Source organism: Paraherbaspirillum soli, assembly GCF_042654985.1.
Classification (GTDB): domain Bacteria; phylum Pseudomonadota; class Gammaproteobacteria; order Burkholderiales; family Burkholderiaceae_D; genus Paraherbaspirillum; species Paraherbaspirillum soli.
Map to the genome: position 1 here is coordinate 168134 of NZ_JBHSMT010000012.1, position 57671 is coordinate 225804.

Genomic DNA, 57671 nt, shown 5'->3' on the forward strand with positions numbered 1-57671 from the left:
CTGCCTCGTCGGCTTGCTGCAGGTAGTTGTTGCTGGCCGTATGCACGACGCTGACGACCAGGTATTCATGTTTGCCGCGTTCGGCAGATTGGCCGAACACGCTGTTGCTGAAGTGATCGGTCAGGCGGAACCAGCGTCCGGGCTGGACGTCGCGGTTGTTGCCGGCGGCTTCGATATGTTTGCCGCTGGTCTCGATTTCTTCCATCCGCAACCGCGCTTGCTTGTCGCCGTCTTCGTCGTTTTTATAGCCGTAAGCGCCGGTGTATTCGTACGATTCGATATCGAGCACGTCGCCTTGTTTATTCAAGGTCGGGATGTTGACATTGCTCGGCACCGGGTATTTGAAGTTGAAGCTGGACAGCGCGACTTGGCCGGGGACGATCTGACGCAACGGGCTCCATTCGTGAAGGGCGTCCTCTTCCTTGGCGCCGGCATGGCGCTGGAAGCGGATCTCGGGGTCGCTGCCATCGATCGGCGCCGCGTACGTGCTGTCATCCGAAAAAATTAATTTGTGGCCCTTGTCGGTATGTTCATACCAATAGTGCCAGCCGGCGGCTTCCCACCTGCGGTGCAGGTAGTTGCTATCGCTTTCATCGAACTGACAGGCTTCGGTGACAGGCACATCGGCCGCCTTGACGCGGCTGTCCCAGTCCGGATGCGATCCATAGTTCTTGAAAATACATTCCATCTGTTCCCGCAGCGTCTTGCCGTGGAACAGGTAATTGTCTTTTCTGAGATGCAGGTAGGCCAACCAGGGTTTCAGCACCATCTGGTAAAACGCGACATTGCCGTCGGACTTGACCAGCTTGAATTCAAAGACGTAACCATTGAAGTAGCGCAGGCTGCCATCGCCCCGCACCAGCGAAATCGTCACCAACTTGCCTTGCATTTCCTTCAGAGGAATACGGGCGTCAGTGGCAAGCACTTCCACCGTGAATTCGAAATCGCGTGACAGTTCTTCCCTGGCTTCCAGCCGATTCGCCACCAGCGAAGCAGCTGGGCCATCGTTATGTGGGAACGATAATTTCAATATGCGATGGTGTTGACGTCCGTGCAACAAGGCCAGTAGGGTTTGGGACAAACTAGTCATGTTGTATGGGCCCACTCGATATCGGTTCATTGCCAAATGGCAAAGTCCAGAATTTTATCACCACATGATTCCCACCAGAAAGAATTGACAGGGGTTCTTGCTACTATGTTGCGTGCGGGGCCGGTAGTTCGTCCCACTTCCATCAATTCTTTGTAATACTCCCTGAATCCGACAACTTGCTCGCACCAGGCGCGGCAGGCGGCTGCGTTGAAAGCGCTGGTTTCAGCGACCGGAGCAAGCGAAACTCGGGCGGATTCTCGGTCAGTGTCGGCGGCAGGTCCGGCAGCGTCACCTGACCAGGAGGCGTCGTGGCCGCGCACGAAGCTACCCGATTGATCCAGCCTTTGCCGTAAATCGGCCACGTGGACAACGACGTGTAGTACCGCAGGCGCTGTGCGCTGCAGCGCGCGCCATGCCGGCATTGACAGCAAAATCCCACATCCGAAACACGATCACGCCATCGATGTCATCGGCACCAAGCGCAAGCGTGCAGCGCTCTATTATCGACATCATGTTCCATCTTTATAGGGACTTTTCTGCTGATACTGAGGTTTAACGTACTGCCGAGCGAGTGGCTCTACAAAGCCTGTGTAACAGAATATATAGAGTAGCTGTGGAAGATCGATCCGGGCCTGAATAAGGCGGATTGCGAATTCGTTGACATAAAAATGCCTTATGGAATATTGTGTGTACCCGACAACATCACAAGAAAACCCGGCATCTTTCGTCATCGATAAAGGGTTGAAAAATCGTGAAATGTCATTTCCGGTCGCTTCTGAAAACCTGCTGATGAATTTAGCCAGCGCGTTGCCAAGCCCTCCAATCTCAGGGCTTCCTGCCCCGACCTTGGATCGCTCGCTACAGTTGTATGAGGCGACCTGAAACTGTAGCGCTGGTTTTTCCATTCACAGGAGAGGGAAATATGTCTTTCATCAGCAGAAGGACGGTGCTGGGCGCGCTTGCGACTACGCCGTTGTGGTCAATGTCATCGGTTTGGGCGCAATCCGGCGCCCTGAAAATCTCCCATCAATTCCCCGGCGGCACCATCAGTGAAGGCGATTTCCGCGATCGTCTGACCCGCATGTTCGCGGCCGAGGTCAGCAAGCGTACCAAAGGCAGTCTCAAATTTGAAATCTATCCCGGCTCTTCATTGATGAAGACCAACGCGCAATTTTCGGCACTGCGCAAAGGCGCGCTGGACTTTACGCTGGTGCCGCTCAACTATGCCGGCGGCGAAGTGCCGGAAGTGAACATTGGCTTGATGCCCGGCCTGGTGACGTCGTACCAGCAAGGCGCGGCCTGGAAAAATGCGGAGGTCGGCAAGGAACTGTCGCGCATCCTGCTGGAAAAGGGTGTGATCGTGGTCAGCTGGATCTGGCAGGCCGGCGGCGTCGCCTCTCGCACCAAGCCGATTGTCGATCCGGCGGACGTCAAGGGCCTGAAAGTCCGCGGCGGCTCGCGTGAAATGGACCTGATTCTGAAAGAAGCCGGGGCCGCGGTGGTGACGCTGCCTTCCAATGAAATTTACGCTGCGATGCAGACCGGCGCGATGGATGCGGCAATGACCTCGTCGACTTCGCTGATTTCGTTCCGGCTGGAGGAAGTGTCGAAGAGCCTGACCACCGGCCGCGACCGGGCCTACTGGTATATGTTCGAACCCTTGCTGATGTCCAAGGCGACTTTCGAGCGCCTGACCAAGGAGCAACAAGCGATAGTGCTGGCGGTCGGCGGCGAAATGGAACAGTTTGCCCAGAGCGCGGCCCGGCTCGACGATTCCGGCGTCGCTGCGGTCTATCAAAAAGCGGGCGCCAAGGTGGTTGACCTGAACGCCGCAACGGTCAAGAAGTGGCAAGACATTGCACGCACTACCGCGTGGAAAGACTACGCCGCCAAGAATGACAACTGCGCCAAATTACTGAAGCTGGCGGAGAAGCTCTTATGAGTCATGAGTTCGACCTGAAGCCGGCCGCCGGACCCGCCGCGCCGGAACATCCGGTGGCGGCAGCCTTGTCCGGCGTGCTCGACCGTTTCAACCGGCTGGCGCGGTATTTGTCGATGGCGGCGCTGACGCTGACCGCGCTGATCATGACCTATTCGGTGGTGGCGCGTTATTTCTTCCACGTTCCCACCGACTGGCAGGACGATGCAACGGTATTCATGCTGGTTGGCGTGATTTTCCTGTGCGCCGGATCTGTGCAGTCGGTGCGCGGCCATATCGGGATCGACGTACTGGCGACGCTACTGCCGGCCAGGGCGAACGCGCTGCGCTTGCTGATGGTCGATTTGATTTCGTTCGCCTTCTGCGGTTTTTTCTCGTGGAAGGCGTGGACGCTGTTCCATGAAGCATGGTCCGAGGGCCAGACCACCTCTTCCACTTTCGCGCCGCCGTTGTGGATTCCCTATTCGCTGATGGCGCTCGGCATGACCGTACTGAGCTTGCAACTGCTGATGCAAGTCGTGGCGCGTCTGACCGAGCGCAGCAATTCCGTCAGCGCCCCAACTATCACAGGAGTGTAATGAGCCCGCTTGCCCTGGGTGCCTTATATGGCATCGTCACGATTGTCGTGATGTGTTCCGGAATGCCGATTGCGTTTGCTCTCGGCGTGGTTGCGACCGGCTTCATGTATTTCTTCATGCCAGCGTCTTCGCTCGATACGATTACCCAGAACGTTTATGAAGAAATCGCTTCGGTTACTTTGCTGTCGATCCCGCTGTTTATCCTGAAAGGGGCGGCCATCGGCAAATCGCCGGCCGGCCGCGACCTGTATCTGGCGATCCACGCGTGGCTCAACAAGGTGCCGGGCGGACTAGGAATCGCCAATGTGTTTGCCTGCGCCTTGTTTGCTGCGATGGCGGGCTCCTCGCCGGCGACCTGTTCGGCGATCGGGTCGGCCGGGATTCCCGAGATGCGCCGGCGCGGCTATTCGCCCGGATTCGCGGCCGGCATCATCGCTGCCGGCGGTACGCTGGGGATTCTGCTGCCGCCTTCGATCACGATGATTTTGTACGCGGTGGCCGCGGAGCAATCGCTCGGCAGGCTGTTTCTGGCCGGGATCGGTCCGGGCGTGTTGCTGGTGCTCCTGTTCGCAGCTTATGCGGCGTACCGCGCCCGCAAGGAATACCGAATCGCGCACGAGATTTATCTGAGCGGCGGCGTCAAATCGGCTTATCTGGAAGACGAACATTTCACCTTGGCGCAAAAAGTCGAGATGCTGCCGCGGGTCCTGCCTTTCCTGATTTTGCTGATCGGCGTGATGGTGGCTCTGTATGGCGGTTTTGCGACGCCGTCCGAGACGGCGGGGCTGGGCGCATTGCTGGCGATCGTGCTGATTGCGGTCGTGTACCGGATCTGGAAACCGAGCGACATTGCGCCGTTCCTGAACTCGACCATCAAGGAATCCTGCATGCTGCTGCTGATTATCGGCATGTCCTTGCTGTACTCGTATGTGATGAGTTATCTGCACATCAGCCAATCGGCAGCGCAATGGGTGGTCGGCTTGCAGCTGTCGAAATGGCTGCTGCTGGCGGTGATCCTGCTGATGGTGATCGTGCTTGGCTTCTTTTTGCCGCCGGTATCGATCATTTTGATGACCGCACCGATTATTTTGCCGCCGCTGCGCGCCGCCGGGTTCGACTTGATCTGGTTTGGCGTGGTGATGACGGTGGTGATGGAAATGGGGTTGATTCATCCGCCGGTCGGCTTGAACCTGTTCGTCATAAAAAACATCGCACCGGATATTTCGCTGACGGAAGTGATCAAGGGCACTCTGCCGTTTTTACTGCTGATGTTTTTGGCGATACTGCTGCTTTGCCTGTTCCCCGGCATTGCGACCGGGCTGCCGGATATCCTGATGGGAGCCCGGTAAAGCCCGTCCGGCGACGGGCTTTTCATCCTTATAAGAGATAGCGTTACCAAAATTTCCATTATTTATTTCCGAAAAGCATTTATTCGCGATAAAGTGTCGCCCGGCGGCACTGCCGACTTATTGGCTGTTGCCTCTGAATCAGTTGAACGTGAATAAATTGAACATCGATGAATAACGGAGAACAAATGAAAGTGCATCAGAAGTCGTCTTGGGCCGCCAGGGTCAGTATCGGCAGCCTGTTTGTTTTACTCAGTATCAGCGCCGCCAAAGCAGAACCGGGCATCACAGCCAACACCATCGTGATCGGGCAGTCGGCGGGATTCACCGGAACCACCGCCGAAGAAGTCAAACAGGCTACCGCCGGCGCGCAGCTCTATTTCGATATCGTTAACAAGCAAGGCGGTGTGTTCGGCCGCAAGATCGTGCTGGAATCGCTGGACGACGGCTTCGAGCCGAAGCGTACGGTAGAGAACACGCGCAAGCTGCTGAATGAAAAGAACGCATTTGCACTGTTCCTGTATCGCGGCACGCCAACCACTGAGTCGGTTCTGTCGCTCATCAACGACGCCAAAGTGCCGCTGATCGCTCCGGTCAGCGGCGCCAGCTCGCTGCATGAGCCGATGCAGCGCTATCTGTTCAACGTCCGCTCTAAATACCGCGATGAAGTCGGGACTGCCATCGAGCAATTGTCCGGCATGGGCTTGCAGCGTTATGGCGTGCTGGTTTCCAACGACTCGTTCGGCAATGACGCGCTGGAAGGTCTGAAACAGGCCATCAAAAAACATAAGCTGCCGGAGCCGGTGATTGCTAGTTACGAGCGCAATACGGTGGCGGTGGATGGCGCAGTCAAGAAGATATTCGATGCCAAGCCGCAGGCCGTGCTGATGATTTGCACCGCCAAGCCGTGCGCTGCATTTATCAAGGAGTATCGCCAGGCCGGCGGACGGCAGCAATTGATCACGTTGTCGAATGTCAGCTCGCAAGTGTTCCTGCAAGGCTTGGGCAAGGACGCGCGCGGTCTAGGTATGACACAGGTGTTCCCGAACCCGAGAGGTTCGAGCGCGCAAATTTCCAAAGAATTCATGGCGGCGCTCAAGTCGCGTAGCGAATTGTCCGACTCTTATCCTACTCTGGAAGGTTTTATTTCTGCCAAGGTATTGGTGGAAGGACTGCGTCGGACAGGCGCCAAGCCGAGCCGCGAAGGGCTGGTCAATGCGTTGGAAAGCATGGGTGGATTCGATTTGGGCGGAATGACGCTGAAATACGGTCCGGCCAGTCGCGATGGCTTGAACTTTATTGAATTGACGGTGATCGGCAAGGATGGGTACGTGTTGCGCTAGCTGGATATGAGGAGCCGAATGGGGCACAACTCTGTGCCTCAACTGGCAGTTCTTCGCGTAATGCAGGGCCGATGCGCCGCATGATGGGCGTATCGGCATTGACAAGCAGCTTATTGCACTGTTTGAAGTCGCCTTGCACCGATGCCTACGAAGACTTTGCGTGCTGCCGGTTAGATACAGGCCGCTCTCCCCTGGCAAAGCGGCTCTGCGGCTCGCTGCCGTGACCCAACGTTTCCTGGAGAAAGGCGATGAAACTCACCAGCTTCGGCGGCATGTGCGTATCGGGTAGATGCACTACATGAACAGGCCAGGTCGGTGCCGGCCAGTCTGGAAAAAGACGAACGAGCCGACCCGCATCCAGATCTTCCTGCAGCATCACCTGCGGTTGAAAAATTACCCCCAACCCCGCGACTGCGGCCTCGCGAAGCGCCAGGCCGCCATTGACGTCGAGGCGACCACGCACCGAAATGTGCTCCGCGCCACTGCCGTCGGGGCGTGGAAAGTGCCACTCACGTTCAGGGCCGGCTGCGAACATAAACGCTAGACAGTTGTGCTGTGCCAGATCGGCGGGTACCTGCGGATGCCCATGGCGCGCCAGATAGGCCGGCGACGCGCAGACAATGCGCGGCGAACGTGGTAGCGGCCGCGCAATCAAGCCCGAATCCGGCAGCACACCGGCGCGGATGGCGGCGTCAAAGCCTTCTTCCGCCAGATCGACGAAGCGGTCGTTGAGGGACAGCTCAATCTGGACTTCGGGATAGCGGTCGAGGTAGCCAGCAAGCGCCGGCACCAGCACACGGGTGCCATAGATAACCGGGCAGCTCACCCGCAGTCGGCCACGCGGACTGTTCTGCATTTCGCGCGCATCCAACTCGGCGGAGTCCACCAGCGCGAGGATTTCGAGGCACCGCTCATGGTAGCGTTTGCCGAGTTCCGTCAGGCTCTGGCGCCGCGTGGTGCGATTCAGCAGCCGGCCTTTGAGGCGTCGCTCCAACTCCCGAATATGGTTGCCGACCATCGTGGGCGTCATGCCGCTACCTTCGGCCGCGGCGGTGAAGCTGCCACGTTCGACGACGCGCACAAATATCTCCATGCTGCTGAATCGATCCATTCGCAAATCCTATTAAGAAGTGTTCGAAGAAATGACGGGTTTATCAAATTAGGTTAAAGAATAATACTCGTATCCAAGCTTTACTCACACCCCACCTCAAGGAGCCCCTATGACTAATGCAAACACGAATCTCCAACATCAGCGCGTCGTCTTGCTGGGCGGTACATCGGGCATCGGTCTTGCCACGGCCCATGCCGCACTGACTGCCGGTGCCTCGGTGGTAGTGGTCTCATCGAGTGGTCAACGTGTCACTGAGGCCGTCGCCAAGCTCGGCGAGCGGGCCCAGGGATACACGGTCGATCTGACCAATGAACTCGCTGTGCGCGGTCTATTTGAACAATTAGGGCCTTTCGACCATCTGGTCTACAGCGCCGGTGATTCGCTGCAAACCGGAGCGCTCGTCGACATGGGCCTCGATACTGTCCGTCAGGTTTTTGATGTGCGCGTCTTCGGCGCCATTGCCGCCGTCAAACATGCAGTACCGTATTTGCGCCCCGGCGGCTCAGTGGTGCTAACCGGCGGTGTCGCCAGCCTAAGGCCTCAAAAGGGTTGGGTGGCGCTTGCCGGTGCCTGTAGCGCGATGGAAGGCTTGACCCGCGCACTGGCGGTGGAGCTGGCGCCCATTCGCGTCAACCTGGTGAGTCCTGGTTTAGTGCGTACGCCGTTGTGGGCCAACTTGCCCGAAGCCGACCGCGCGGCGCTATACGCTGCAAGTGGGGCTGCACTGCCAGTGGGACATATCGGCGAGGCTGAGGATCTCGCACAAACTTACCTCTATCTGATGAGCAATCGCTACGCCACCGGACAGACCGTCATTGTGGATGGCGGCCACGTGCTGGTGTGAAAACAAGGACTTAGAATTCCTGAACCCGTCATTGGAAACTGAAAGATCTTGAATAAGGAAATGCATTGGGCCTCAGCAAACCATCACAAGCGACGCCGCTGAGCTTAAACTCCGGCTACCACCATAAGGCATCCCTATGCTGCATAAAACATATCAAACAGAAACCTATTGAAAAAAATACCAAAGATTCTTTCCACTCCGCGCGCGAGTCACATCGGAAAACGCGCCGGATGAGGAATGGTTTGAATGGCGTGGTGCGTCAATTCACATAGACCGTTATCCATGCCACGAAGCGCCACTCACGATCATCGTCGTGCATGGCGGTGGCGGCTATGGACGACTCTTCGCGCCAGTCGGACTCCTGCTCCGAAAGGCGGGTTATGAAGTGGTTGCGCCTGATCTTCCTGGCTACGGCCTGAGCAAGAATGACTCTTCGATGATCAGATATGACGCATGGATTCGCATGCTGAGCGATCTTGTTGCCAGCGAATACAAGCGAAATGGGCGTCGCATTGTTCTGTGCGGCGGCAGCCTTGGCGGTTATCTTGCTTATTTAAGCGCGGCACAGCTGGGTTCTGGACCGATCGCAGGCGTCATTGCAACCACATTAGTGGATCCCCGGTTGCAGCTCGCTAAAGAACAGTTCGCCAAGAATGGCCTGGTATTACATGGACTGATGCCTTTGATGCCATTGTTTGCGAAGTTGATAGGCAATCTCAAGTTCCCTATTAAATGGTTCACAAAAATGGGCGCAATGTCTAACAACCCGGAGCTGTCCCAACTAGTCGCCGAAGATCCGTTTGGCGGTGGCGTACGGGTTCCCGTGAGCTTCATGCAATCAATTTTCTCAATCAGACCGGCCATTGAGCCGGAGAATTTCGATATTTGTCCGGTGCTGCTTGCGCACCCGGCGGCAGATCGTTGGACAAGCATTGACTCTAGCCGGCCCTTTTTTGAGCGCATCAAGGGTGACAAAACCTTGGTTTTACTTGAAAAGTGTGGCCACTTTCCGGTTGAAGAACCCGGTATTTCACAGCTCGAATATGCGGCAATAGCGTTCCTGGCCAAAATTGCGGACAACTCCGGTGCCCAACAAAAAACGGCGATTCGACAGTAACCGCTGGTTGCCAGGCCGCGGCAGTCGGCACAGGTGCTTCACTCAAGTCTTTATGTCCAAGTAACTCTCTCTAGCCCCCTGCGGACATCCCACCGGTCACTACATGCGCTATTTTCCGGTCACGCAAATCTTGGTCGACATCGGCCTTTGGCGCCACGACCGTAATAGAAGTATTTGGCGGCCTAGAATTCAGCTGACTAGTCGACGGCACTGACGACATCTCCGGAATATCCCGCATCTTGGTCAATGTGGAGATACTTGGCGCACGCGGAATCGCTGAGGCAGTCGGCACAGAGGGAAGCCGAGGACTTGCCGCCAAATCGCGGCCGGAATTTCGCGTCGCAAAGTCGCCAATATTGGAATAGCTAAAGTTGTTTAATCTGGTCGAACAAACTCTGATCTCGATCGCACGAGAAGACACCGCCAATCCTGGTCGAAAAGGTAAAGGCGGCAATCGTCAGATATACGCAGCAGCCTAGCCCCGCCCCACTTCCTGCGTGAACTGCAAGATAATGAATTCGGCAGGACGCACGGCAGCCATGCCGATTTTGACGTTCATTTTGCCTTGCTCGACATCGTCCGCCGTCATAGTGACGTCCTTACCGACCTGAACAAAATAGGCTTCCTGCGGGCTGCTACCCATTAAGCCACCTTGCCTCCAGATACTATGTAGATAGTTATCCACGGCAGATCGGACGCGCTCCCACGTCGGGTGGCTATTGGGTTCAAACACAGCGAAACGCATCGCCTTTTTGATATCTCTTTGCGCGGTATCAAACAGGCGGCGTATGGAGATGTAGCGCCAGTCATCCGAATCTTGCAGCGTTCTCGCCCCCCATACCACAGCCCCCTTGCCGTTGAACTCCCGGATCATGTTGATGGCTTTGCCAGTGTTGAACTTCCCTTGTAATGCCTCAGACACCTGGAATCGTGATCGCAAACCACCTTTCAATGACACGTTGGCAGGCGCTTTCCACACTCCACGCTCTCTGTCCACCGAACAGTAGAGGCCGGCTACAGCTGCACTAGGAGGTATCGGCGTGGTCGCCCAATCCGCTTGCAGCCAAGGGTAATAGGCGGCCGCATGCATGGAGTCAGGGTACGCATCAGCAGGAATGGTCGTCGACGTCGTCATCTCAGTGGCCGGACCATCAAGAATGGCAAACCGTCCCTTTTCGGATCCGCACAACGTGTTCATCGCGCCTGCAATGTCCTGTCCGGCTGCCACCAATAAAGTCACATCATCCATTTTTTGGACTTCCGCCGCAAATTTATCAGCGGCCAATAGATAGCAATAGCCACCGCCATTTTCAAAATAGGCCCTGACGCCGACATGCAAGGTTTTGCTGAAATCGGCCTCTCCCGCTGCCGTCACAAAATCCAGCCAAGAATTCAGTCGAACCGGTTTCGCCAAGGTCAGATCCCCCGCTTCGCCCGCAATCACCGGCACCGCCGTGGTACCGCCGGCTATCGACAGCGATAAATTGGGAAGCTCTTCAACATATACACCGGGATACGTGGTCGTTACTGGCATAACTCCTCCAAAACAATGGATAAAAAGCCCCAACGCAAATCCAAATAGATTTGCGCCCCAAATATTAAAAGCGGATTGATTCTATGAATTAATGAAACTGCACCGTCATGCGCAGGGCCAGCAAGCACAACTCTTCAATTGCGACCTCATTGCTGGAGGCATCAAAGCTAGGCGCCGTGAGTTTGGTCGGAAAGGCGTCGATAATATTCCACGTCACCAGAAGCTCGCTGCCCGACTCGTTGGTTAAACTGATCGAGATATCTTTCTTCTCGACCTGGTTGAGGGAGATTGAACTGATCCAATCGTACAGCTGACTTTGTCCAAGGAAGATGCCACGCTTTAGGCTGATATTGAGCGCGGCCGCCTGACCCGGCATTTGAAACCAGTTACCTAGACCATCTTTATACTCCATGGTTTCAAATCCCAATTCCAAGCCGGACACCGCGCTAAACGCCATCTCGTCGTTGCCAACAGTAACGCGATAACGATAGGTAGGAATGGGGTAACTAGCCGCAATTTGCTCTTTGGATATGGACATCCCGATCGCTCCTTATGGGTGGCCTCGACACCTACGCAGATCGGCCATTGTTGTAAAAAGATGCCAACTACACGCCAAAATTCCAGAAGACCGTCCCATGAACTCGGGCAAATACTGCTTGGATAGCAGCAATGAACAACTGCTTTATCTTTTTCTGCCTGCGCTCTGCTTACTGCTGCCCTATTGTTCTTTTTCTCTTTGGTATGGCCGGGTGTTTTTGCCCGGGAAACCACTGTAGAGAATGAATTGGAAATCTCATACTGGAAATATTGCCAGTAGCAATTCATATCTATACATGCCTATCAAGCTGTGACGCGCTAAATGCGTTCGATCTCGACACTTTCATCCATCAATACGTAAAATTCGCCGCTGCCGAATAAGTTGAATTACCGCACGCCCTGAAACTGGGTCGTGTCATATATCTCGGCAAATTCAACCACGGCGACGATCGGGTGTCGGCAGCAAGAGGATGTTTTCGCTTTGTTTAACGGCACCTCGGCATGTTAAATTGCTGCTTTGCAAGTCATAACAAGTTGAACATTCATGACCCGGATATTGCCGACTAAGAGCGCCACCATCGCCGAATACTGGCTGCGCGGAATAGAGACGCAACTCGTATCAGAGAAAGAAGTAAAAGATTGGGCATTCTCGATCATTGAAGCCCTCGATGAACCGCCGTTCGAAATCATCGACTTGGCGATGAGTAGAGGATTACCCGATCTATTTGGAAAACTAAAAGAGATGCCGGGTGATCGTGATGTTCAACAAGCTGGGCGTTGGCTTCTCTGTACTCTCAGGGAAAGGTTGCAGTCTGATCCGTCAAGCATGAAAGATGTCGTCAGATGTGCGGTACATATCGCTCGCTCTACTAACCTGGAGTACGAAGTGTATTGCAAGTTCGATGCGATAGACGATTGTATTTACCTCGCAGAAAACGAGACGTATGGATCTATTGACATGTGCCGCGCCGATCTTACTGATGCGCTCGCCGAATACCAAGAAAGACCCGAAGTAAACGGCGCCCCCGAGGCAAACGCCTCAGGAGCGCCGGCCTTTGTCGTCATTCCCTACGCGGACTACAGTCGCAAACAGGAAGGCAAAGGCGATTACATCCCGCATGAAGTTGTCAGTCTGATGGTCGACAATGACTGGACGCCTTTACGTGCCTGGCGCGAGCATCTGGGCCTTACTCAATCTGACGTGGCGCAGCGACTTGGCGTTTCCCAATCAGCCTATGCGCAACAAGAGTCAAGCAACAAACTACGCAAAACTAGCCGCCAGAAGATAGCCGCAGCGCTCGGTATCGATGCAGCACTATTAGACCTGTGAGAAAGCTCTCATTAAAGAAGTCGCGGTGGACAGGCAACAAATGGCCGTCTGTTGATATTGATCCATATGAATTTGACGACTTTCTCAAAGTTGTTACCCAACTTTGCAATACCTTTTCAGTCGCTATTCCTCACGTTATTGACATTCTCGACGGCTATGCAACTGATCTGGTTATCGAAAATTCTCCTACGAAGGTTCTCATGGATAACTGGACATTTTCAGTTGCTGCGGAAAAGGAAGACGTGCGGGACAAAATTTATATTGCACTCGAAAGCATTAGTATTTGATCTTGCTATAGGCCTCTAAATTGTCGGCAACCCGACATTTCGTTCAAGTCGTTCCCTTCGAGCACTGAGTCGTCACGCGAGCAGGCCGGTCCTCTTTAATTCAATTCGTTATAGCCAACATGTCATTCGAAACAACGCTTATCTACAACAAATCACTGATTCGACAAGCAGTATTCGCATTCTGGCGGCGTTCTATTAGCATGCGGTTCGTATCCGCTTGGCTCGCGATGACGGTCTGGTTTTTCGTCTTGCTTATCCAGCGAGATACGTCGTGGCAGATGGGTGTCACAGGAACAGTGAGTGGCTTCTGCGCCTTGATTTCAGTTGCTATCTACCTAGTCCATTACAGAAACTCAATGAGCAAGTTTCGCGAAATGGGCAGCTCGCAAGCAACCTTCCGGGCCGACGAGTTATCTTTTACGCTTACGTCAAGTATCGGAGCTTCCACGCTACGATGGAACCGTACGGGAAGTATGGCAATTTCAAAATGTCTGGCTTCTACTATTTTCGAAAGCACAGTTTTGCACGTTGCCACTCGAAGATTTGCCGCCCGACATGCGAACTTTTGTAGTTGAGCGCGTTCTCGCATCAGGAGGCAAGATCTGCTAGCCATCCAAGAGGAGCCCAGGGGAAACCGCACTTCTGGTTCCCTTCCGCTTTGTCTCGACGGTGCGCCACGAAACGTTTAAAGATCGGTTTTCCAAAAGCCTTCCGGGCCGGCGGATGTCACGGTACATCTCTGTCCACTAAGAGGAAACACTTAGGTCGAGCACATGCGCTGCCCAGTTGCTCGACTTGGAGTGCCCAAAATTTACATGCACTGACATTGCGGGGCCGCGTTAGAGGAGATTGGATACTAGCGCTGTATGTACGCACTCAACCCCGCAACAAGTGCCGCGAAAGTTGCTGCGCAACGTGCGCTTTGGCGCAGGTCTTCATGCATCGCGACCCAGGTGTCCATCATGATCGAGAACTGGGTAGGCAGCAGGCGTACCAGCGCCTTGTCTTTCGCGGCCAGCGCCGATTGGCATATGCCGATGCCGAAACCCGCGCGGATGGCTGCCAGTTGCGCCAGGTCGCTGTCGGCCCGGAATGCCAGGGCGGCGCGCGAGAACCAAGGGAATTGATCCTGCAGCCGGCGGATATAAGCGCTCTCGTAATCGAAACCGATGAGCGCATGATCCGATAGCCCGGCGATTGATTTCGGGATGCCGTATGCCGCGAGGTAGCGCTTGTGTGCGTGCAGCCCGAGTTCGATGCTGCCCACGCGCTTGGCCACCAGCGCGTCTTGCGCGGGCCTGAACATCCGCACGGCGATGTCTGCTTCGCGGTGCAGCAGATCGTCCGCCTTGTTCGACAACACCAGCTCGATGGTCAGCGCGGGGTGCTCATTCTTCAGCGCCGCGAGGATTGGGGGCAGCACTTCGATGCCGATGACCTCGCTGGCGGTCAGGCGCACGGTGCCGCGAACGCCGGTTCCGTGGCTGCTGGCCACCCGGCGCAGCGCGGCCGTGGTCGCGGCCACGCCGGCGGCATAGGGCCTCAGTTCCAGCGCGGCATCGGTGGGCGCGAAACCGTCGAACGAACGGATAAAGAGCTTCAACCCCAGCGCTGTCTCCAGGTTGTCGATGTGGCGGCCCACCGTCGGCTGTGTCAAGCCCATCGCGCGTCCAGCCGCCGACAGCGAGCCTGTCTCCAGCACTTTCAGGAAGGTCCTGTACCACTCCCAGCTTGGTTCGTTTTCCGTCATGGTATTCATTTATTTATAGCCTCAATAAGAGTTTAAGCAATTTTCATTTACCCATCAATTTTGCATAATGCCATCTCCGACAGCAAAGACCAACCGACATCCACGGAGCCTTTCATGAACACATTGACTATCGCCCAGACATTACCCTGCCGTGCCGAATGCGACCTGGTTATCTGGGCGAAACGGATTGGCGCCGCGATCTTCGCGGTGACCGTCACAGCGCTTGAAGCCTGGCTGCGGTTTCCGATTCGCTCCCTGTTCGACGGCTACCTGCAATCAGCCACGTCGCGCATCTCGTCGGTCGCTGCTTCCGTTTTTCACCACCGTTCGCTATGAACCCAACCCAAGGAGAATCGCCATGTCAAAAATAGCTCTTTTCGGCGCAGCAGGCGTCATCGGGCAAAGCATTGCCGCCGCCATCGGCGCCAAGGGCCAACCCTATCGTGTTGTCGGCCGCAGCGAGGCAAGCCTGCGCAATGCATTCGGTGCAGACCCTCTCGCCGAAATCGTCACCTGGAACCCCGACTCGCCCGCGTCGGTCCAGGCCGCCACTGCGGGCGTCGAGACGCTGATCTACATGGTCGGCGTCAACTATTGGCAGTTCGAGCTCCATCCCGAACTCATGCGCAAGACGCTTGATGGCGCGATCGCCGCCGGGGTCAAGAACATCCTTCTGATCGGAACCGTTTACCCGTACGGCCGGGCGAAATCCCGGCCGGTGCGCGAAGACCATCCGCGCGAACCCCACACCTTCAAGGGCCGCATGCGCAAAACCCAGGAAGACCTGCTGATGCAGGCGCACGCCGATGGCCACATCCGAGCGACGGTGCTGCGCCTGCCGGACTTCTACGGCCCCGGCGTGGAAGCCAGCTTGCTGCACCGCGCGGCGAAGGCAGCCGTGCAAGGCGGCGTTGCGGACATGGTCGGTCCGATCGATCAAGCGCATGAGTTCGTCTTCGTGCCCGACGTCGGCCCCGTTGTTGCCAAGCTGGTCAATACCCCTGCCGCATTCGGAAAGATCTGGAACTTCGCCGGCGCGAGCGTCACGACGCAGCATGAGCTGGTGTCGGAAATGGAGCGCCAGACTGGAAGGAAACTGAAGCTCCGCGTGGCGGGCAAGACGATGCTGCGCTTGATCGGCCTGTTCAATCCGTTCATGCGCGAAATGGTCGAGATGCACTATCTGATGACCGAACCCTTGATCATGGACGACTCGGCTCTGCAACGACTGATCGGCCCGATTCGCAAGACGCCTTACGCGGAAGGCATACGACAAACTTTGGCCGCTGTAGCCGGGGTTCGCGCTATTAAAGCCTTAGTCTGAGGAACCATCCTTGAAACACTTCACTTCCACTCGCCTTGCCGCGAGCGCTTATTTCGTCGCGGTTCTCGTGACGGCCGTCGCCAGCGCGCTGTTCGGGGCAGATCCGGCCCGCGTAGCCACGCCCGTGGGTATCGAAATACTTGCTACTTATCACCGAACTCTGCTGATCGGGGGACGAGGGATTCAATAGATGGTTATTTTTTCCCATCATCCCAAAATGGCAAAAAGAGCCAGCTAAAGTATTTAGCTTCGCTCGACCGCCACTTTCCAGGGACTTCCTGCACCGTCGGAGCGTAATCGCTGACCTTGTCAAACTTGGTGTTTGAGTGGTCGACCTTGGCGACAGCGTTAGCACCCGACGCGAACAAATACAGCTGCGCATATTGCAGCAGCATGATGGTCTTGCCGTCCGCAATTTCACCATTGGCCACCATGTGTAACGCCTGCCGTAATGGCAACTCCAGCACCTCGATGTCCTCGCCTTCCGCTTCAATCCCGCCGCCCTCGCCGATCCGCGCCGTTGCCTCATATTCAGCGACAAAGAAATGCAGCCTTTCGGTCACCGAACCTGGACTCATGAAGGCTTCGAATACCTTGCTTACCGCGCCCACCCGGTAGCCGGTTTCTTCCTCGACTTCGGCCCGGATCCGCTGTTCCGGATTGGCGTTGTCGAGCAGCCCGGCCGGGGTCTCTATCAAAAACCCGTCGTGCCCGTTACCGTACGTCGGGAAGCGAAACTGGCGGATCAGGATCACGCTCTTTTTTTCCCGGTTATAAAGCAAGATCGTCGCGCCGTTGCCGCGGTCATAAATTTCGCGGGTCAACGTCTGCCACGTGCCATTGTTACGACGATAGTCAAAAGTGGCTTTTCGCAGCAAATACCAGTCATCGGACAGCGTTTCGATTTTCTGGATTTGAACTCTGTTGTTTCGCATGGACAGGATCTCCTGAAGGTAGTCCGGGGCGACAAGGCCCGTCATCGACGCTTGCTTTTTGCGACACTAACATGCAGTATCGTGCAATATCAAGAATATTCGTGCAAACAGGAATTGAACATGCTGACCAGCCAACGCAAAAAACATCTATTGGACCTGCTGGCTCTAGATGGCCGGATTGTCGCCAAAACCCTCAGCGAGCAATTGGGATTATCGGAAGACACGATCCGCCGCGATTTGCGCGAACTGGCAAAAGAGGGCTTGCTGCAGCGCGTACACGGTGGCGCGTTACCGGCCTCGCCGGCAATGGCCGTCTTCGCCGAACGAGAAAACATCTCTGCCGACGCCAAGTCCGCGATCGGCCGCACCGCCGCAGGGCTGGTGCAGCCGGGGCAGGTGGTGTTCGTCGATGGTGGTACGACGGCCGTGCAATTGGTCCGGCATCTGCCTGCCGACTTGAGGGCCACCGTTGTCACGCACAGCCCCTCGATCGCGGTCGAGCTGCTCAACCATCCTCATATCGAGGTCATCATGATCGGCGGCCGCCTGTTCAAACATTCCATTGTCGCGCTGGGCGCGGCCGCGATTGAGGCAATCGGACGCATCCGCGCCGACTTGTATTTCATGGGTGTTTGCAGCCTGCACCCCGAAGCCGGCATCGGCACTGGGGATTTTGAAGAGTCGTGCGTCAAGCGCGCGCTGTGCGACGCGGCGGCAGAAACCATCGTCCTGGCCTCGCCGGAAAAGCTTGATACGGCGTCGCCGTTCCAGATCGTGCCGCTCAGCCGGATAAGCCGGATCGTGGTCGATAGCACGGTTCCAGAACACCTGATCGCGCCCTACTCCGCGCTGGGCATTTCGATCAGCCTGGCATTTGAGACGCATAAATAGCGTGCTCCAAGTGAGCATCACATTTTGATGACAGTCGACAAGTAGTAAACTTGCCGCATCTCAATTTCTCGCACTCAGAATGATGACCGATCTGAAAGCTGTCTCAATTTCTCGTGATCCTGACACCGCCGACACTTCCGTCCGTCGCCGTTCCCTGATGGCAGCCTGCAGTGCCCACGCAGTACATGATGGCCTGACTGACCTTATCTATGTGTTGCTGCCTATCTGGCAGGCGCAATTTTCCATCAGTTACGCGCTAGTGGGACTGTTACGCGGATCCTATTCGGGCATGATGGCCGGCTTTCAACTGCTGGCCAGTCGGCTGGCAAAACGCTGGGGGCGAGAACGCATGCTGGCGGGAGGGACGGCACTGGCTGGCATCGCATACCTGATTGCTGGTCAGGCCGGTGGTCTGACGGTACTGGTGATTGCGTTGTTGTTGGGTGGATTGGGGGCCAGTACTCAGCACCCGCTGGCGTCCTCATTGATCACTGATACGCATGAGGACGGCGGTGGAGTCAAAGAGGCACTGGCACAGTACAACTTTGCCGGCGACATCGGCAAGACGCTGATACCGGGTCTAATGGGCATTTTGCTGGTGGTCATGAGCTGGCAGGCCAGCGTTACGCTGGTGGGCCTGCTCGGCTTGGCTGCGGCCGGTGTGTTGTGGTGGCTTATTCCGGTGCGCGGCGAACAGGCATCCAACAAGGGGGCAGCCGCCCAAGCAATAACCGGAACTGGTTCGGCTAGCGGGCTGCGTGCGTTGCTGCTGACCGGCACTTTGGACAGCGCCGTCCGGATGGGGTTTCTAACCTTCTTGCCATTCCTATTGAAGAGCAAAGGCGCCGGCACGGCAGGCATCGGTTTTGCGCTGTCATTATTGTTTGTTGGCGGCGCGTTCGGCAAGTTGTTTTGCGGTTATCTGGGGGCGCGCATCGGCATGATGAAAACAGTGTGGGTAACGGAGTCCGCCACATCGCTGTTGATCTTGCTAGCGGTATGGTTACCGCTCGTCGGCATGATGGCCATGTTGCCGCTGCTGGGACTTGCCTTGAACGGAACCTCTTCGGTGCTGTATGGTGCAGTGCCAGAATTGGCCGGCGCAGGAAAACGCGAGCAAGCTTTCGCGCTGTTCTATACCGGCACCATAGGTGGTGGGGCGCTATCACCCGTGTTGTTTGGTCGACTGGGTGACGCCGCTGGAGTCCACGCTGCGCTGATAACGTTGGCGGCGATCCTGCTGTTCACATTGCCATTGTCTTGGCAAGTACAGAGAGAGGTCGGCAGTTGATTGCTGCTTATTCACTTCAAAGCTCCCAGTCCCTGGATATCGGTTCGATAAATTGCGACTTCTATCGGCTGTAATCGGCCAGAAACAGCCATTGCGACACGGAGTCTCAATCCAGCACAATCGCTGCAAAAACTTGTAAAAGGTTACCTATGGAAGACACTCGCGCGAATATTATTGAGAGATTGGTTCACGAAATCATCACATTAGATTCCTCTCGCCCTCTGCGCATTGCGATTGACGGCCGGACAGCGTCAGGCAAAACTACACTCGCGAACGAACTATCGAAAGCAATCGAGCAGACAGGGCGCCCCGTAATTAGAACTTCGATAGATGGCTTTCATCGGCCCAAAACGGAACGTTATGCTCGCGGCCGCTATTCCGCTGAGAGCTACTATCGAGACGCTCGCGACCTCGCTGCGATTGTCGATTTGTTGCTAAGACCTTTGGGGCAAGACGGGGATCGCAAATACTGCACGGCGTCATTCGATCTTGCGGGCGATGTTCCGCTTCCTCTTGAGTTCAATGTCGCCGAATCACAGGCCGTGCTCCTGGTCGACGGAACTTTCCTGCAACGTCCGGAATTACAACCATGGTGGGACTTTACGGTTTTCGTGGAGACCGACGAGTACGTGGCCGAACGACGCGGAATCGCGCGTGATGCCTTGCACTTGGGGGATGAAGAACTTGCGAAGCGACTGTTTGTGGAGCGCTATCGGCCGGCATTTGGTCTTTATACCGAGGAGGTAGACCCTAAGGCAAATGCTGACGCCGTATTTGGCAACAACGATTTCAACTGCCCAACGCTGCAAATAAGAAGCCGTCCTATTCAGGAAAAAGCAACGTCCGCTTTAGGGTAAATCGATTGGCCGGGATGGATCGAAATAAGTCTGTCGCGACCGGCTCAAAGCGGCCAAAACCGATTGCCGGCGTTCCGCCAAAACCACGTCGATTCCCCAAAAAAAAATCATCGATCAAGTAAGCGCAACTACGTTGACAAACGCCGCCCCGCCCCTACACTGAAATCGTTGCCCAACGGAAAATTTGGCCGTTTTCCGTTCACCTGACAACGAAGAATTGCTTTGTGTACCCAAGATTAGTTGACCACTACAGCCAAGCCTAGCCCTTGTCCAACGCAACTGCTAACGCCCGCTGTCTCAATCCATCTAATACTAAGCAGGGGGCATATGAGTTCGCTGGATAAGATCAACCACTTTGTGGTGCTGATGCTGGAAAACAAGTCGTTTGATAACCTTCTTGGTTCTCCGGATTGGAAAGGGAGCAAGATCAACGGGCTGACCGGCGCCGAGACGAACCCCGACAAAACCGGCGACTTTGTCAGGGTTTGGAACAGTCCGATCGGTCCCAACGACGCCTGGCTGCCAACCCCTGATCCAGGAGAGCTATTTACTGATATCAATGAACAAATCGGCGTTAATTCCGCGGTGCCACCAATGAGCGGCTTCGTCAGCAATTACCTCAGACAAGGTGGCGTAGCAAAAAACATCATGCACTACTTTACGGAGCAGCAAGTGCCAGCGTTGACGGCATTGGCACGCAGCTATGCAATCTGCGATGAATGGTTTGCGTCTGCTCCGTGCCAGACGTGGCCTAACCGCTTCTTCGTGCACACCGGAACCGCAGGTGGTTACGAAAACAATAGCCCGCTGCATTTCCCGTATCTGATGCGAACGATATTCAATGCCCTGGAGGGCGTAGCGCCGAATGGCTGGGAAATTTATTTTGGCGACTTTCCCCATGCCTTAACGCTGAGTAGGCTTTGGGATCATCTAGACCATTTCCGGCCGTTCCAGGATTTCCTGGACGATGCCAAGCATGGCCATCTTCCGTCCTATTCTTTTATCGAACCGCGATATTTTGCCGACCTGGACTGGCCGAACGACATGCATCCTCCGCACAATCTGAACTACGGCGATCAACTTGTCGCGACCGTCTACAACGCGCTTCGAAACTCCCCAAACTGGGAATCGACAATGCTGGTCGTGACATTTGATGAACACGGCGGTTGTTATGATCATGTTTTGCCGCCAAAAGCTTTACCGCCGACCGCTCCCGGACCCGGCCAGAAATTTGCCTTTGACCGTTATGGAGTGAGGGTGCCGGCCGTGGTGGTATCGCCGCTGATCCGGCCAGGAACCGTGCTGAGGTCGACCACAGCACACCCTTATGACCACACTTCAATTATCAGTACGCTACGCAAGCGATTTGGCATCACTCAGTCGCTCACGGATCGGGATGCGCATGCGCCGGATCTGGAGCAAGTGCTTAACCTGGACCTCCCGTCAAACGATGCTAGAGATGTTGTACAGGCCTTGCCGCCGCCGGCCTCAGACAATGCTGTTGCTCTGAACCAGGCTCGATTGGCTCCTTTGAACGGCATGCAACAAAGCTTGCATGCGGCAGCTGCGCATCTTGTTCCGCTCATCCACGGCGTGTCGGTTGCCAATCACATCACCACTTTAAGCAACGGATTTGCGCCGATGATTCCGCCCGCGGCAAGTCCTACCGAGGCCTTGCCGTTTATTCGAAACATACTGGGAAAGCTGCTGCCTTAACGAGAGAAACCTGACATCAAGAATTGCGAACCAGATTCAAGGAATGCGTTAGCAGAGAGGTTAATTTCCTTCTCAGTTCGTGCGCTATCCCTTAGACGTCACAATTACGTTGATAAACAGGGAGAAATCATGGCGATCAACTGGTTGTTTGCGATCCTATTAAGCGGACTCTTGGGCGCCGTAGGGCAAGGAATACGTGTCATCTCCGGCCTCAAGAAGCTTAGCGACGAGGCGGCCATAACGCAAAAAAAATTCAGTGACTTATTTAGCGCTCCCCGATTTGGGATCAGCATGTTGATCGGCTTTGCTGCCGGAGCGATCGGTTTTCTCTCCTTAAACGTCGATCCGGCGGCGACGCTGAATCACCAGCAAATCGTAACGCTTCTCGGAATTGGTTATGCCGGCGCCGACTTCATTGAGGCATTCATGAACAAGGAGCTGCCAAAGTGATTCGAACCTAGGCCAAGCAGACTTTGTAAAAGCCTATGATGCAAATAACCTGTTACCTGTTTGGCCATGAGTGGGAAAACTGCAAATGTCGCCGTTGCGGACTTTCTAATGATCATAAGTGGCAACCCTGGAAATATCAGAGCGCCAAGATGTGTCGACAAACCAGGTTTTGCAGCGAATGCCGATCACAAGAAACGCGCGTTGTTCACGACTTTGGTGAATGGATTGGCGCGGATACCATGCGACATCGTATATGCAGCCGATGCGATGAGGAAGAGGAGCAGGATTCGATACCCTGCTTCGATTGCCACGGAACCGGTGTTTGTCCCAGATGCCATGGCTCCTGTAGCGATCCTTATGGTCGAAGTTGCGACCTGTGTTGCGGAGACGGGGATTGCCGATACTGTGACGGACATCGCAGAATTTGGCGCTGACGATGAGAAAAGTGCTCACCCCAACTTGCCGCTCAACACAGGCGCCACGCAATAGAACTGCGCAGCATTGATTAAGGTTGTTCACACTCCGCCGATACGGCTCCCATGAAATGAATGGGATGGTCGTTCAGCCCAAAATTCATCACAGGAATAGGCGCAACTACGTTGACAAACGCCGCCCCGACGCTGAACTCGATGTTCGATCACACGGCAACTAGGTTTAAACACGACCATTTGCGAATGATGCAGTTCGACCTGACGCGGCGGCCAGGCATCTCCAGTTGAAGATCCACTACAGGCTGTTATCTATTCATTTCACGATAAATATGTAATTATGTAATTATTCCTACGGGCAATAATTATCATCGCTAGTGTTTCTCATTCGAAGTTACTTTTCTCAAGTCGAAACCTCATGAAAATATCAAACCTAAAGATCATCCTGAAAGCGCTTTCACTAACATTGGCCCTTTCCGCATCAGTAACCCATGCCGAAACAATCAATATAGGTTCAATGCTCAAGGACGGTATCAAGAAAGCGCTACAGAAAAATCCCGACTCATCTGCAAATGCAGGAGCCGGAAATATCGCCAGCTATCCCATGCCGGGGTCCTACGATGCCACTGATCGCGACTTCGAACGCTCACTCACCATTCACCCGGATGGGAAATTCGAACTCGAAGCCATGGAAAAAGGAAAACCCGGCAATCTCCGTTCCGGCTCGGGTAGCGGGCAATTGGTTTTCAACGGAAGCCAGTGGCGATACGCAGAAGGCACTTGCACCATGACGTTGAGCGCCACGTCGCCGGGACTTCAAGTACACCTTCAATCGTGTGCCGGCTTATTTGGTGATGTGCCCTTCGATGGCCGCTACCAGTTGAAAGAAAAGAAAACTACCAGCGTGCAGGCAAACTCTGGCGTGAGCAAGAATAAACAGCTTTCAGCGCAACTGAATTGCCAAAATCTGGACTTTAGCGAAACCGGTATTGCGAATTTGCTGGGAAAGGCAACCAAGCTGCCGCAAAACGAGATTTGGGAACATGAGATTGTTGTGCCTGGCGGCTATACGTTTGGCGATATTCCAATTCAGTCTGTGAATCTCTCTGAGGTCAACGGCGGATTCCTGGCGTTGTTTGTGGATGGCGATTCCACTGCGATAAAGTCCGCGATTAAGAAAGTTCGCATCAAGGGCGATACAACAACCGTGGGGCTGCACAAAGTTGGCGAAGCCAATGGCTTTGCATTTCCGGGAAAACGCAGCGGGCAGTTGTATGTATTCTGCCGGCGCCAGATGACTGAATATGATTAGCGAGTGGCGGCGCGAGAATGAGAGTCAAGTCAACAATTCATGCTTCCGCGCCCCTTGTTGCCGCACATTGCAGTTAACCGGCATATTTCGCCCCCTTTCGTCAGCTCACGCTTCATCGCAGACGCTCAGAACTCTGCTTCGACCGGCTGATTTGGATCACTTTCAGGCATTAAAATCTGAAAGCGGCTTTCTGATCGTAATTGTCGCTTAACTAATTTCAACTTCATTTTCTGAGGCAACGTCTTATGTATCGCCCACCGCAAAAGTGGGCGTTACTACTACATTAGTGGTGCAGCAACCGCTTCGCACATTGCGCATTCCGGCGGTTGCTGCAATTGGGCACTAAAGGAGGGGAGCAAAGGATTAACATCACTGGAAGATGTGCGCTACTCAAGTAACGCTCAATTTCAGCCCGCAAAATCATCGCCCGAGCAGTCGCAACTACGTTGACAAGCGCCGCCCCGCCCCTACGCTGAAGTCATTTCTCGGTGGACAATATCTCCATCGCGTGATCGCCTGGCGACTTGGAAGCAGTCACACATTTCACTGTTTTTTTGACGTATGCAGGCCGGAAACCCTCTATGAAAATTGCCATATTCAGCGCCCAGTCGTACGACCGTCATTTTCTTGAAGAGGCGCTCTCGCGCCACTATGGGGACGGCTCAGTCGAACTTATGTATCACACCGAATCGCTAACACGGCAATCGGTGGCGCTGGCGCAAGATTGCTGTGCCGTGTGCGTATTCGTCAACGATGTGCTCGATGCCCCCGTGCTCGAAGCGCTGGCCAGCTTAGGCGTGCGCGCCGTTTTGATGCGCTGTGCCGGGTTCAACAATCTCGACGTCGCAGTCGCGGCGCATCTCGGCATGTTCGTTGCGCGCGTGCCCTCCTATTCGCCAGAGGCGGTAGCCGAGCATACCCTGGCATTAATCCTCACGCTCAACCGCCACACCCACCGCGCCTATGCGCGTGTACGCGAAGGCAATTTCGCTCTCGACGGTCTGCTCGGTAGCACACTACACGGCAAGACCGTCGGCCTTATTGGCATTGGCAAGATTGGCCTTGCGGTGGCACGCATCTTCAATGGCTTCGGCTGCCGAGTGCTTGGATACGATCCGATTACCTCGACCGAATTCGCACAACTAGGCACCATGACTGCGCTACCGGACCTGTTGGCCGAATCGGATATCGTCTCCCTGCACTGCCCACTGCTCGAGTCCACACACTACATAATCGACAATGCTGCATTGGAGCGCATGAAGCCAGGCGCCATGCTGGTGAATACATCGCGCGGTGCACTGCTTAATACTGGCGCTGTGATCGGCGCACTCAAGTCGCGAAAGCTCGGCGCGCTGGCAATTGATGTTTACGAACAAGAAAGCGAACTATTCTTCCAAGACCATTCGGCAGACATCATCACTGACGATGTGTTCCAACGCCTAATTACCTTCCCCAATGTCCTCGTTACCGGCCACCAGGGTTTTTTTACTGTCGAAGCACTGCGTGAGATCGCAGAGACAACCTTCAGCAACTTGGCGTGCTTCTTGGCTGGCTCGTCGTGCGCCAATCTTGTACCTGGGACCGCCTCCCTACTCGCCCACTGAAGTATTGAAATTGGATGCGTACAATGCTAGATAAAAGGAGTATGCATAGGATGACATTGGCGACCGACGAACGCAGCGAACTAGAGGCGGCAAGTCGCAAGCGCTGCGGCAGCCCAGTTTGGCCACGCGAAACACACGCATCAAGATGACGACCCGAACTGCCAGTTGCTCTTGCGGCCAGCTCACGGCTATCACGTCGGCCGACCCTTTTCGCGTCTCCGTTTGCCACTGTCTGGCCTGTCAACGCAGAACGGGCAGCGTGTTCGCTGCGCAGGCGCGATTCCCCGCAAACTCGGTGGCCATTGCCGGAACTTCGAACACCTTCGTTCGGGTTGGTGATGCCGGAAGCAGAAGCACGTTCCACTTCTGCCCCACATGCGGTGCCACGGTGTACTACACCAGCGAAGGGCGCGAAGACAGCATCGTCATTCCCGTCGGTGCGTTCGCAGACCTAGCCTTTCCCTCGCCCACGTTCTCAGTATACGAAGAACGCATGCACACCTGGGTTGAAATGCCCGCAGGCATCGAGCACATGGCTTAGCCCGCACCCGGCCGAAGTGACGGGATTGACCGGAAAGATCGACAATGCGCTAGATGGTGGCCTAGTATTATGGGGCGTCGTGACCATTCAGCAATGCCTGCTATCAGCCAAAACCGGTCGCGCCCCTCCTCCGATACAGCTCCAATTCACCTTGAAAATCATCGCCCGAGCAGGCGCAACTACGTTGACAAACGCCGCCCCGCCTATGCCTGAAGTAGTGATATTGATTGGAAAGACTGTCCTTCCTAATCGGAATTAAATTAGACAGCAATCACTGCGCACAGGAATTTTGGATTACTACAGAGTCCAAATAAATGTGTTGTACGCACTGACCAATACCTGATTTGCTGGGGCGTACTCGATAATGTATTTCCGTCCGTGGACCATCGGGGACGAGATTGGCACATTTACCTTCCCAGTAACTGCATCGGAATCGAACACTCCAAAACCGACTTGGTCGCCCGCTCCCGGAACAACAACTTGATCGCCCGTGAACACGCAGAGAGCATCTGAATTGAGGCACGGGGTATTACCGTCTGGCATCGAGTAGCTTATCGTCACATAGGTCTCGCCCGCTGAGCTAGACTGGCCAACGACGGCGACCCTAGTATGCTGCACCTCGATAGGTTTACCGTGCGAGAGAAGCAACGTTCCGCAAATCGCGTGGTATCGAAGACCAATATCAACAATATACGCGATCGTGTATTCCCCAATCCCAAAATTAACGCCGCTCCCAACTCCAGCTAACCGGAAAACTCCATCGGTGACAGGCGCTGGTGCAATCGCTATAGGAGCGCTTACAGCTTTTCTACCGGCCCACACGCCGACGTAGGATACAGACGACCCCATGACGGCATGGTACTTCCCATAAATTGTGGCGGCATCGCTGATTTCCACATCCGATATATAGGCACCGTTCGTGGCCATAGGCACTTCTTTGAGAGGGGCTGTCATATTTTTCCTTATCGAATTTATAGGGGCGAGCGGATCACATGACGCGGCTTGATAGTTTGCGCCGCTCTTACTTGGTTCGGAAGTGCGACAAACCTTGATGTTGTTTTCATTTGTATATTCGAACTAGCGACTTGACGCTACTCTCGAATATTCGTTTCCACACCTGTCAATACTGACCACTGCCTACACTACGCATTCTCAAAGGACTTGTCTGGACGCATGCTCGCCCCGTCAGACGCCACAACTACGTTGACAAACGCCGCCCCGCCCCCACATTGAAATTATTTCCCAGGAGAAAAAATCCTCCTATTCAGTTACATGCCGGCTTAGTTTGAATGCTGCCTTTTGCGAATGACGCAGTTCTGCCAGGAGCGAGCAGTTGAGCTAACTGGGTTGGAAGAATGCAAAGTAATTGCAGTGACACTTTTGACGAAATTTTCAGTAAAGTCAAATTCGAAGAGATTCTCTTGAAAGCCAAGCTGCAAGCAGATTTTGTGGAAGTTTAAGCAAAAAAGTTATTCGACAACAGTCCGGACAAACATCATTATCGTTCGGACATATCTAGTTAGGATTCAATCAACTATGCAGCTTTCACCAAATCGCTTTCTTATTGCCGGCGCAGCCTTGAGCGGTGTTGCAGCCTTGGCGCATCTTGGCTGTATTTTTTTCGGCGCTTCATGGTACCGCTTCCTCGGCGCAGGAGAGCCTATGGCGCAAATGGCTTCGACCGGCCACTGGTATCCCGCCGCAGTTACCTCTGCCATTGTGGTGGTTCTGCTCATTTGGGCGTTGTATGCGCTTTCAGGTGCTGGCGTCATCAGAAAACTTCCGCTGCTACGCGTTGCGCTGTGCACCATCACCGCAATCTATCTCTTACGCGGCCTGGCATTTGTCCTGCTCATGCCGATTTTTCCTGGTAATAGCCTGTTGTTCTGGCTCGTCAGTTCCGGCATCTGCCTGGCATTTGGCATTGTTCACTTCGCTGGCATGTGCAAAGCTTGGGCTCATCTTTAATGTGCGTGCGATCCAACTCCACGTTGAGCGACTGCTTTTGCGAAGTTCGCCTGACGGCTCAGCGTCGAAATCAACCTATCGCGGCCGGCTCAAAGTTGCCAAGAGCAACCAGTCGCTCACCTTGTCCAACACAGCCCGAAAATCATCGCTCAAGTAGGCCCAACTACGTTGACAAACGCCGCCCCGCCCCTACACTGGAGTCGTTACTTTGCAGAAAACATTGTCCTCACTCGGACACATAGCGATTTAGTTCGAACGCGGCCTTTTGCGAACGATGCAGTTCGGCCCAAGCCGTGAAATGACGCATAATCGGGGCCTACAATATTTTGGTCTAAAGACCTTTTTTCATCTGCGAACTAAACGAACATGCCATCAGATCAAGAGATCGGAAAGAAAGAGGCCGAAACATCGGAGCTGATCCCATTTTTCCAAGCATACAAATGGGTAACCAGTGAGAGGCTTTCGCTGACTCTTCCGGCAACTGAGAATCCCGACTTTATTTGCATTAGAGCCGATGGCCGCCCTGTTGGCGTGGAACTAACAAAGGTTACCCGAGACAAAGGGGTTCGATTCTGGGAACACATCCTGCATGGCAAGGAAGAGATAGATCCCTTCGAAGCACAGGAACTCATCCTGCACCTTATCGAAAAAAAGGAAAGCGCACGTATTAAACGCTACAGTGCGCGCGTGCGGGACTGCATTCTCGTTCTCCAACTTATTGATGGCTCGCTCGAACAACTGAAATTTGCACTCGAAGACCACCAAGAAGACTTTGCCGCCCACGGGTTTTCCGAAATCTGGCTTGCCGATTACTCCGGACTCCAAGCCTTCGGAGACATAGAGCTATTTGGCCTCTTTCCAGATAGATGGTGGGGATACCATGAACGCCCATGGCCTGACCGCAAACCATATGGCTAATGAGCGCGGCCAAACCGGGCATCCGGTTCTGAAACAGGCGACGCATCTCTCAATCAGCAAGCACCTCCTCTGCGGGCTAAGGTACTAAGCCCGGGCTGGATTTACAGCTTGTGCACAACGATGGCTTTTGGCCGCTTGACCTCCTCAAACGCAGCTCGAATTCGGCCCGAAAAACATCGCCCCGTCGATGCGCTGAACTCGCTGTTCGATCACATGGCGACTATGCTTAAACATGACAAATTGCGAATGACGCAGTTCGACCAAGAGCGGACATGGCGTCGATACGTTCAGGCCTATCCATACGTGTTAGCCAAATTCTTCGAATGTATGAGTGCATCTATGCAAATCTTTCCTGTCAAAGACGATTTCCACTTCGGGTTTTACGAGGAGTTCGCTCGCCTTGAAGGACAATTAGCTACGATCATTTCGCGGATTGAAGATCGGAACGCCATGAGCTTGATGCTGGTCAACAACAAAGATGGAGGCCCGATGACGGCGTCAATGCTACGCGGAGCATTTGACCGAGCCAGGGAAGCCGCCAAGATGAAGCACCCGGAACTCGCGGCGCAGATCAAGGCATTTCAATTCAGGGATTTACGAGCTAAGGCGGGTACGGACAAAGAAGAAAGTCAGGGAATGAGCGCGGCTCAAGATCAACTAGGCCACTCGACACCGGTAATGACAGCTCATTATGTGCGCCATCGACGCGGGAAACTTGTTGCGCCCACAAAGTGATTTTGCGGAACAACGCTTTTTTTGCGGAAAAGCACCAAGCCAAAAATTCAAATCTTTTGTTTTTCCAATGACCTGGAAAGCCTTACTGCATATAGGTTTGGTGCCCGAGACCGGAATCGAACCGGTACGCCCCATCTCTGGAAAGCGGCGGATTTTAAGTCCGCAGTGTCTACCAATTTCACCACTCGGGCAAGTTTGTCGTTTTGAAGAAACGCGCAAAAAAGTATTAGCTGCACTTTTTTGAAAACTGGACAGGGGCGCATTCTAACAGGTTCTTCGCGGCACGACTATCCTCTTATGCCCCTCCCTGCTCATCCCTCTTCGTAGAAAAAGTTACCCACAGATTTTGTGGCTAAGTCTGTTGATAACTACACCGAAGCTCCGCTACATCTTTGATCTGCAAGGACTTTTCGGCACTGGCTCGGATCGGGCAACGACCTTGCGGGATGGTCAGCAAGAAAACCGGTGCTCCCGTACAATTGCTCGGCTCTATGTCGCCGTCCATCGCGCAGCGAATGGCGCTGCCAAGCTTTTGATGCCCCTCCTCTTTTCGCAATCACACGATGCCCAATCAAACAAACACACCAAAGTTGCGCCTGAGCGTGCTTGATCAGGCGCCGGTCTCTGCCGGCTCAAGCGGGTCACAGGCGCTGCGCTATTCGCTGGATCTGGCGCAGTTGGCTGATCGCCTTGGCTATCACCGCTACTGGGTGGCCGAACATCACGGCGCTGCCGGACTGGCATGCACGAGTCCCGAGGTGTTGGTCGGGCCGATCGCCACTGTTACCTCCCGTATCCGGGTCGGCAGCGGCGGCGTGATGCTGCCGCATTACAGTCCATTGAAAGTGGCTGAACAATTCAGCATGCTCAGCGGCTTGTATCCGGGGCGGATTGATCTTGGCATAGGACGCGCCGCCGGCACCGATCCGGTCACCACCACGGCGCTGCGGCGCGATCGCGAACATCGGATGCCGGATGATTTCACGCAGCAGCTCAATGAGTTGCTGGCGTATTTGTGGAACCAGATGCCGGCCGATCATCCGTTCGCGCGACTCACTGCGCTGCCCGGACTGCCGGAGATCCCCGTGCCGTGGATGCTGGGCTCCTCGCCGCAAAGCGGCATCTGGGCCGCCGAGATGGGTCTGCCTTATATGTTTGCGGACTTCATCAATCCGGATGGCGCCGATGTCGCACGCCGTTATTGCCAGCGATTTGTGCCGTCGGACACCTTGGCAACGCCTAGTGTCGGCGTGGCAGTCCAGGTAATTTGTGCGGACACGGATGAGGCCGCAGAACGGATCTCGACCAGCTATCGGATGCGCGTGGTGCAAATGCATACCGGACATCGGCTTGATGCGGTGCCTTCGATTGAGACCGCATTGCGGTTCTTTGCGGATAGTGGCATCACATCGGATATCGGCCATTTCGGCCGGCGCGTGATTGTCGGTTCAGCGGCCACGGTGCGACAGCAGATTGAGACGGTCGCCGCGGAATATCAGGCCGATGAAGTCATGATTGTCTCCACCATCTTTGAACATGGTGCGCGGCGACGCTCTTATGAACTGATCGCCGATGCGTTTCGGCTGGTTTAGCTAGCGCACAAAAAAAAGCCCGCAGGACCATTCGGTTGCGGGCTGAATCCAAACCTTTGGAGGTGTTGGAGGAGACAGATGCACTATATCGCACTGCACCATGTCAATCTGCTTTATTGTCGTGATACCTGATATTCATCGCCAACATACCAATCGTTAATTCGAGCAATGAGCAAGCCGACGTCAGCCCGCATCACTTGCGCGCCGCGTCTAGAACAATGCCCGCGAGATGATCGTAATTGCCATCGAAATGGTGGCCGCCAGTCAGCTTGACCAGTTTGACGTGGCCGGCGTCCAATTCGGGACACGCCGAATCGGACTCTTCCGCACCGTAGATGCACATGCCCAATCCGGCCGGCAGCTTGGCTACCTCGGGCGGAATCGGCAAGCCGTCGTTGCTGGAACTGACCCAGTTGGTCAGGTGAAATTGGAAGTCCGCTTGTTTCCCAAGCCCCATCATCGCCACCAATGCCAAGTGGGTCCGATTGGCTGGTGCCAAGCGATTGACCACGAAAGGCAACACATCGGCCCCCTGCGAATAACCGATCAACAGCACTTTCGATTTTCTCCAATGCGCCATGTAAAAGTGCATCAGGCGATCGACGTCAGCCGCGGTCGATGCCGGGCTGCGCTCGCTCCAGAAATAGCGCAGCGAATCCAGCCCGACCACCGGCACGCCGCGCTTGGACAAGGCGGCAGCGACGTCACGGTCGATCCCGGCCCAGCCGCCGTCGCCGCTCAACAGGATCGCCATGCTATCCGCATCGTTTGCGTTCGCCAATGGCGCGGCCGCCGCCACTTCAATCAGCGGCAAATCGGATACCGCGGCGGGCGGCGCCATCGCCGTTGCCGGCCGCCGCCCGTTCAGGCTGGCATAAGCGGCTTTCAGCTGCGGCAACCAGGATTTGTCTGTACGTGGCACCAACTGCAATTCGGCGCCGCCGACAGTAGCGACGAATGTTTGCGTGGTCTTGGCATCACATTGGGCCGGGCTGCGCGACGACGGGTCCAGCAGTACGCGCCACGCCGCCGGCAACTTGGACACCGGCAGCAGATCCGCTCCCGCACCTTTGGCACGCGCCTTGAAATGCAGGTTCTCGCCGGTGCAGAGCGGCTTGCGCAAAGTCAGCGTCGGGCAAAATCCCAAGCTCAATGCGCCGGCAAAAGTATTTGCCGGCGCCTGTGCCAGCATCGCGTACGCCAGTGTGGCGCCGGACGATTCTCCCACCAGCAGCGGCGGATAATACCCAGGGAGCTTTTCGTAAGCCTGTACAAAGCGGCTCAAATTTTCGAGATCGCCATCGGGGAACACGCAGTCGCCGCCATCCGCATTCAGATTCTCGAACAATTGCGGCGTGCTGATCCCAGCCACCAATGCGCCCTGCTCTGCCAGTGCTTGCGCCTGCCGACCGGCGCCCTGGTTCCAGCCGGCGTCGCCCGACAGCATCAACACCACGCCGTTGACTTCACCCTGCGGCTTGTAGATTTCAACATTCTTGAAACGGCCGTGGCTCAAGCTGTGATGCAAGGCTTGCGCCATGCCGCCGTTGCTGATGAAGCCTGCGGCCAGCGCCATCAGGCCGATTAATTTCCGCTTCATTTGCTCATGGCTCCCTTGATGCCGCCGCTAATTAAAGCCGCGGTATCGGTAAATGTGAACAGCGGCGCCAGCCCTCTTTTGGTCACCAGATAGCGCGCTTCCCATACCGGGTCGAACTTGTCCTTAAAACTACGCAAACCCCGGAAGTTGTAAAACCGCCCTCCATGCTGGAACAGCATGCGCCCAAAACGATGCCAACGCGGCGCCAGCTGGTGCGTGGTCATGCCCGACATCGGCGCCATGCCCAAACCGAAGCGCTGAAAACCTTGCTCCTTAAAATGCAGCATCAGTTTGGCAAACAAAAAATCCATCGTGCCGGGCGGCGCGTCCGGCAATTGCCGCATCAAATCAATAGCCGCCTCGACTCTCAACACATCCGGGCACATCAAGGTAGCAAAAGCGACGATCTGCTGTTGCCGGCGAACGATGGCGACCGGCTGGCGCAAGATATAGGCTTCCTCGAAAGCGCCCAGGGAAAAACTCTTCTCGCGCGTATCCTGAGCGTTCAGCCATGCATCCGAAACCGTCTTCAACTCACCCAGCAAGGCCGGCACCTGCGCGACCTCGATCAGTTCGAAACTCAAGCCTTCGCGCTCCGCACGGTTGACGCCATGCCTCAGCTTGGCGCGACGCGGCCCTTCCAAGCTGAAATCCTCCAGCGGCACGTGCGCCTCCTCTCCCAATTTATACACACGCAAACCGGCATCCAGATACAGCGGCAAGCTTTGCGGGCGCACTTTATAAAAAGCGGGACGACCGCCGTGGCCGTCAGCCATCTCGATAAAACGCCAGATCAGTTCCGACCATTCACGCGGATCGCCGACCGGGTCGGACAAGGCCACCCACGACCGTTTTTGTTTGGCGAACATGATGAAGGCGTTGCCGGATGACGAGAACAACAGACTCTTGTCGCCCATCAAGGCCAGGCAGGCATCGGCTGCCGGTTGTTTGCGCAGCACCTCGCCGGCGCGCTGTAACTCATCCTCGCCCGGCCGTTCGGCAAACCCTTCAGAGCGGCGGAACAACTGCCACAAGCCGATCCCCAGCGCCATGACGGCCACCACCATCAAAGCCCGCATCGAGCGCGGCGCATAGGCGTCGAACGCAAACTGCCACCACAGGCGGTCGGCATAATCGATGTCGCGATAAGCAAACACAAGTATCCAGCCGCAAGCGGCAAGCACGCAGGCCACCGCAATCAGCCAGCCGGCCTCGAAGCTCTGCGAAAACAGGGACGAGCGCCGATTGAACTGCTTGCGCGAAATCACCAATAACGACGCCAGCAAGAACAGCACCACGAACTCCGAAATCGCAATCCCCTTCGGAAGCGCCAGCACGCCCGCAATCACGGTCAAGACCAGCGATGCCCACCACGCGGCATCGAGCCGGTGCAGCAAACCGCGCGCCAAAAACAGCATCGCCAGGCCGGCCACGCTGCCGATCAAATGCGAGGCCTCCACCACAAACAGCGGTACGTGCAGCCTCAGCAATTCCTCGGCGTGACGGGTGGCCGGCGTTACTCCCGATACCAGCAGCATGACGCCGGTCACCAGCGTCAACGCGGTCAACAGCCAGGGCGACAACTTGACGGCAGCACGCGCTACCGGCGCCGCCGCTCCCGAACGCGCCTCAAACCCGGCCAGCAATATGGTGGCCACCAACAACGGCAACAAGAAGTAGATGCTGCGATACAGCAGCAGCGCCGCCGCTATCTCGCTGGTCGGCGCGTGGTCGCCGCAGGCCAGCAGAATCACCGCCTCGAACACGCCGACGCCGCCCGGCACATGGCTGATCACGCCGAGCGCCATGGCAATCGCATAAAACGCGACGAAAGTCGGCAAGTCGATCACACCGCTCGGCAACAAAAACCATAAGGTCGCCGCAGCGGCACTTAAATCGAGCGCAGAGATAAGCAACTGGCGCAGCGCCAATCCGGCCTCCGGCAGACGCAGATTCCAGCGCCCCAACAACAACAGTTCACGCCGCAGCGCGCACAGCGCTATAAATCCAGCCACGCCAAGCAGAACCGCGGCGGCCACTATGCGCAGCAGCTCGCTCGGAATATGCGCCAGCGACTCCACCTGCGGCGCTCCCCACAACAAGCCGATCGCACCGAAAGTCGTCATGCCGAGACCGAACGCACTGGCATTGAAAGCAATCGCCTGCGCGACTTGCGAAGCTTCGACGCCGCTCGCCGTATAGAGCCGCATGCGCACCGTACCGCCGGTCAAAATCCCAAGGCCTACGGTATTGCCAAGCGCGTAAGCGATGAATGAGGTCAACACGATCGTGCTGCCCTTCACCTTGGCGCCGACGTAACGCAAACTTGAAAAATCGTAGCCGGCAAGCGAAAGATAACTGACGGCAGTCGCCAGCACCGCCAGCAACAGATTGCTTAAAGGCGTGTTCTTGACCGCGTGGATAATGCTGCGATAGTGCACATTCGCCAACAGCGTATGCAGTGACTTGAAGACCAGCGCGGCAAGAATCAGGACAATCGCAACCGTCAGCCAAGGGCGCCAGGCCCAGGTTGTTGCCTTGGGTGCCGGAACGTCCAAATTATCTGGTGCCGGCTCTATTTGAGATGGAGAAGAATGATGTGCCATGAAACCTTTATGCACCTAGTGCCCTTGAGAACACCCTCAAGGTACTTTTCGAACGGGCGGGACCGGTTAGTTTACAGAGCAAGTTTCGCCGCTGCAAGCGAGGATATGCATCCCTCTAACCGGAGCCGGCCGCGCTCCACTGGCGGAGAGTTATCCCGAATTGCTCATCTATCACTGATATTTGTGGCAAGTGCAATTGCCCCAGCGGTATAGATGCAGCTTATGCAAGACATTCTTGAGTTCGTTCGGGACGGCCTCGAACAGGATTTCGGGCGCGGTGAGACCGAATACGCCAAGGCTGATGGACGGCTCCAGCGATACCACCGCGTGCCAGGTGCGCTTCGGGATGAACAGCGCATCGCCCGGCTCCACCCGGGCGTACAGGCCCTGGGTTTTCTCGAACTGCCGCAGTTGCTCCGGCTGCTGGTCCAGGCGCGATATATTGATGTCGCTCAAGGTCGCGCCCCAATCGTGTTTGGCGGAAATGCACATATGCGCAGTCTGGTCCGGCGGAAACAGGATGAATTCCTTGGTGCCGCGCACCTGACAAAACCAGTTGTGCGGAAAGTCGTAGTGCAAACCGGTGACCGTGTTGGCCGGCCCCATAAACACATACTCCCAAGTCCAGCGCCAGCCCGGCCATAGATCCTGGATCGCGAAGTCTTTCCGCAACGCCGGGAACTGGTCCAGGATATTCCACTGCGCCAGATACATGCGGTCCGGACGGAACGACTGCATATGCGACCAGTCCAGCAAAAATCGCTCGCCCGGCTCCAGCTGTCTCCGCCGGCGCGCCGGCAGCAAGCCGACATCGTCGCTGAGCGTTTGTTTGGCAGCGGCGGCAAGCTGCTGCAAATAGGGCCCGACCGGCAAGAACGGCCGCGGCTGCGTCTGCCCCTGCTCGACCAGTCCATTCTGGAATTGCACGACCGGTTCAGAGCCATCCTTGTGGCGCAGCGTCGACATTTGTTCAAACGACCATCCGGCCTGGGCCGGCCAGTTGCGCAGTGCGCCCTTGACCAGTAACGGCCGCGTGCGGGCGCCAAAGCCGCCATCGCGAGCAAGCTGCAATGCGTCGATTTCTTCTACAAGTTGGAAGGAAGGACCGGTGATCGAAGTCATGGCGAAAGTTGTCAGGTAGGTCGGCAAAGTGGCCCGTATTTTATGCCAATTTGTATTTCAATTTACGCCGGGCGCATCACCGCGATCGAGTCTATTGGAGGACCGCGGTTACTTTGCAAATTGCTTGCCGCAAGGTTGACCTAAAAGCTGTCACTTCTGACAGCTACGCCGAATTCAAGAATCACAACACAATAATTCCCTCTGTATACCTAGCCAAAATATCAGGAGGTGGGCCTATCACATCAAGGCTGCTCAGGTACGCCTCTCACAAATTTGGCCGTTGATCCTTACTCATCGATAAAGCATGACCATACCGACAGGAGCATATGCCACATGAGAATCAGCCAAATGATCAACGATCATGCTTTCGCACGGCTACAACATTTCCCGCTCGCTAATACCTACTTGAAAATTGAAGCTTTCAACCCGGCCGGCTCCATCAAGCTCAAGGCCGCGCTGGGATTGATCGCCAATCTTGAGAAGCAAGGTTTGATCAAGCCGGATTCCATCCTGATTGAATCGTCGTCCGGCAATCTCGGCGTCGCACTGGCTATCGTGTGTTCGGAACGCGGCTATCGCTTCACCTGCGTGGTCGACCCCAATGCCTCGCAGCAGAACGTAAAAACAATGAAGGCCCTGGGAGCCGACATCATCACCGTCACTATCCGCGATGAAAATGGCGGCTACCTCAACACCCGGATCGAGCACATCAAGTCGCTGCAGCAAGCGGACTCCCGCTATGTATGGCTGAACCAGTACGCCAACCCGGAAAATCCGCGCGCCCATGCCCGCACCACCGCCAAGTCGATTGCCGAATCGTTCGAGCGCCTGGATTACCTGTTCGTCGGCGCCGGCACCACCGGCACCCTGATGGGCTGCGTCCAGTTCTTCTCCGAACACCGGCCCGAAACGCGGATTGTTGCGGTCGATAGCGTGGGATCGGTCACTTTCGGCTATCCGCCGTCCAAACGCTACATCCCAGGCCTGGGCACCAGCCGCCGTCCAGAAATATTCAAGCCGGGCGGATTGTTCGGCGTCGAAATGGTGCCCGAGACGAATGCCGTCACCATGTGTCGCTGGCTGGCCCGCAGCAACGGCCTGCTGGCCGGCGGCTCCACCGGCACCGTGCTGGCAGGCGTGCATGCGTGGCGCGAGCGCTTGCCGAAGGATGCGGTGGTGGTCGCCATTTCGCCCGACCTCGGCGAACGCTACCTGGACACGATCTACGACGACCATTGGGTCAGCAGTCATTTCGGGCCGCATGCACTGTCGTCAGACTTAAGCAACCTCAGCCTGCCGCCAGTGCAATCCACAACTCCCCATGCCGTTTTTTAATTAGAAATAAGCCTATGTTCGATTTCCATGTCATACCCGGTCACGTCATCAAAACCCTGCTCGATGAAAATGCCGCATCCGTTATCGCCAGCGTGCAAAACGCCTACCTGGCCCATCACCAAGGCGCCACAGTCAACCCCGACAGTTACTTCTTGCGCTACCCGGACAATCCGGCCAACCGCATCATCGCGCTGCCGGCCACCATCAACGCCGACGTCAATGTGTCTGGCATCAAATGGATCGCCAGCTTCCCGAAGAATATAGAACAAGGCATTCCGCGCGCCTCTGCGGTGCTGGTGCTGAACGACCATCAGACCGGCTATCCGTTCGCGCTGCTGGAGTGCGCGCTGATCAGCGCCGCCCGCACCGCGGCGTCCGCCGTGCTTGGCGCCTACTGGCTCAATCACAACACGCGTTCGGTCAAGCAGCTGTCCATCATCGGCGCCGGGGTGATTGCACGCACCATTCTCGATACATTTGTCACCGACGGCTGGCAAATCGGCGAAGTGTTGGTGCACGACACGCATCCTGCCTCGGCGAGCGCGCTGATGAACCATGCCCGCGACCGCCATCAGTTGAAAGCCAGCACGGTGGCGCTCGATGCCGCGTTGTCCAGCCAAGTGGTGGTGTTCGCCACCAACGCCGGGACGCCCTATGTCAGCGAACCGGGCGCATTCCGTCCAGGTCAGGTGATTCTCAATATTTCCCTGCGCGATATCGGCCCGGACCTGATCGAATCTGCAAAAAATATTTTCGATGATGTCGACCACTGCATGAAAGCCAACACCTCTCCGCATCTGGCGGAACTGAAATTCGGCCATCGCCAGTTCGTCACCGGCACGCTGGCGCAATTAATTCAGGGCGAGATAGAACTCGACCGCAGCAAACCATTGATTTTTTCCCCGTTCGGGATGGGCATGCTCGACCTGGCGCTGGGCAAGACGCTCTACGACAAAGCCATAGCGCAAGGCACGGCGGTTGCGGTTCCCAACTTTTTTGGAGAAACCACGCGATGGTAAGCAGCAGTGCATTGCAGCCGGCGCTGCGAGTTGGAATCATCGGACTGGGGCCGCATGGCTTGGTGATACTGGAACGTCTGCTGAAAGTGGCCGAGCGCGATCCCAGCCGGACGCTTGCGATCACGGTGTTCGAACCTAATCAACCCGGGGTCGGCTTGCACGGCGTCGATCAGCCGGATTATTTGCTGCTCAATACCATCGCCAGTCAACTCGGCATGTATCCCGACGGCCCTGCCCTGGCCAGCAAAGACCCGCGCGACGGGCGTCAGGGACCGGACTTTCTCGCCTGGTGCCATAAGGCCGGCATCCATGTCGACGACAACGGTCAAGTGACCGTCGACGGCGGACGCCCGGTCCAGGCCACCGACTTCCTGCCGCGGCGGCTGCTCGGCGAATATCTGACCCATGTGTTTGACGCGTTAATGGACGATAAGCCCGAACATGTCAGCATCCATCTCTACAACGAACGTGCGACGCGCGTGGTCAAGGGCGTCGATCAAGACAGCTATCTGCTGGAAGGAGAGTCGGGGATTCAAGCCAGGGTGGATCGCCTGTTCATCGCGATCGGCCATTCCGATCCGCAGCCTACACAGCACGCGCAAGCCAGCTCAAAACGCACCATACGCAATGTCTATCCGATGCCGGAAAGCTTTATCGACATCCCGCCGGGAGCGCGCGTAGGCTTGGAGGGCTTCGGCTTGGTCGCGATGGATGCGCTCGCGGCTTTGTCCGCTGGGCGCGGCGGCCGCTTCGAACGCAACGGCGGCCAGGTACGTTATATCGCCAGCGGCCAAGAACCGCGCATCACCTTATTTTCGCGTTGCGGTCTGCCGTTCCGCGTGCGCCCGGAAACCGCCGCCGGACGCGCCAAACATCAGGCGCTGCTGATGACCCCGGCACGCATCGCGCAGTTGCGCGCCGACCGTCCCGACCAGCGGCTGGACTTCGATCAAGACGTACTGCCGTTGATGCTGGCGGAAATGCGCGCGGTTTATCACCTGACCAAAATGGCGCAGCGGCACACGCACGCGCGCCAGGTGCTGTATGCCGAATTACGGCAAGCGGCGCAGATCGACCTGGCTTCGCTGCTCGCCATACTCGACCATCTGGACGCGGACGATACGGAAGCATTCGATCCCCGCCAGCACTTGCTGCACAAGCTGCCGGATGGCTTGCAAGACCGCGACTACGCGGCCTGGGTCCGCCGCTACATCGAAGCGGACCTGGAGCAAGGTCTGCGCGGGCTGCATGCTTCGCCGCTCAAGGCCGCGCTCGAAGTCTGGCGCGACCTGCGCGATGCCTTGCGCAGCGTGGTCGATTTTCATGGTTTGACAACCGACTCGCATCGTCGTTTTTTCAGCACCTATGCAGGACTGGTCAATCGCACCGTGGCAGGCCCGCAAAAAGAACGGCACCAGGACTTGCTGGCGCTGATCGATGCCGGCATCGTGACCATCGCAGCAGGCGTCAAATCATCGCTGCGCTTTGATCCCGAAAATGAGCACCACCTGCTCGAAATCGGCCAATCCGAACGCACCACCCTGACTCTGGACTGGATCATCGAAGCGCGTGCCGTCACCGATGGCCTGATCAGCAGCAACTCGCCGGTGATCAGGGATCTCCATCGCGCCGGCTTACTCAGGGCTACTGTGGCATCGCCCGGCCTGGATGCGGTCGACGTCGATCCGGATCACCATCCATACGACGCCTCGGGCCAGGCGATCCAATCGCTGTGGTTATTCGGGCCGATGATCGAAGGAGCCACCTACTACAACCACTATGTGCCGTCGGCAGGCGCATTCTCGCGCGCCTTCGCCGATGCCCATCGCGCCGCCCTGTCCTGCCTGCAAGCCGCCCACCAGCACCCGACCCAAGGAGCAACGCCATGATGATGATTTGCCTGGATGTCGAAGGCGTCCTGCTGCCCGAGCTATGGCTATGCATTGCCGAGGCCACCGGGATCAGCGACCTGAAGCGCACTACTCGCGATGAACCGGACTTCGATGCGCTGATGCGGGACCGGATTGCCATTTTGCGACACCACGGCATTCGTTATCGCGACCTGCTGCCTATCATCAATGCGCAGTCGCCGCTGCCCGGCGCGGCCGAATTCCTGGCCTCGCTGCGGCAGCGCTTCCAGGTGTCGCTGGTGTCCGACTCGTTCTACGAATTCCTGATGCCGCTGTCGCCCAAGCTCGGCTACCCGACCATTTTTTGCCATCATTTGCAAGTCTCCGACGAAGGCTGGATCGTCGAATGGCAAGCGCGCCTGCGCGACCAGAAACCCAAGGTGGTCAATGCTTTCAAACAACAGGGTTTTCTAGTGGTGGCGGCAGGCGATAGCTACAACGACCTGGGCATGCTGCAAGCTGCCGACGCCGGCTTTTTTATCCATGCCCCGGATCGCGTGACCAGCCAGCATCCGGAGCGGCGCCGCTGCCACTCACACACCGAGCTATTCGAAGCGATCGACGCTTTCGCTGCACGCCACTCCACGCAAGCACTGTTGCAAGTACGGGCCAACGCTGTTGCCTGACACCATAGGGTAAATATTTATGTTCGCATTGTTAAACATGTCGCCCATCGCCTTGGTCATCTCGATGATCATGTTCTTTCGCCGGCCGCCGATAGAGGCCGCCATCGGCGGCGCGATATTGGCCGTCGTGCTGTGGTTGAGCGGCATGACGGTACCGGTGACGGCCCTGATCGGCAGCGCCATTGCCGCCGATACTGCCGTGCTGTTTGCCAGCACCGCTTTTGTGATTGCACCGGGCTTGCTGTTCGTCGTTTTGATCGAACGCATAGGCGTCAACCAGGCGCTGTCGGATTGGGTCAAAGGACTGGGATGGGGACCATCGGCGCGGATTGTCTTTGTGGTGCTGGGGCTGGCCCCGCTACTGGAAGCGATGACCGGCTTTGGCGTATCCCTGATCGCCACGGTGCCGTTGCTATTTGCACTGCTGGAAAGACGTGTGGCGCTGAAGGTCGCCATGACGGGCATGGCAATCATGCCTTGGGGCACCCTGGGCCTGGCTACCGTCGTCGGCGCCACGCTGGCGCATCTGGATCCCTCTGCCCTGGGCTCGATGTCCGCCTTCACCAGCGCCCCCGTGTTTGCCATGATGGTATTGATCGCCCTGTGGGTCAGCGGCCAACGCAACATCCTGGCGTTCGGATTCGGGCTGGCGTTTGCAGCCTTGTTTGTGCTGATCCTGTACCTGTTCAACCACTATGTCGGGCCGGAAATTGCCGGTGTCGGCGCAGCCGCCAGCATCGCCGTCTTCGGCCTGCTCGCCGCCAAGCTCAGTTCGCAGACCTCGATCGCCTGGCCCAAAGCGGCCTGGCCGTACGCGGCCCTGCTAACCATCATCATCGGCCTCAAGACGATCAATGCGATGACCGGTCTCGATACCGCATTCATCGTCAAAGGCGTCGAAGTGAGCTGGAAACCGTTTGCCTCGCCAGGCATCGCCCTGTTGATCGTGGATGCGATCCTGCTGGTCTACGCCAACTCGGATCAAGTGATGTCGAAATTCCTGATGCGCGCCAAACGACCGCTGTTGACCATCATGTTTTTCCTGCTGATGTCGCAAACCTTGGTCAAAGCAGGCTTCCTGGATCACGCCAAAGAGCTGTTGAGCACTTTAGCGCCAACCGCACTGGCGCCGTTGATCGCCGCTTTCGGCGGGATAGCAGGTTATCTGACCGGCTCCAACGTCGGCGGCAACGCGATCGTCATGCCGTCCATTGCGCACCTCACGCTTCCCGCGCACGCGCTGGACGTGCTGGCGGCGGTTCAGAATAGCGCAGCCGGTCATGCGGCACTCGGATCGCTCCCCATCGTCGCCATCATCCTGGGACTGGCCAAGGCGGAACGGCAGGAAGAGCAGGAACTGGTGCGCTTCGGTTGTCTTCTGGCGGTACTTAACTCGGTTGCGGTAGGCCTTATGGGTATGGCTCTGGCTAGCTATCTTGCTCATTAAAATCGGTCTGAGCCTTGCCAACAAGGGTGCCGGCCATGTCGGCATCGCATGCTGCTCTTGTCGGGTTTAACTCGCCTGGCAAGAGCGATCGGTTTCATGCCGCGACCCAATTAGTTTGATCACGAAGCGAACAGTAGTCGCAGAGTTTCGTCCATGCATCCTGGCGCCCCGCCAGAAACTCTCGTCACCACAATCGCTTGCGAATCGCCATACAGCCGCTTATGGTATCGACCAGACTTCGCGCCACCATCCAAGCTCACAGGATTGGCGCGCCACAAACAAAAAACCCGCTTCAGCACTAGGCTATAAGCGGGTTCTTGTAAGTTCCAAGATTACTTGGAACATGTTCTTGGCGGAGACGGTGGGAGTCGAACCCACGATACAGGTTTAAGCCCATATGCTTCCTTAGCAGGGAAGTGCCTTCGACCACTCGGCCACGTCTCCACACTTATTGCAGCTTTACAACTGTGCTGCAGCAAGGTCACGAATAATAACTTCTCATACGGATTTGGTCAATAAACCTAAGCCATTCTGACCAAAATTTTTTAAAAAAATTTTAAATCAGGCGTTTTCCAGGCCAAAAGCCTTGTGCAAAGCACGTACTGCCAGTTCCATATACTTCTCGTCGATCAGTACCGAGATCTTGATTTCGGAGGTCGAGATCATTTGAATATTGATGCCCTCTTCCGACAAGGTGCGGAACATTTGCGACGCGATGCCAACGTGGCTACGCATGCCGACGCCGACCACCGATACCTTCGACACCTTGGCGTCGCCGGTGATGCTGGCCGCACCGATGTTCGCCTTGACCTTGTCGTTCAACACATCCATCGCCTTGGTATACTCGCCGCGCGGAACGGTGAAGGTGAAGTCGGTTTTGCCGTCGACCGACTGATTCTGGATGATCATGTCGACTTCGATGTTGGCATCAGCAACTGCGCCGAGAATTTGGTAGGCAATACCGGGACGATCGGGCACGCCGAGTACGGTAATTTTCGTCTCATCGCGATTGAACGCGATGCCGGTAATGGTGGCTTGTTCCATCTTGGTATCTTCCTCAAACGAAATCAGGGTGCCCGAAACGGACTCTTCTTCCAATGGCATTAACGGGTCGGTCAACGATGACAACACCCGCGTTGGCATCTTGTAGTTGCCGGCGAATTCGACCGAGCGAATTTGCAGCACTTTGGAGCCCAGCGATGCCATCTCCAGCATTTCTTCAAATGTGACCGTCTTCAAGCGGCGAGCTTCCGACACGACCCGTGGATCGGTGGTGTAGACGCCGTCGACATCGGTGTAAATCAGGCATTCTGCGGCTTTCAGTGCGGCCGCAACCGCTACCGCCGAGGTATCCGAGCCGCCACGACCCAGGGTCGTGATATCGCCATCGTCATTCACGCCTTGGAAACCGGTGATGATGACCACCTTGCCAGCGTCCAGATCGCGCCGCACCTTGGCGTCGTCAATCGAACGGATGCGTGCCTTGGTGTAGGAGGAATCGGTTTTGATCGGAACCTGCCAGCCGGCATAGGAAACCGCCTGCTTGCCGATTGCCTGCAATGCCATTGCCAGCAATGCCACCGAAGCCTGCTCGCCGGTAGAAGCCAGCATGTCGAGTTCACGCGGGTCGGGTTGCTCGCTAATTTCTTTAGCCAGACCCAGCAGGCGATTGGTTTCACCGGACATCGCGGAAGGCACCACGACGATTTGGTGGCCGGCGTCATGCCATTTGGCGACGCGCTTGGCAACATTCTTGATGCGCTCGGTCGAGCCCATCGAAGTGCCGCCGTATTTGTGGACAATTAAAGCCATATGGAGTGGAAAGTGGGCTCAAAAATGATGCAAGAAAAATAAAAGCAGCCCTGTACTCTACTCGTTAAGGCGCGTCGTGACAAGAGGCCGAAACAAATCAAAACCAACTGCGCTTTGCAGTCTTTTAAGCTTTGTTCCGTTTTTGTTTTTCATTGCAATTTAGACGCCATCTAATTAGTTGAGGACAGAGTAATTCGCTGCGCTACGGCAGCTCTTAAACTCTGTCCCGCAATTGGTCAGCTTGTTGAGGACAGAGTAATTCGCTGCGCTACGGCGACTCTTAAACTCTGCCCCGCAATTAGTCAGCTTGTTGAGGACAGAGTAATTCTGTCGCGCTGCGGTGGCTTTAAAATTCTTTCCCGCGGCCGCTTTTCATTGCAATTTATACGTCTTATCTGATCAGTTGGGGACAGAGTAATTCGCCACGCTGCGGTGGCTCTTAAACTCTGTCCCGCAATGGAATTTAATTAGCCTGCCAGCGGAAGACAATATGCGCCCCCGGCGTCGGCGCCAGATGATGACAATCCATGCCGATACCGGCTGCGAACAGCAACTGCTTGGCGCTGCTCACCAGCGGCAAACGCTCGCGCTCCCAGGCCGGCACATCACATGCCTGATAGTGATATTTCAAGCTTTTGGTCGGGCGGTTAAGCGCCAGTTTCATGCGTTCGCCGCCGCGACGATATTGCAGTTGCAATGGCTGCTCACGCAGCCAGTCCGCAGCAATGCCCTGCTCCGCCACGTCGAAATGCATAACGCCGCCGTATGCAGGGAAATGCATCTCGCTTTCACCGCTCCAGCGGAAAATCTGCGGCTCCATCTCGGATCGGTCGGCATCGTCGCGCGGTGTCAGGAACACCCGATTCCGATGGCGTCGAATATGGCAATCCGGATGCGTCACGCACAGCTGCGCATCGGCTTTCGCCTCCAGCAGCTGCTGCCGCATCTCGCTCAGCCAGGCACTGGAAGGCATGCGCAAACGGTGCAGTCCAAACCAGTAACGCAGCAAATTATCGATACGATCCGCACTCAACAGCCGTAAGCGATCCAGGTCTATGCATTCGCCATCGGCGCAAACAGCCATGTCTTGCGCAGCCAGTTCGATCAGGAGTTTTTGCCCCGATTGCATATGCCCGGCAGTGCGCGAAAAACGCTCCTGGAAACCGGAAAAATATTGCGCCAGCACCGGCATCACCTGATGCCGCAAGGCGTTGCGGGCATAACGTTGATCGTGGTTCGATTCGTCTTCGATATAGGCGATATGCTGACTGCCGCAGACCTCTTCCAGTGCCGCGCGCGACAGCTTCAGCAACGGTCGCGCCATCAGCAGCGCCGCATCCCCAAGCAGATCTGGGGCCGCATTCAAACTATCCATTCCGGACAAACCGGCAACGCCTGAGCCGCGCAACAGCTGCAACAGTACCGTCTCGGCCTGGTCGTCCAGATGATGTGCGGTCAACAGCAGCGGCACCCGATGCAGCCGGCATAACTCGCCCAGCGCCGCATAGCGACTGATACGGGCTGCTTCTTCGACACCGCTTTTGTCGGTATTGCCTAATTGAATCCGCCGCGCATCGAATTCCACGCCGAGCTTGGCGCATGCATCGCTGCAATGCGCGTGCCATTGATCGGCATTGGGACTAATGCCGTGATGGATATGAAATGCAAATAATTTGATGCCATGCGTGGCTGCATAGCGTGCCGCCAGATGCAACAGCACGGAAGAATCCAGTCCGCCGCTGTAAGCAATTGCCAGCTGCGGCGACTCGCCTGAAGCGGACTCGGATGAGACTGGAAAAACTTGCGCTGCAATACTTGCCAGCGCGCTTTCGAAGTGTTCGAAGGTACTTGTGGTTTGTTGCATTGAGAGGCTTATTCTGACGCCAGAACTTCCTTGAACTTACCGTAACTCATCAGTTTTTCATGACGCGCGGCCATCAGATCCTTGGTCTTGACGCCCTGGAATTGACGCAGCGTATCGGCCAGCGCGCGCTTCAGCAGCGACGCCATCTGTTTTGGATCGCGATGCGCGCCGCCCAACGGCTCGCTGACGATCTTGTCGATCAGGCCCACTGCCTTCAAGCGATGTGCGGTCAAGCCCAAAGCATCGGCAGCGTCGGCCGCGCGCTCGGCGGTTTTCCACAGGATAGAGGCGCAACCTTCCGGCGAAATCACCGAGTAAGTCGCATATTGCAACATCAGCACCGCATCGCCGACCGCAATTGCCAGCGCGCCGCCGGAGCCGCCTTCACCGATGATGGTGGCAATCAGCGGCACTTTCAGTTCCGCCATCGCGTACAGATTGTGGCCGATCGCTTCCGATTGCCCGCGCTCTTCCGCATCGATCCCCGGAAATGCGCCTGGCGTATCGACAAAGGTAAAGATCGGCAAGCCGAATTTTTCCGCGACTTTCATCAGGCGCAGCGCCTTGCGATAGCCCTCCGGCTTCGGCATGCCGAAATTACGCATTGCGCGTTCTTTGGTGTCGCGTCCCTTTTGATGACCGATCACCATGCATGCCTGGCCATTAAAGCGCGCCAGACCGCCGACGATCGACTGGTCGTCGGCATAAGTGCGATCGCCGTGCAACTCATGGAAATCGGTGAAGATTTCATTCACGTAATCCATCGTGTACGGCCGTTGTGGATGGCGCGCAATTTGCGCAACCTGCCAAGGCGTCAATTTTGCGTAGATATCCTTGGTCAACTGCTGGCTTTTTTTCGATAAGCGGTCGATTTCTTCCGAGATGTCGACTGCCGAATCGTCCTGCACGAAACGCAGTTCGTCGATTTTGGCGTCCAGCTCGGCAATCGGCTGTTCGAAGCCGAGAAATGTAGTTTTGCTCATTGTGTTCCTTTGATTTAAGCCGCCATCGCTACGTGAGATATCAATATTACTCAGCGATGGCTCAATATTCTAGCGGCACCGGGTCCAGACTGCGCCACAAATACCAGGTCGCTACGGTGCGCCATGGCTCCCAATTGGCGGATACCTCACGGGCATCGCTGCGCGATACCGGTTCGCCTGAAAAATAATTAACGCTAATTCCTTTGAGCAACCCGAGGTCGTCCAAAGGCAGGATATTCGGCCGGAGCAAATTAAATATCAAAAACATCTCGGCTGTCCAGCGCCCGATACCGCGAATTTGCGTCAAATCCGCGATAACTTCCTCATCTTCCATCTCACTCCACTGATCGGCGTGCACCCTTTTCGCCTTGAAGTGTTCGGCCAGATCGATAATATACTCGGCCTTGCGCTTGGACAAACCACATGAGGCCAATTGCTCGTTGCCGGCTTTCAGCACTTGCGCGGGGGTGCATTTGGGACAGACCAGCAAGAATTTTTGCCATACGGATTCAGCCGCCTTGACAGAAATTTGCTGACCAACAACAGAACGCGCCAGCGTTGTAAACGCCTCGCCACGACCGATCAGGTGCAAGTCGCCAAATTGTGGGATCAATTTGCGCATGATGCGGTCGCGCTTCATGAGTTCCACCTTGGCATCCTCCCAATATGCGGGCACGGAAAGCCTGGTATCGACATCAATCGCTTTTTGCATACGATTTACGCCCTTCGCCATTCAGTTTGACCACCCGGCTTGTCTTCCAGCAGGACGCCATCCGCCAGCAACTCGGCGCGGATCTTGTCTGCGGCAGAAAAGTCTTTGGCATTTTTGGCCGCCAGGCGAGCCGCGATTTTGAGTTGAATGTCTTGCTCGGACAGACCGGCTTGCGCAACACCGTCATCACCGCCTGCCACGCGCCCCTTCAGGAAATCCTCTGGATGCCGTCCCAGTAAACCGATTACCCCGGCCAAGCCCAGCAACTGCCGCGCCAGTATCGGCGATTTGGTTTTATTCACTTCATTGGCCAGGTCGAACAGCGCTGATATCGCTATCGGCGTATTGAAATCGTCATTCATCGCTTCGGCAAAGCGCGCCGCATGCGTCTCGCTCCAATCCAGCGCCAAACCGTCCGCAGCTACCTCTTTCAGCGCCGTGTACAAGCGGGTCAACGCATGCTTGGCGTCGTCCAGGTGCGCATCCGCATAATTCAACTGACTGCGGTAATGGGCTCGCAGGATAAAGAAGCGCACCACTTCCGGGTCGTAGTTTTTCAATACGTCGCGAATCGTGAAGAAGTTGCCGAGCGATTTCGACATCTTTTCATTGTCGATGCGAATGAAGCCATTGTGCATCCAGTAGTTGACGAACTGATGACCATGCGCGCCTTCCGACTGCGCGATTTCATTTTCATGATGCGGAAACTGCAAATCCTGGCCGCCGCCGTGAATATCAAATTGCTCGCCTAGCAAATGCTCTGCCATCGCCGAACATTCGATATGCCAGCCGGGCCTGCCCTGGCCCCAGCGCGAGTCCCATTTGACTTCGTCCGGCTCGGCCTGTTTCGACGCCTTCCACAACACGAAATCGAGCGGATCGCGCTTGCCCAGATTGACGTCAACCCGTTCGCCGGCGCGCAAGTCATCGAGCGATTTGCCGGACAGCTTGCCGTAACCGGCAAAATCCCGCACCGAATAATTGACGTCGCCGTCGCTGGCCTGATACGCCAGGCCATTGCGCTCAAGCTTGTCGATCAATCCCAGCATTTGCGGCACAAAGGCGGTAGCGCGCGGCTCAAGATCCGGTTTTTGCACGCCGAGCGCGGCTGCATCCTCATCCATCGCCTGAATGAAACGTGTCGTCAACTGCGAAATCGTTTCGCCATTCTCCACCGCGCGCTTGATGATTTTGTCGTCGATATCGGTGATATTGCGCACGTAGGTGACCTCGAAACCCGACTGCCGCAACCAGCGCTGCACCATGTCGAACACCACCATCACGCGCCCGTGACCCAGATGGCAATAGTCGTAAACCGTCATGCCGCACACGTACATGCGGACCTTGCCCGGCTCGATCGGAGAAAACGGCTGCTTCTCACGCGCCAGCGTGTTGTATATTTTTAGGTCGCTCATGGGAAGTTACTGGTTAAGGCACAGAAGTTATTGCACGCTGTCCTGACCATCAACGCACGCTCTTTACTATTAGTACGCGAGGTCAATGCAACAAGGTCGCCAAAACTCTTTTGCAATGCTTATTTTGATAAAATGCTGCTTTTCGCCGAAGTATATCACTGCTCAAAAGCGAATTCGCACCACTTACTTCAAGGAATTTTTATGCATCGTACACATTCTTTAACGCGCCGCAAATTTGTTGCCGTACTTGCTTCTGTCCTGGCAGCAGCGTCTTTGTCCAGTAGCCCCGCGATGGCCAATGCGGCCGACAAGCCGCACGTTTTACTGAAGACCAACATGGGCGATATCGTGCTTGAACTGAATCCGGAAAAAGCACCGAAAACAGTTAAGAATTTTCTTAACTACGTCAAGAGCGGCCATTACAACGGCACCATCTTCCATCGCGTGATCGAAAACTTCATGATCCAGGGTGGCGGCTATGACAAGGAGATGCATGAAAAGCCGGCGCCTAACAAAGTCGAGAACGAAGCCAAAAACGGCCTCAAAAACAGCATCTACAGCGTCGCCATGGCACGCACCGCCGATCCGCAATCGGCCAGTGCGCAGTTTTTCATCAACACCGTAGACAATGAATTCCTCAACTATCCGGGTCGGGACGGCTGGGGTTACGCGGTATTCGGCCAGGTCATCAAAGGCAGCGAAGTGGTCGACAAAATCAAGAAAGTAAAGACCGGCTTCCAGGATGTTCCGACGCAACCGGTTGTGATTGAATCGGCTACCGTCACGAAGTAAGCGGCGGCATATTTTTCTGAATTAATTGAGATGGAGGAAATTTAGTTGCTCGCCATGTTTTGGCGTGCTTAAATCCTGCCCCTCAATTGTTTTACCTTGTGATTTGCACGTTGTATCTAGTCAGTTGAGGACAGAGTAATTCGCCACGCTGCGGTGGCTCTCAAACTCTGTCCCGCAATTATTATTAATTTCCCAAAGGACCCATCATGGCAGTCATCCTCACCACCAACCTTGGTCAGATCAAGATCGAACTGGACGCTGAAAAAGCGCCGAAGACAGTCGAAAACTTTCTGGCGTACGTCAACGCCGGTCACTACAGCGGCACGATTTTTCATCGTGTGATTCCTGGCTTCATGGTGCAAGGCGGCGGTTTTGAGCCAGGCATGAAGCAAAAGCCAACCAACGCACCAGTCGAGAACGAAGCCAAGAACGGCCTCAAGAACGAACCGTACACGCTGGCGATGGCCCGCACCTCGGACCCGCATTCCGCTTCCGCGCAATTCTTCATCAACGTCAAAAACAACAGCTTCCTCGACTATCCAGGCCAGGACGGCTGGGGCTATTGCGTGTTCGGCAAAGTAACCGAAGGCACCGACGTCGTCGACAAGATCGAGAAAGTCAAAACCACCCGCAGCGGTATGTTTGCCGACGTCCCGGTGGATGCTGTCATTATCGAAAAAGCGGAAGTGGTTTAATCGACCGCACGCAACCGATAACAACCGACACCTTATGACAGCCTCAGTCTCGACCACATCCGCGCCGCCGGCAGTAGCGCTTTTCATCTCCGACCTGCATCTTCAGGAGGCGCACCCGCGCACCACGCAAGCGTTTTTAGATTTCCTGCAAACGCATGCGCTGCGGGCGCAGCAATTGTATTTACTGGGCGATTTGTTCGAGTACTGGGCTGGCGACGACGATCTGGAGACGCCATATAACCGTCACGTCGCCGATGCGATTCGCCGAGTCAGCGATGCCGGCGTGCAGGTGTTCTGGATCGCCGGCAATCGCGACTTTCTGGTCGGCGACATTTTCGCGCAAGCGGCCGGTCTGCGCCTGTTGCCGGATCCATCGGTGCTGACCATAGGCGGCCGCCGCTTGGCGGTCGCGCATGGCGATGCGCAATGCACCGATGACCTCGCGTACATGGCGTTTCGCGCGCAAGTGCGGCAACCGCAATTTCAGCAGCAATTTCTGGCGCAGCCGCTAGCGCAGCGCAAGGCGTTTATCGCCGGCGTGCGTAAGGAGAGCCGCGAAGAACAGCGTCACAAATCGGATCAAATCATGGATGTGAATCCGGGCGCAATCAACGCCCTGTTCGATGCCACCGCCAGCGACACCTTGATCCATGGTCACACCCATCGGCCGGCACGACATGTGGATATCGTCGGCGCCGCGACCAGGACCCGTTATGTATTGTCCGACTGGGAATACGACGTCGAGTCGCCGCGCGGCGGCTGGATTGCGATCGACGCTCATGGCGTGATTCGACGCTTTGCGCATGATGGCAACGAGCTGATCGATTGAGCAAGGCACGACCCGCAGCATTGCTTCACTTACCGTAACAATCACCCGATTGTCATCCCAAGGCTACTCCCGATCTGCGGCTACCCCCGCACGAACCTGGCGAGATAGCCTGCCGTCCGCCACAACCGGACCTTGATCGAATCAGCGCCTGAAGCGCGCCGAACGCCGTTCGCCGCGCCCCGGAAAATATCTCCCGCTCGATCCGATCGAACTTTCTTACCCTTTTTCGACTCGACTGGTTTATCGTATTTCGCTAGAAATCAATTAGCGCAACACAATGATCCAGACCATCATTGACAGCTTATCCCCAGCGACCCGAACCTCGGAACTCGCTTGTCGTTGGCAAACCACAGGAGAGCAAGCACGTGAAGCATTGGACTATTCGCAAACGAATACTGGGCAGCTTTGGCATCATCCTGGCGCTGATGGGATTCATGGCCGCTACCGCATATCAAAAGCTGGTCACCATCGACCAGGAAACCAACAGCTTCCAGGTCGACTCCATCCCCGGCCTGTATTTGAGCATCGCCATTCGCGCGGCGTGGTATGAAAACTACTTGCTGACACAACAGGTGGTGGCGATTGACGAGACGGAAGACAAGCGCAACCTGGACCTCGCGGATTTGCAGGCGAACACCGAAAAGCTGGACAAATTATTGGCCGATTACGAGAAAACCATCGTCCTGCGCGAAGACCGGAGCAATTTCGACGACTTCAAGGAAGCCCGGCTGCGCTACATAAAAATCTTGTCCAACATATGGAAACTGGACGAGGCGAAAAAAAATGCGCAAGCGCGCAGCATGCTGTTCGAGCAGCTCCACCCCGTGTGGCAAAAGGCGCGCGGCATGACCAGGCAAATGAGCGAATTCAACCAGCAACGGGCGGAAAATTCAGCGGAAAAAATCAACGCCTCGGTCACCATCGCGCAGACCAGCTTGCTGGTGACGCTATTGATCGCACTAATCGTCGCACTGCTGTGCGGCTATTTCCTGCTGCGGGCGATTACACGCCCTATGGCGACGCTGGTGGCGACCTTGACCACCCTCCGTTCCGGCGACCTGTCGCAGCGCCTTAATCTCGACCGCCACGACGAATTCCAGGCGCTGGAAGTCGGCCTGAATCGGATGACCGACGAATTGAGCGGTCTGGCCGGGCAAGCGCAGAGATCGGCGCTGCAAGTCAGCACCTCGGTGGTCGAAATTGCAGCCACTGCCAAACAACAGCAAGCCACAGCCAACGAAACCGCCGCCACCACCACCGAAATCGGCGCCACTTCACGCGAGATTTTTGCCACTTCGCGCGACCTGGTGCAAACCATGAACGAAGTTTCATCCGGCGCCGAGCAAGCCGCCAGGCTGGCCGGCACCGGGCAAGTCGGCCTGACCCAGATGGAAGACACAATGCATCATGTGATGGACGCCGCCGGCTCGGTCAACGCCAAGCTCGCGATCCTGAACGAAAAGGCCGGCAACATCAATCAGGTCGTCACCACCATCGCCAAGGTGGCCGGGCAAACCAATCTGCTATCGTTGAACGCCGCCATCGAAGCAGAAAAGGCCGGCGAATACGGCCGTGGATTTTCGGTCGTGGCGACTGAAATCCGACGCCTGGCCGACCAGACCGCGATCGCCACCTACGACATCGAACAAATGGTCAAGGAAATCCAGTCAGCGATATCGGCCGGCGTGATGGGGATGGACAAATTCTCCGAACAAGTACGGCGCGGCATCGCCGATGTCCAAAGCGTCGGCAACCAGCTGGCGCAAATCATCCAGCAAGTGCAGGCGCTGGCGCCGCGCTTCCAGGCGGTCAATGAAGGTGTGCAGACCCAGGCCATCGGCGCCGAGCAAATCAATCAGGCGCTCGGCCAATTGAACGACGCTGCGCAACAAACGGTCGAATCGCTGCGTCAGTCGAGCCAGGCGATCGACGAACTGACGCTGACCGCCAACGGCTTGCGCAATGGCGTGTCGCGCTTCAAGCTGCAAGCTTGAAGCAGGTGCGCAGCACGTTGTGCGGATTCACTGCTGCTCCGTTGCGATAATCCCGCTATCGCAACGGGTTACGTTGCGACTCCACCACTTACAACGCATTACCAGTCCATAACCACAGGCCACACATGCTTTTTCTCCTGTTCTGCATCGGCAAAGATCATTACGCGCTGGACACCGGCCAAGTGGCGGCGGTGTTGCCACTGGTCGAGCTCAAGCAGATTCCGGCAACGCCGGCATGGGTGGCCGGCATCTTCAGCTATCGCGGCCAGAACGTACCGGTGATCGACCTCAGCCAGCTTGCGCTCGGCCATCCCGCGCAACGCCGTCTGAGTACCCGCACGGTGCTGGTGCATTACCCGGCGCCGGGTCCGAATAGCCGGCTGCTCGGATTGCAACTCGAACAGGCCAGCGCCACCATGCGCCGCGATCCGGCTGAGTTCCGCGACAGCGGCTTCGATCACGATCATGCCCGTTATCTGGGGCCGGTATGCGACGATCCGCGCGGCATGATTCAATCGGTGCGGGTCCGGGATCTGCTGCCGGACGCGGTCCGGGCACAGCTGTTCCCACCTCGAATGGAGCAATAATGCCGCTGGCCAGATTCGAGGATTTTCTAAAACGCTCGATGGGACTCGATGTTCGATCGGTCGGACCAGCCATGCTGGAAAGAGTCTTGCAAGAACGGCTGGCCGGCAGCGCCAGCAGCGACCTCGACGCCTACTGGGATTTCTTGCACAGCTCCGACAGCGAGCAGCAGCAGTTGATCGAGGCGATGATCGTGCCGGAAACCTGGTTCTTCCGCAATCGGGAAGCGTTCGCCGCAATGACCCAACTGGTCCGGCAGCAAACTTCGTTCAATGCCGCCCGGCCGTTGCGCATCCTCAGCCTGCCCTGCTCCAGCGGCGAAGAACCCTACTCGATCGCCATGGCCTTGCTGGATGCGCAAATGCCGGCCTCGCACTTCCACATCGATGCGGTCGACATCAACCGCCAGGCCGTCGCCACCGCGCGCCAGGCGATCTATGGAAAAAATTCGTTTCGCGGCGACCAACTGGATTTTCGCGAACGTTACTTCGCGCCGACGGACCAGACTTATGCGCTGTCGGACGCGGTGCGCCAGCAAGTCCGGTTCATGCACGGCAATCTGTTTGCCGACGATTTGCTGGCGGCAGAACCGCCCTACGACATCCTGTTTTGCCGCAATGTGCTGATCTATTTCGACCGTGCCACGCAACAGCGTGCGATTGCGCTGTTGCTGCGACGGCTAACTGCCGACGGCCTGTTATTTGTCGGTCCGGCCGAGACCGCTATGCTGCGACAGCATCCAATGACGCCGATCGGGATCCCGCTAAGCTTCGCGTTTCGCCGGCACACCGCGGCCGTACCGATGCCGATTGCAGCACATAGAGACAGCACGCCGCCGGCAAGCCGGCCGGCGTCGCTGCCGCTGTCACGCCCGAGACGGCCGGCGCCGGCGGCCCCGGCAGTAGTCGCTGCGCCGCGCCAGGACGGCGACCTCGACCGGGCGCGCACGTTGGCCGATCAAGGCCGCCTGGACCAAGCCGCGCAGCTGTGCCAACAGCTGATCCGGCAGCATGGAGGGTCAGCCGCCGTCTACTATCTGCTGGGCGTGATTCACGATGCCGCCGACCGCAAACAAGACGCTGCGCAATGCTATCGCAAAGTCTTATACCTGGAACCCGCGCACGTCGGCGCGCTGGCACAACTGGCCGCCTTGCTGCACGCGCAGGGCGATGTTGCCGGCGCCGAGTTATTGCAGCGACGGGCCGAACGCTCAAGCGCACAACATCAGCCATAAACAGCGATGGCCCTGAACTCTCCACCACGGCGGTCGATCAGCGCCAGCCAGACTGATGCCGGACACTTACCTTGCGAGCAGCCATGAGTCAACCTCCATATGTTCACCCCGCAGATCTTCCAGCATCGGACCCCCGCGCCGCAAGCGCCGCCTTGTCGATTGACGACTGCTGGAATCGGATCGGCGTTCGCGGCGATGCTTCATGCCCGCAATTGCCGCAGCATATCGATTGCCGCAACTGCCCAGTCCAGTCCCGCGCCGCGGTCGACCTGCTCGATCGGCTGCCGGCCGACGCCGCGCCCGCCAACGGCGAACCTGCCCCGCACCTGCACCACCATGCGGACGGCGAGTTCCACTCCTGGCTGCTGTTCCGCCTGTGTCAAGAGTGGCTGGCTTTGCCGACCGTCCTGCTGGAAGAAGTCGCCGAGCAGCGCGTCATCCACTCGCTCCCGCATCGCCGCAGCCCCATCGTGTCGGGCCTTGCCAACATCCGCGGCACGCTGGTGGTCTGCGTCTCGCTGGCCGCGCTGCTAGGGATAGCCGACAGCCATGCCGCACCATCCGCCGCCGCTCATCAACGCATGCTGGTGGTCAGGCGCGACGGCCAGACCACCGCTTTCGGGGTCGATGAAGTTCATGGCACGCTGCGGGTCGCTGAAACGGCATACAAGGCGGTGCCGACCACCTTCGATCATGGCACAGCGCATTTCACGCATGCGGTGATGGCGTGGAACGACAAAACAGTCGGCTTGCTGAATGAAGAACGGCTGTTTCACGCACTCGACCGGAGTCTGGCATGAGCGCCGACCGATTGCGCGACGCCTCCATGCTCGACTTGTTCCGGCTGGAGCTCGATACCCAAGCCCAGATCATCAGCAACGGTCTGCTCGCGCTGGAACGCGCACCCTCGGCCGACTTGCTTGAAGCATGCATGCGCGCCGCCCACTCGATCAAGGGAGCGGCCCGCATCGTCGGCCTGCAGGCCGGCGTCGATGTGGTGCATGTGATGGAAGATTGTCTGGTCGCCGCGCAACAAGGACAACTGGAGCTCGGACCGCAACGCATCGATCAACTATTGCGCGGCGTCGATCTGCTGCTGCGGATAGGTGCGACTGCGCCCGACCAGGATGCCTGGCAAACAGGTCCAGGCCGCGAGCAAATCAACGCCTTCCTGCATGGCTTGCAGCGTAGCCTGAGCGAGCCGGACGCAGCGCAAACTGTGGCGCCGACAACGATGGATGGCGCCAGCAACACCGGCGATAGCCGGCCAATCGGCGGCGACCGCATGCTGCGCGTCACCGCCGCGCATTTGAACCGGCTGCTTAGCTTATCCGGCGAATCGCTGGTGGAGTCGCATCGGCTAGCCTCTTTCAACGCTGCGCTGCTGCGCCTGAAACGGCTGCAGCACAATACCGCGCATTCGCTCTCGCTGTTGCAGCAGACATTGCAAGATAGCGCGCCGGAGGCAGCCCGCCTGGACGTGCTGAGAACACTGCGGCAGCAGTTCGCCCAAAGCCAGGACATGCTGGCGCAACAATTGGCCGAGCTCGAATCATTTGAACGCCGCCACAGCAGCCTGTCGCAGCGTCTATACGATCAGGCGCTAGCCTGTCGCATGCGGCCGTTCACCGATCGGGTACGCGGTTATGCGCGCACCGTGCGCGATCTTGGGCGCGCGCTGGGCAAACAGGTACGGCTCGACATCAGCGGCGAAGCTACCCAG

The 57671-nt window shown here is 56.5% G+C and carries 51 protein-coding genes, 2 tRNA genes and 1 pseudogene (1 of these 54 cut by a window edge); 37 read left to right on the top strand and 17 right to left on the bottom strand.

Features of this window, described 5'->3' with window-relative positions; genetic code table 11:
* Positions 1-1090 (bottom strand): type VI secretion system Vgr family protein (locus ACFPM8_RS07060; RefSeq protein WP_378996622.1); only part of this gene is annotated, 1090 nt, incomplete at its 3' end.
* 687 nt (positions 1091-1777) lie between these two features.
* On the opposite strand from ACFPM8_RS07060, the gene ACFPM8_RS07065 reads away from it, so the two are divergent.
* From ACFPM8_RS07065 to ACFPM8_RS07085, 5 genes are all read left to right on the top strand, one after another.
* The gene (locus ACFPM8_RS07065) at positions 1778-1972 is read left to right on the top strand and encodes a hypothetical protein (protein ID WP_378996453.1); all 195 of its coding nucleotides are present in this window, start codon (positions 1778-1780) and stop codon (positions 1970-1972) included.
* Positions 1973-2012: 40 nt separating this feature from the next.
* Entirely contained in the window at positions 2013-3032 is a 1020-nt protein-coding gene (gene dctP / locus ACFPM8_RS07070) for a TRAP transporter substrate-binding protein DctP (protein ID WP_378996455.1), read from the top strand.
* Positions 3029-3607: a TRAP transporter small permease gene (locus ACFPM8_RS07075; protein WP_378996457.1), complete on the top strand. Its 579-nt coding sequence runs from the start codon at positions 3029-3031 to the stop codon at positions 3605-3607. Before dctP ends, ACFPM8_RS07075 begins: the two co-directional genes overlap by 4 nt.
* Positions 3607-4956, top strand: a complete 1350-nt coding sequence (locus ACFPM8_RS07080) for a TRAP transporter large permease (protein WP_378996459.1) — start codon at positions 3607-3609, stop codon at positions 4954-4956. Before ACFPM8_RS07075 ends, ACFPM8_RS07080 begins: the two co-directional genes overlap by 1 nt.
* Before the next feature lie 185 nt (positions 4957-5141).
* On the top strand, positions 5142-6296 hold the full coding sequence (locus tag ACFPM8_RS07085) for an ABC transporter substrate-binding protein (RefSeq protein ID WP_378996460.1): 1155 nt from the start codon (positions 5142-5144) through the stop codon (positions 6294-6296).
* Positions 6297-6441: 145 nt separating this feature from the next.
* On the opposite strand, the gene ACFPM8_RS07090 is transcribed toward ACFPM8_RS07085, so the two are convergent.
* Entirely contained in the window at positions 6442-7407 is a 966-nt protein-coding gene (locus tag ACFPM8_RS07090) for a LysR family transcriptional regulator (RefSeq protein ID WP_378996462.1), read from the bottom strand.
* Positions 7408-7516: 109 nt separating this feature from the next.
* Here ACFPM8_RS07090 and ACFPM8_RS07095 point away from each other — a divergent pair, with 109 nt between their 5' ends.
* Both ACFPM8_RS07095 and ACFPM8_RS07100 read left to right on the top strand, forming a co-directional pair.
* On the top strand, positions 7517-8251 hold the full coding sequence (locus tag ACFPM8_RS07095) for an SDR family oxidoreductase (protein ID WP_378996464.1): 735 nt from the start codon (positions 7517-7519) through the stop codon (positions 8249-8251).
* 313 nt (positions 8252-8564) lie between these two features.
* Positions 8565-9368 (top strand): alpha/beta hydrolase, encoded by an 804-nt coding sequence (locus ACFPM8_RS07100; protein ID WP_378996466.1) that lies wholly within the window; start codon positions 8565-8567, stop codon positions 9366-9368.
* Between the two features lie 475 nt (positions 9369-9843).
* Here ACFPM8_RS07100 and ACFPM8_RS07105 read toward each other — a convergent pair whose 3' ends face one another.
* Positions 9844-10902 carry a phage tail sheath family protein gene (locus tag ACFPM8_RS07105; RefSeq protein WP_378996468.1) on the bottom strand — a complete coding sequence of 353 codons (1059 nt, stop codon included), beginning with the start codon at positions 10900-10902 and terminating at the stop codon, positions 9844-9846.
* An 88-nt stretch (positions 10903-10990) separates the two neighbouring features.
* Entirely contained in the window at positions 10991-11440 is a 450-nt protein-coding gene (locus ACFPM8_RS07110) for a phage tail protein (protein WP_378996469.1), read from the bottom strand.
* A gap of 1062 nt (positions 11441-12502) precedes the next feature.
* Between ACFPM8_RS07110 and ACFPM8_RS07115 the strand changes: the two genes are divergently transcribed.
* Entirely contained in the window at positions 12503-12769 is a 267-nt protein-coding gene (locus ACFPM8_RS07115; protein ID WP_378996624.1) for a helix-turn-helix domain-containing protein, read from the top strand.
* The gene (locus tag ACFPM8_RS07120) at positions 12766-13056 is read left to right on the top strand and encodes a hypothetical protein (RefSeq protein ID WP_378996471.1); all 291 of its coding nucleotides are present in this window, start codon (positions 12766-12768) and stop codon (positions 13054-13056) included. The genes ACFPM8_RS07115 and ACFPM8_RS07120 overlap by 4 nt, the downstream gene beginning before the upstream one ends.
* Before the next feature lie 856 nt (positions 13057-13912).
* Here ACFPM8_RS07120 and ACFPM8_RS07125 read toward each other — a convergent pair.
* The gene (locus ACFPM8_RS07125; protein WP_378996626.1) at positions 13913-14806 is read right to left on the bottom strand and encodes a LysR family transcriptional regulator; all 894 of its coding nucleotides are present in this window, start codon (positions 14804-14806) and stop codon (positions 13913-13915) included.
* A gap of 114 nt (positions 14807-14920) precedes the next feature.
* Here ACFPM8_RS07125 and ACFPM8_RS07130 point away from each other — a divergent pair, with 114 nt between their 5' ends.
* Genes ACFPM8_RS07130 through ACFPM8_RS07140 form a run of 3 tightly spaced genes read left to right on the top strand, consistent with a single transcriptional unit; the run spans position 14921 to position 16320 of the window.
* Positions 14921-15142 carry a hypothetical protein gene (locus tag ACFPM8_RS07130; protein ID WP_378996473.1) on the top strand — a complete coding sequence of 74 codons (222 nt, stop codon included), beginning with the start codon at positions 14921-14923 and terminating at the stop codon, positions 15140-15142.
* A 22-nt stretch (positions 15143-15164) separates the two neighbouring features.
* Complete coding sequence (locus ACFPM8_RS07135; protein WP_378996475.1) at positions 15165-16130, top strand: NAD-dependent epimerase/dehydratase family protein; 966 nt, start codon at positions 15165-15167, stop codon at positions 16128-16130.
* A gap of 10 nt (positions 16131-16140) precedes the next feature.
* Positions 16141-16320 carry a hypothetical protein gene (locus tag ACFPM8_RS07140; RefSeq protein ID WP_378996478.1) on the top strand — a complete coding sequence of 60 codons (180 nt, stop codon included), beginning with the start codon at positions 16141-16143 and terminating at the stop codon, positions 16318-16320.
* Positions 16321-16498: 178 nt separating this feature from the next.
* Here the strand turns inward: ACFPM8_RS07140 and ACFPM8_RS07145 are convergent.
* Positions 16499-17065: pseudogene (locus tag ACFPM8_RS07145) on the bottom strand (NUDIX domain-containing protein); the annotation flags it as partial.
* A 120-nt stretch (positions 17066-17185) separates the two neighbouring features.
* Between ACFPM8_RS07145 and ACFPM8_RS07150 the strand changes: the two are divergent.
* The 8 genes from ACFPM8_RS07150 (at position 17186) to ACFPM8_RS07185 (ending at position 26155) form a co-directional block, all read left to right on the top strand.
* Positions 17186-17956 (top strand): DeoR/GlpR family DNA-binding transcription regulator, encoded by a 771-nt coding sequence (locus tag ACFPM8_RS07150; RefSeq protein ID WP_378996480.1) that lies wholly within the window; start codon positions 17186-17188, stop codon positions 17954-17956.
* 82 nt (positions 17957-18038) lie between these two features.
* Entirely contained in the window at positions 18039-19247 is a 1209-nt protein-coding gene (locus ACFPM8_RS07155) for an MFS transporter (protein ID WP_378996628.1), read from the top strand.
* Positions 19248-19396: 149 nt separating this feature from the next.
* Complete coding sequence (locus tag ACFPM8_RS07160) at positions 19397-20104, top strand: nucleoside/nucleotide kinase family protein (RefSeq protein ID WP_378996483.1); 708 nt, start codon at positions 19397-19399, stop codon at positions 20102-20104.
* A gap of 327 nt (positions 20105-20431) precedes the next feature.
* Entirely contained in the window at positions 20432-21820 is a 1389-nt protein-coding gene (locus ACFPM8_RS07165) for an alkaline phosphatase family protein (RefSeq protein WP_378996485.1), read from the top strand.
* Positions 21821-21949: 129 nt separating this feature from the next.
* Complete coding sequence (locus ACFPM8_RS07170) at positions 21950-22270, top strand: hypothetical protein (RefSeq protein ID WP_378996487.1); 321 nt, start codon at positions 21950-21952, stop codon at positions 22268-22270.
* Positions 22271-23116: 846 nt separating this feature from the next.
* Positions 23117-24010 (top strand): hypothetical protein, encoded by an 894-nt coding sequence (locus tag ACFPM8_RS07175; RefSeq protein ID WP_378996489.1) that lies wholly within the window; start codon positions 23117-23119, stop codon positions 24008-24010.
* Positions 24011-24591: 581 nt separating this feature from the next.
* Positions 24592-25614 (top strand): 2-hydroxyacid dehydrogenase, encoded by a 1023-nt coding sequence (locus ACFPM8_RS07180; RefSeq protein ID WP_378996491.1) that lies wholly within the window; start codon positions 24592-24594, stop codon positions 25612-25614.
* A 145-nt stretch (positions 25615-25759) separates the two neighbouring features.
* Positions 25760-26155, top strand: a complete 396-nt coding sequence (locus ACFPM8_RS07185) for a GFA family protein (protein WP_378996493.1) — start codon at positions 25760-25762, stop codon at positions 26153-26155.
* 297 nt (positions 26156-26452) lie between these two features.
* On the opposite strand, the gene ACFPM8_RS07190 is transcribed toward ACFPM8_RS07185, so the two are convergent.
* On the bottom strand, positions 26453-27109 hold the full coding sequence (locus ACFPM8_RS07190) for a hypothetical protein (RefSeq protein WP_378996495.1): 657 nt from the start codon (positions 27107-27109) through the stop codon (positions 26453-26455).
* Positions 27110-27691: 582 nt separating this feature from the next.
* Between ACFPM8_RS07190 and ACFPM8_RS07195 the strand changes: the two genes are divergently transcribed.
* The 3 genes from ACFPM8_RS07195 (at position 27692) to ACFPM8_RS07205 (ending at position 29776) form a co-directional block, all read left to right on the top strand.
* Positions 27692-28123 carry a hypothetical protein gene (locus ACFPM8_RS07195; RefSeq protein WP_378996497.1) on the top strand — a complete coding sequence of 144 codons (432 nt, stop codon included), beginning with the start codon at positions 27692-27694 and terminating at the stop codon, positions 28121-28123.
* 366 nt (positions 28124-28489) lie between these two features.
* The gene (locus ACFPM8_RS07200; RefSeq protein WP_378996499.1) at positions 28490-29041 is read left to right on the top strand and encodes a hypothetical protein; all 552 of its coding nucleotides are present in this window, start codon (positions 28490-28492) and stop codon (positions 29039-29041) included.
* 108 nt (positions 29042-29149) lie between these two features.
* Positions 29150-29776: a tyrosine-type recombinase/integrase gene (locus ACFPM8_RS07205; RefSeq protein ID WP_378996501.1), complete on the top strand. Its 627-nt coding sequence runs from the start codon at positions 29150-29152 to the stop codon at positions 29774-29776.
* A gap of 98 nt (positions 29777-29874) precedes the next feature.
* Here the strand turns inward: ACFPM8_RS07205 and ACFPM8_RS07210 are convergent.
* Positions 29875-29967 (bottom strand) — tRNA-Leu (locus ACFPM8_RS07210).
* Positions 29968-30339: 372 nt separating this feature from the next.
* Between ACFPM8_RS07210 and ACFPM8_RS07215 the strand changes: the two genes are divergently transcribed.
* The gene (locus ACFPM8_RS07215) at positions 30340-31368 is read left to right on the top strand and encodes an LLM class flavin-dependent oxidoreductase (protein WP_378996504.1); all 1029 of its coding nucleotides are present in this window, start codon (positions 30340-30342) and stop codon (positions 31366-31368) included.
* Between the two features lie 193 nt (positions 31369-31561).
* On the opposite strand, the gene ACFPM8_RS07220 is transcribed toward ACFPM8_RS07215, so the two are convergent.
* From ACFPM8_RS07220 to ACFPM8_RS07230, 3 genes are all read right to left on the bottom strand, one after another.
* Positions 31562-32968, bottom strand: a complete 1407-nt coding sequence (locus ACFPM8_RS07220; RefSeq protein WP_378996505.1) for an AcvB/VirJ family lysyl-phosphatidylglycerol hydrolase — start codon at positions 32966-32968, stop codon at positions 31562-31564.
* Positions 32965-35574, bottom strand: a complete 2610-nt coding sequence (gene mprF / locus ACFPM8_RS07225; protein ID WP_378996507.1) for a bifunctional lysylphosphatidylglycerol flippase/synthetase MprF — start codon at positions 35572-35574, stop codon at positions 32965-32967. Before mprF ends, ACFPM8_RS07220 begins: the two co-directional genes overlap by 4 nt.
* Positions 35575-35745: 171 nt before the next feature.
* Complete coding sequence (locus ACFPM8_RS07230; RefSeq protein ID WP_378996509.1) at positions 35746-36696, bottom strand: cupin-like domain-containing protein; 951 nt, start codon at positions 36694-36696, stop codon at positions 35746-35748.
* Positions 36697-37029: 333 nt separating this feature from the next.
* On the opposite strand from ACFPM8_RS07230, the gene sbnA reads away from it, so the two are divergent.
* Genes sbnA through ACFPM8_RS07255 form a run of 5 tightly spaced genes read left to right on the top strand, consistent with a single transcriptional unit; the run spans position 37030 to position 43033 of the window.
* The gene (gene sbnA / locus ACFPM8_RS07235) at positions 37030-38031 is read left to right on the top strand and encodes a 2,3-diaminopropionate biosynthesis protein SbnA (RefSeq protein WP_378996510.1); all 1002 of its coding nucleotides are present in this window, start codon (positions 37030-37032) and stop codon (positions 38029-38031) included.
* Positions 38032-38045: 14 nt separating this feature from the next.
* Entirely contained in the window at positions 38046-39050 is a 1005-nt protein-coding gene (gene sbnB, locus ACFPM8_RS07240; protein ID WP_378996512.1) for a 2,3-diaminopropionate biosynthesis protein SbnB, read from the top strand.
* Positions 39044-40939, top strand: a complete 1896-nt coding sequence (locus ACFPM8_RS07245; protein WP_378996515.1) for an FAD/NAD(P)-binding protein — start codon at positions 39044-39046, stop codon at positions 40937-40939. The genes sbnB and ACFPM8_RS07245 overlap by 7 nt, the downstream gene beginning before the upstream one ends.
* On the top strand, positions 40936-41586 hold the full coding sequence (gene thrH, locus ACFPM8_RS07250; protein WP_378996517.1) for a bifunctional phosphoserine phosphatase/homoserine phosphotransferase ThrH: 651 nt from the start codon (positions 40936-40938) through the stop codon (positions 41584-41586). The genes ACFPM8_RS07245 and thrH overlap by 4 nt, the downstream gene beginning before the upstream one ends.
* A 19-nt stretch (positions 41587-41605) precedes the next feature.
* Positions 41606-43033 carry an L-lactate permease gene (locus tag ACFPM8_RS07255; RefSeq protein ID WP_378996520.1) on the top strand — a complete coding sequence of 476 codons (1428 nt, stop codon included), beginning with the start codon at positions 41606-41608 and terminating at the stop codon, positions 43031-43033.
* 350 nt (positions 43034-43383) lie between these two features.
* On the opposite strand, the gene ACFPM8_RS07260 is transcribed toward ACFPM8_RS07255, so the two are convergent.
* The 6 genes from ACFPM8_RS07260 to cysS form a co-directional block, all read right to left on the bottom strand.
* Positions 43384-43477, bottom strand: a tRNA-Ser gene (locus ACFPM8_RS07260).
* Between the two features lie 117 nt (positions 43478-43594).
* The gene (locus tag ACFPM8_RS07265; protein WP_378996522.1) at positions 43595-44845 is read right to left on the bottom strand and encodes an aspartate kinase; all 1251 of its coding nucleotides are present in this window, start codon (positions 44843-44845) and stop codon (positions 43595-43597) included.
* A gap of 463 nt (positions 44846-45308) precedes the next feature.
* Complete coding sequence (gene tilS / locus ACFPM8_RS07270; protein WP_378996524.1) at positions 45309-46709, bottom strand: tRNA lysidine(34) synthetase TilS; 1401 nt, start codon at positions 46707-46709, stop codon at positions 45309-45311.
* Positions 46710-46717: 8 nt separating this feature from the next.
* On the bottom strand, positions 46718-47692 hold the full coding sequence (locus tag ACFPM8_RS07275) for an acetyl-CoA carboxylase carboxyltransferase subunit alpha (RefSeq protein WP_378996526.1): 975 nt from the start codon (positions 47690-47692) through the stop codon (positions 46718-46720).
* Between the two features lie 61 nt (positions 47693-47753).
* Positions 47754-48404, bottom strand: a complete 651-nt coding sequence (locus tag ACFPM8_RS07280; RefSeq protein WP_378996528.1) for a DNA-3-methyladenine glycosylase family protein — start codon at positions 48402-48404, stop codon at positions 47754-47756.
* A gap of 5 nt (positions 48405-48409) precedes the next feature.
* Positions 48410-49819, bottom strand: coding sequence for a cysteine--tRNA ligase (gene cysS / locus ACFPM8_RS07285; protein WP_378996530.1), 1410 nt, complete (start codon positions 49817-49819; stop codon positions 48410-48412).
* Between the two features lie 201 nt (positions 49820-50020).
* Here cysS and ACFPM8_RS07290 point away from each other — a divergent pair, with 201 nt between their 5' ends.
* From ACFPM8_RS07290 to ACFPM8_RS07325, 8 genes are all read left to right on the top strand, one after another.
* The gene (locus tag ACFPM8_RS07290; RefSeq protein WP_378996531.1) at positions 50021-50611 is read left to right on the top strand and encodes a peptidylprolyl isomerase; all 591 of its coding nucleotides are present in this window, start codon (positions 50021-50023) and stop codon (positions 50609-50611) included.
* Between the two features lie 206 nt (positions 50612-50817).
* Positions 50818-51306: a peptidylprolyl isomerase gene (locus tag ACFPM8_RS07295; protein WP_378996533.1), complete on the top strand. Its 489-nt coding sequence runs from the start codon at positions 50818-50820 to the stop codon at positions 51304-51306.
* A gap of 34 nt (positions 51307-51340) precedes the next feature.
* Positions 51341-52135: a UDP-2,3-diacylglucosamine diphosphatase gene (locus ACFPM8_RS07300; RefSeq protein WP_378996535.1), complete on the top strand. Its 795-nt coding sequence runs from the start codon at positions 51341-51343 to the stop codon at positions 52133-52135.
* Positions 52136-52500: 365 nt separating this feature from the next.
* Positions 52501-54129, top strand: a complete 1629-nt coding sequence (locus ACFPM8_RS07305) for a methyl-accepting chemotaxis protein (protein ID WP_378996537.1) — start codon at positions 52501-52503, stop codon at positions 54127-54129.
* Positions 54130-54254: 125 nt separating this feature from the next.
* Positions 54255-54716: a chemotaxis protein CheW gene (locus tag ACFPM8_RS07310; RefSeq protein ID WP_378996539.1), complete on the top strand. Its 462-nt coding sequence runs from the start codon at positions 54255-54257 to the stop codon at positions 54714-54716.
* Complete coding sequence (locus tag ACFPM8_RS07315) at positions 54716-55948, top strand: CheR family methyltransferase (RefSeq protein WP_378996541.1); 1233 nt, start codon at positions 54716-54718, stop codon at positions 55946-55948. The genes ACFPM8_RS07310 and ACFPM8_RS07315 overlap by 1 nt, the downstream gene beginning before the upstream one ends.
* Before the next feature lie 83 nt (positions 55949-56031).
* Positions 56032-56748, top strand: a complete 717-nt coding sequence (locus ACFPM8_RS07320; protein WP_378996543.1) for a chemotaxis protein CheW — start codon at positions 56032-56034, stop codon at positions 56746-56748.
* Positions 56745-57671 carry the start of a hybrid sensor histidine kinase/response regulator gene (locus tag ACFPM8_RS07325; RefSeq protein WP_378996545.1) on the top strand. The gene runs 1308 nt beyond the window's last position, so 927 of the gene's 2235 nt are visible here — the first part of the coding sequence; its start codon is at positions 56745-56747; its stop codon lies beyond the right edge, outside the window. Before ACFPM8_RS07320 ends, ACFPM8_RS07325 begins: the two co-directional genes overlap by 4 nt.

What these genes read in the sequence shown, in the direction of transcription:
- ACFPM8_RS07265 (WP_378996522.1), bottom strand. Translation starts at nt 44,845, where the DNA reads ATGGCTTTAATTGTCCACAAATACGGCGGCACTTCGATGGGCTCGACC.
- ACFPM8_RS07195 (WP_378996497.1), top strand. Translation starts at nt 27,692, where the DNA reads ATGCAGCTTTCACCAAATCGCTTTCTTATTGCCGGCGCAGCCTTGAGC.
- ACFPM8_RS07275 (WP_378996526.1), bottom strand. Translation starts at nt 47,692, where the DNA reads ATGAGCAAAACTACATTTCTCGGCTTCGAACAGCCGATTGCCGAGCTG.
- ACFPM8_RS07300 (WP_378996535.1), top strand. Translation starts at nt 51,341, where the DNA reads ATGACAGCCTCAGTCTCGACCACATCCGCGCCGCCGGCAGTAGCGCTT.
- ACFPM8_RS07080 (WP_378996459.1), top strand. Translation starts at nt 3,607, where the DNA reads ATGAGCCCGCTTGCCCTGGGTGCCTTATATGGCATCGTCACGATTGTC.
- ACFPM8_RS07200 (WP_378996499.1), top strand. Translation starts at nt 28,490, where the DNA reads ATGCCATCAGATCAAGAGATCGGAAAGAAAGAGGCCGAAACATCGGAG.
- ACFPM8_RS07150 (WP_378996480.1), top strand. Translation starts at nt 17,186, where the DNA reads ATGCTGACCAGCCAACGCAAAAAACATCTATTGGACCTGCTGGCTCTA.
- ACFPM8_RS07130 (WP_378996473.1), top strand. Translation starts at nt 14,921, where the DNA reads ATGAACACATTGACTATCGCCCAGACATTACCCTGCCGTGCCGAATGC.
- ACFPM8_RS07180 (WP_378996491.1), top strand. Translation starts at nt 24,592, where the DNA reads ATGAAAATTGCCATATTCAGCGCCCAGTCGTACGACCGTCATTTTCTT.
- ACFPM8_RS07075 (WP_378996457.1), top strand. Translation starts at nt 3,029, where the DNA reads ATGAGTCATGAGTTCGACCTGAAGCCGGCCGCCGGACCCGCCGCGCCG.
- ACFPM8_RS07215 (WP_378996504.1), top strand. Translation starts at nt 30,340, where the DNA reads ATGCCCAATCAAACAAACACACCAAAGTTGCGCCTGAGCGTGCTTGAT.
- ACFPM8_RS07190 (WP_378996495.1), bottom strand. Translation starts at nt 27,109, where the DNA reads ATGACAGCCCCTCTCAAAGAAGTGCCTATGGCCACGAACGGTGCCTAT.
- ACFPM8_RS07220 (WP_378996505.1), bottom strand. Translation starts at nt 32,968, where the DNA reads ATGAAGCGGAAATTAATCGGCCTGATGGCGCTGGCCGCAGGCTTCATC.
- sbnA (WP_378996510.1), top strand. Translation starts at nt 37,030, where the DNA reads ATGAGAATCAGCCAAATGATCAACGATCATGCTTTCGCACGGCTACAA.
- ACFPM8_RS07320 (WP_378996543.1), top strand. Translation starts at nt 56,032, where the DNA reads ATGAGTCAACCTCCATATGTTCACCCCGCAGATCTTCCAGCATCGGAC.
- ACFPM8_RS07290 (WP_378996531.1), top strand. Translation starts at nt 50,021, where the DNA reads ATGCATCGTACACATTCTTTAACGCGCCGCAAATTTGTTGCCGTACTT.
- ACFPM8_RS07230 (WP_378996509.1), bottom strand. Translation starts at nt 36,696, where the DNA reads ATGACTTCGATCACCGGTCCTTCCTTCCAACTTGTAGAAGAAATCGAC.
- ACFPM8_RS07185 (WP_378996493.1), top strand. Translation starts at nt 25,760, where the DNA reads ATGACGACCCGAACTGCCAGTTGCTCTTGCGGCCAGCTCACGGCTATC.
- ACFPM8_RS07315 (WP_378996541.1), top strand. Translation starts at nt 54,716, where the DNA reads ATGCCGCTGGCCAGATTCGAGGATTTTCTAAAACGCTCGATGGGACTC.
- ACFPM8_RS07245 (WP_378996515.1), top strand. Translation starts at nt 39,044, where the DNA reads ATGGTAAGCAGCAGTGCATTGCAGCCGGCGCTGCGAGTTGGAATCATC.
- cysS (WP_378996530.1), bottom strand. Translation starts at nt 49,819, where the DNA reads ATGAGCGACCTAAAAATATACAACACGCTGGCGCGTGAGAAGCAGCCG.
- ACFPM8_RS07280 (WP_378996528.1), bottom strand. Translation starts at nt 48,404, where the DNA reads ATGCAAAAAGCGATTGATGTCGATACCAGGCTTTCCGTGCCCGCATAT.
- dctP (WP_378996455.1), top strand. Translation starts at nt 2,013, where the DNA reads ATGTCTTTCATCAGCAGAAGGACGGTGCTGGGCGCGCTTGCGACTACG.
- ACFPM8_RS07110 (WP_378996469.1), bottom strand. Translation starts at nt 11,440, where the DNA reads ATGTCCATATCCAAAGAGCAAATTGCGGCTAGTTACCCCATTCCTACC.
- ACFPM8_RS07105 (WP_378996468.1), bottom strand. Translation starts at nt 10,902, where the DNA reads ATGCCAGTAACGACCACGTATCCCGGTGTATATGTTGAAGAGCTTCCC.
- ACFPM8_RS07295 (WP_378996533.1), top strand. Translation starts at nt 50,818, where the DNA reads ATGGCAGTCATCCTCACCACCAACCTTGGTCAGATCAAGATCGAACTG.
- ACFPM8_RS07255 (WP_378996520.1), top strand. Translation starts at nt 41,606, where the DNA reads ATGTTCGCATTGTTAAACATGTCGCCCATCGCCTTGGTCATCTCGATG.
- tilS (WP_378996524.1), bottom strand. Translation starts at nt 46,709, where the DNA reads ATGCAACAAACCACAAGTACCTTCGAACACTTCGAAAGCGCGCTGGCA.
- ACFPM8_RS07170 (WP_378996487.1), top strand. Translation starts at nt 21,950, where the DNA reads ATGGCGATCAACTGGTTGTTTGCGATCCTATTAAGCGGACTCTTGGGC.
- ACFPM8_RS07095 (WP_378996464.1), top strand. Translation starts at nt 7,517, where the DNA reads ATGACTAATGCAAACACGAATCTCCAACATCAGCGCGTCGTCTTGCTG.
- ACFPM8_RS07310 (WP_378996539.1), top strand. Translation starts at nt 54,255, where the DNA reads ATGCTTTTTCTCCTGTTCTGCATCGGCAAAGATCATTACGCGCTGGAC.
- ACFPM8_RS07155 (WP_378996628.1), top strand. Translation starts at nt 18,039, where the DNA reads ATGACCGATCTGAAAGCTGTCTCAATTTCTCGTGATCCTGACACCGCC.
- ACFPM8_RS07160 (WP_378996483.1), top strand. Translation starts at nt 19,397, where the DNA reads ATGGAAGACACTCGCGCGAATATTATTGAGAGATTGGTTCACGAAATC.
- thrH (WP_378996517.1), top strand. Translation starts at nt 40,936, where the DNA reads ATGATGATGATTTGCCTGGATGTCGAAGGCGTCCTGCTGCCCGAGCTA.
- ACFPM8_RS07125 (WP_378996626.1), bottom strand. Translation starts at nt 14,806, where the DNA reads ATGACGGAAAACGAACCAAGCTGGGAGTGGTACAGGACCTTCCTGAAA.
- ACFPM8_RS07165 (WP_378996485.1), top strand. Translation starts at nt 20,432, where the DNA reads ATGAGTTCGCTGGATAAGATCAACCACTTTGTGGTGCTGATGCTGGAA.
- ACFPM8_RS07135 (WP_378996475.1), top strand. Translation starts at nt 15,165, where the DNA reads ATGTCAAAAATAGCTCTTTTCGGCGCAGCAGGCGTCATCGGGCAAAGC.
- ACFPM8_RS07085 (WP_378996460.1), top strand. Translation starts at nt 5,142, where the DNA reads ATGAAAGTGCATCAGAAGTCGTCTTGGGCCGCCAGGGTCAGTATCGGC.
- mprF (WP_378996507.1), bottom strand. Translation starts at nt 35,574, where the DNA reads ATGGCACATCATTCTTCTCCATCTCAAATAGAGCCGGCACCAGATAAT.
- sbnB (WP_378996512.1), top strand. Translation starts at nt 38,046, where the DNA reads ATGTTCGATTTCCATGTCATACCCGGTCACGTCATCAAAACCCTGCTC.
- ACFPM8_RS07175 (WP_378996489.1), top strand. Translation starts at nt 23,117, where the DNA reads ATGAAAATATCAAACCTAAAGATCATCCTGAAAGCGCTTTCACTAACA.
- ACFPM8_RS07090 (WP_378996462.1), bottom strand. Translation starts at nt 7,407, where the DNA reads ATGGATCGATTCAGCAGCATGGAGATATTTGTGCGCGTCGTCGAACGT.